Source organism: Sporosarcina sp. FSL K6-1508, assembly GCF_038007465.1.
Taxonomy (GTDB): domain Bacteria; phylum Bacillota; class Bacilli; order Bacillales_A; family Planococcaceae; genus Sporosarcina; species Sporosarcina psychrophila_B.
Genome location: NZ_JBBOXF010000001.1, coordinates 767,672 through 825,342, shown reverse-complemented (window position 1 = coordinate 825,342; position 57,671 = coordinate 767,672). Strand labels below are relative to the sequence as shown.

The window sequence follows — 57,671 nt, the reverse complement described above, 5'->3', positions numbered from 1 at the left end:
CGGTCCCAAGGGTTGGGCTGTTCGCCCATTAAAGCGGTACGCGAGCTGGGTTCAGAACGTCGTGAGACAGTTCGGTCCCTATCCGTCGCGGGCGCAGGAAATTTGAGAGGAGCTGTCCTTAGTACGAGAGGACCGGGATGGACATACCTCTGGTGTACCAGTTGTCTTGCCAAAGGCATCGCTGGGTAGCTATGTATGGACGGGATAAATGCTGAAAGCATCTAAGCATGAAGCCCCCCTCGAGATGAGATTTCCCATTACGCAAGTAAGTAAGATCCCTCAAAGAAGATGAGGTTGATAGGTCTGGGGTGGAAGCACGGCGACGTGTGGAGCTGACGGATACTAATCGATCGAGGACTTAACCAATTTTGAAAAGGGCTTGATTACCCTGATTCTGTGTAGCACAATGTCTGTTTCATTCAGTTTTGAGCGAACAAGCTCAATAGAGTCTGGTGACGATTGCGAAGAGGTCACACCCGTTCCCATCCCGAACACGGAAGTTAAGCTCTTCAGCGCCGATGGTAGTTGGGGGTTTCCCCCTGTGAGAGTAGGACGTCGCCGGGCAACATGGTTTATATAAAACGAGAGGATTCTTTTGAATCCTCTCGTTTTGTATTGTGTAAATATTATTTTGGTGAAAATTAACGAAATAGATAAAAATGGTTCTAGGTCAAATGTTGGGGTGATGTGATTTGCACGTCACCCTTTATCCTAAATGAACACCGATTTCTTTATACTTAATATTCAATAAAAACTTTGCTTTAAAGTGATCGAAGCGCCTAAAACCCTACGCGTTACGCTTCATCACTTTTGTTTTGTTATTGATTCCCTCTAAAAAACCATTCGAATACGGGAAGATAAAACTATTTAAAATCTCCACTTGCCAGTTCTTAAACGTTTTTATGGCCTTTAGAAACGCTGGGATCTGAGCTTCCTCTACCTTACGGTAAAATTCCTCTAGTCGGCTTTTCACTTCTGCCACATCTTCTGTCGTTTTAGCCCAATCAAACCATTCACAGTAAGCCTCTTTCAGTTCATACGCCTTCTCCAATTCTTCAGACATCCCTAAATAGCGATCTAAATACCATCGATTCTTTTCGGTTAATTTTTCACTTCGCTTATACAATACATGACGCATTCGTTTACATTTCTTGCGGTCATACGCATGCCACTCTTTCTGTACTTTCCGTTGTACTTCATCAATTGCCCAGTAAATGTACCGACAATAATGGAAACGGTCCGCGATAATCGCAGGGCATCCTAACGCTTGTTTCACGGCTGCCTTAAAGCTAGGATTCATATCCATGACAACTAATTTAACATCAGATCCGTATTAATAGAGATAGTCTTTTATTGTATCTTTTCTGCGGTTCGGTAAAATATCAATCACTACATCTTTTAATCCAGGAATATTCATGTTAAAATTCATATGCACGTATCACCTTTCTTTTACTTGTTTCTAGACAATTCAAGTATAAAAGAACCGGTGATTACGTGCTTTTTTTTCTTTAAAATTGTATGGATACCCCAACAAATATTATAGAACCATAAAAATAAAGTCATTACCGTGGAATGGGTAATGACTTTTTACTTATATTTAAAGAAAAGCATTTGGAAGAACTGGGATAGAGTTGATATGAGCGGTCGTCCAAGTTATATGATCGGTCAGAGATAGGATATGAGCGGTTGCCCAAGTTATATGATCGGTCAGAGAGTGGATATGAGCGGTTGCCCAAGTTATATGATCGGTCAGAGATAGGATATGAGCGGTTGCCCAAATTATATGATTGGTCAGAGAGTGGATATGAGCGGTTGCCCAAGTTATATGATCGGTCAGAGATAGAATATGAGCGGTTGCCCAAGTTATATGATTGGTCAGAGAGTGGATATGAGCGGTTGCCCAAGTTATATGATTGGTCCAGAATAGGATATAAGCGGTTGACCAAGTTATATGATCGGTCAGAGATAGGATATGAGCGGTTGCCCAAATTATATGATTGGTCAGAGAGTGGATATGAGCGGTTGCCCAAGTTATATGATTGGTCCAGAATAGGATATGGGCGGTCGTCCAAGCTATATGATCGGTCGCACGCGTTCACAGACCTTTCCTTATTTGCGCTTAATGCGCACCGGATGTCGTCTATAATAGAAGGAAGAAAAGGAAGTGCAATCTATAATGACAAATTTTAATAGACAATAGTTAATAAAGGTCCTCATTTATTTTATTTCGTAGCCCACTGTCATTGATTCCAATCCTTCCGATTTTCCCCTCTTCTGAACAGATTGCCATCCCGCTTATCTCGAATTGTGTGATCTCGCCCACATTGTTTACATGCTCTACTTGAGCAGTAAAGCCATAATGTTTTGGTATGTTCGGATTATCACTTTGTATCACTTCGATATCAGCGATACTAAAATGATAATCGGCGGGAAAATAGTGGTACACAAAAGCAGGGGGAGTATTAACAAATGACTCAAATTCCAGTTCTGTAAAATAAGCCGAATAGGTTTCTTCTATGTCTGGCAACACCTCTGAGCCAACATACCCTTTATATGATGGGTCCGTTTGTTGCTTACCTAATTCCTCAGTTAAACGCAGGAGTTATTCATCCGGACCTGTGAATTCCTTTTCGAGAACAGCACGAATCACAGCTTTGTTCTTATCTTTCACTGGAGCAGCTACTTTGCCTTGAATCTCCAAGTTTTCTTGAGAACAACCCATAATCAAAAAACAAGAAAAAAGTATAAATAGAATACCTCCCAACGTTTTTATTAATCGATATTTGCCGAATGGTTTTAGATACATCATCAATCCTCCTTGTAATTTTAATAACCAATATTTTTCTTTTTTTAATCGGAAACCAATAGTAGTAACAAGAGTAATTATTTAAGGAGTCTTAGTATTCTTTCTATTATCTCACTAAAATATTTATCAACATCCAAAAAATAGGTACTTATGATCTGTTGAAATTCAAAAAACACCCCAATTAAAGTACGTATTAAGATGCTAAATTGGGCATTAAATTTTCTTATATCCTGTGTGAAACCCTTGTGATATCATCAGTTATTTTAAGTTTTGTATAACTCAGCGGGCCACGATAATTTTTTTTCCAGATAGTCAATTTGATCATATGACTAGTCTCAGGTGTAATACGTTTACTTGCCTGGTTTATATGATTGGTCCTGTTAAAAAATTATGTAATGTTGGCAAGAGGGAAAGTTCATTATTGTCTCTTTTTAACTGAATGATGGCATAACCTGCTTTTTGAATTTCAATAGCGAAGAAATATATCTAGTAAGAAATGCGTAACAACGTATCTTTACTATATGATTAAGTTCTAATTGCTACAGTAAAAGTGAAATAAACTTTCAAGTTAGTACTGAAATTGAAAGTAGTTGTTATAAGAATAGAGGAAATCCATGACTTGGGATTTCGCGAATACATTAAAAATTTACGTGAAAAAGGGATAGGTACGATACAATCTAGCAATTTGAAAAGTATTTTAAAATAAGACTTGCATTTTGTAAGGTAGGCTGGTATATTTAAAAAGTTGCTTTTGCGACATAGTGAAAACAACGAAAAAAAGAAATTGAAATTAGTTGTTGACACGGAAAGCATAACTTGATATGATATAAGAGTTGCTACTGAAACAACTGCAACCAAGAAAATAAGGAATGCTACTTAATTCCATCACAATGAACCTTGAAAACTGAACAGCAAAACGTCAATTAAATACAGCGAGAGTGCCACGTGCACTTGAGCAAAACGTTTCTAAGTAAGCCGACTTATGTCGGATGAAAAGAAACACAACTGAATCTTCAGATTCAGGGGAGGAACTTGATTCCTCCCAAGTCAGCAAGAAATGAGCTATTCATTTTCTTCTATTATGGAGAGTTTGATCCTGGCTCAGGACGAACGCTGGCGGCATGCCTAATACATGCAAGTCGAGCGGAATGATGGGAGCTTGCTCCCTGATTTCAGCGGCGGACGGGTGAGTAACACGTGGGCAACCTGCCCTACAGATGGGGATAACTCCGGGAAACCGGGGCTAATACCGAATAATCAGTTTGTCCGCATGGACAAACTCTGAAAGACGGTTTCGGCTGTCACTGTAGGATGGGCCCGCGGCGCATTAGCTAGTTGGTGGGGTAATGGCCTACCAAGGCGACGATGCGTAGCCGACCTGAGAGGGTGATCGGCCACACTGGGACTGAGACACGGCCCAGACTCCTACGGGAGGCAGCAGTAGGGAATCTTCCACAATGGACGAAAGTCTGATGGAGCAATGCCGCGTGAGCGAAGAAGGTTTTCGGATCGTAAAGCTCTGTTGTAAGGGAAGAACAAGTACGGGAGTAACTGCCCGTGCCATGACGGTACCTTATTAGAAAGCCACGGCTAACTACGTGCCAGCAGCCGCGGTAATACGTAGGTGGCAAGCGTTGTCCGGAATTATTGGGCGTAAAGCGCGCGCAGGCGGTTCTTTAAGTCTGATGTGAAAGCCCACGGCTCAACCGTGGAGGGTCATTGGAAACTGGAGAACTTGAGTACAGAAGAGGAAAGCGGAATTCCACGTGTAGCGGTGAAATGCGTAGAGATGTGGAGGAACACCAGTGGCGAAGGCGGCTTTCTGGTCTGTAACTGACGCTGAGGCGCGAAAGCGTGGGGAGCAAACAGGATTAGATACCCTGGTAGTCCACGCCGTAAACGATGAGTGCTAAGTGTTAGGGGGTTTCCGCCCCTTAGTGCTGCAGCTAACGCATTAAGCACTCCGCCTGGGGAGTACGGCCGCAAGGCTGAAACTCAAAGGAATTGACGGGGACCCGCACAAGCGGTGGAGCATGTGGTTTAATTCGAAGCAACGCGAAGAACCTTACCAGGTCTTGACATCCCGCTGCCCGGTGTAGAGATACGCCTTTCCCTTCGGGGACAGCGGTGACAGGTGGTGCATGGTTGTCGTCAGCTCGTGTCGTGAGATGTTGGGTTAAGTCCCGCAACGAGCGCAACCCTTGATCTTAGTTGCCAGCATTCAGTTGGGCACTCTAAGGTGACTGCCGGTGATAAACCGGAGGAAGGTGGGGATGACGTCAAATCATCATGCCCCTTATGACCTGGGCTACACACGTGCTACAATGGATGATACAGAGGGTTGCCAACCCGCGAGGGGGAGCCAATCCCATAAAATCATTCCCAGTTCGGATTGGAGGCTGCAACTCGCCTCCATGAAGCCGGAATCGCTAGTAATCGTGGATCAGCATGCCACGGTGAATACGTTCCCGGGTCTTGTACACACCGCCCGTCACACCACGAGAGTTTGTAACACCCGAAGTCGGTGGGGTAACCCTTACGGGAGCCAGCCGCCGAAGGTGGGACAGATGATTGGGGTGAAGTCGTAACAAGGTAGCCGTATCGGAAGGTGCGGCTGGATCACCTCCTTTCTAAGGATTATTACGGAATGTAGACCACGGGTCTGCACATTGACGTTTTGCGTTCAGTTTTGAAGGTTCATTACGCTTTTCAAGCAGGTTTATCACTTGAAGAAGCTACTATATGAGCATTCAAAACTTGTTCTTTGAAAACTGAATGAAACGACATTGATAGCAACAAATCAAGTAATCAACGTAGAGAAATTTATTTCTCTAGATCAGCACATGCAAATGAGTTGATCATGCAATGCCTTTTAACGAATTCCGATTTACATCGCTGTAAAGGAGAATTCACCAAAGAGGAATTCAAGAAGCGTAAGCTTGTTGGAAACCGAAAGGTTAAGTTAGAAAGGGCGCATGGCGGATGCCTTGGCACTAGGAGCCTAAGAAGGACGGCACTAACACCGATATGCTCCGGGGAGCTGTAAGTAAGCTTTGATCCGGAGATTTCCGAATGGGGAAACCCACTGTCCATAATGGGACAGTACGTTTACGTGAATACATAGCGTAAACGAGGCACACCCGGAGAACTGAAACATCTAAGTATCCGGAGGAAGAGAAAGAAAAATCGATTCCCTGAGTAGCGGCGAGCGAAACGGGAAGAGCCCAAACCAGGAAGCTTGCTTCCTGGGGTTGTAGGACACTCTATACGGAGTTACAAAGGAATGGATTAGACGAAGCGACCTGGAAAGGTCCGCCGCAGCGGGTAAAAGCCCCGTAGTCGAAAGTCCATTCTCTCCAGAGTGTATCCTGAGTACGGCGGAACACGTGAAATTCCGTCGGAATCCGGGAGGACCATCTCCCAAGGCTAAATACTCCCTAGTGACCGATAGTGAACCAGTACCGTGAGGGAAAGGTGAAAAGCACCCCGGAAGGGGAGTGAAATAGATCCTGAAACCATGTGCCTACAAGTTGTCAGAGCCCGTTAATGGGTGATGGCGTGCCTTTTGTAGAATGAACCGGCGAGTTACGATTCCATGCAAGGTTAAGCAGTGAATGCGGAGCCGCAGCGAAAGCGAGTCTGAATAGGGCGTCAGAGTATGGGGTCGTAGACCCGAAACCAGGTGATCTACCCATGTCCAGGGTGAAGGTAAGGTAACACTTACTGGAGGCCCGAACCCACGTACGTTGAAAAGTGCGGGGATGAGGTGTGGGTAGCGGTGAAATTCCAATCGAACCTGGAGATAGCTGGTTCTCTCCGAAATAGCTTTAGGGCTAGCCTCAAACTTAAGAATCTCGGAGGTAGAGCACTGTTTGGACTAGGGGCCCATCCCGGGTTACCGAATTCAGACAAACTCCGAATGCCGATGATTTATGTTTGGGAGTCAGACTGCGGGTGATAAGATCCGTAGTCGAGAGGGAAACAGCCCAGACCACCAGTTAAGGTCCCCAAGTATTCGTTAAGTGGAAAAGGATGTGGCGTTGCCCAGACAACCAGGATGTTGGCTTAGAAGCAGCCATCATTTAAAGAGTGCGTAATAGCTCACTGGTCGAGTGGCGCTGCGCCGAAAATGTACCGGGGCTAAACGAATCACCGAAACTGTGGATTGACATCTTAGATGTCAGTGGTAGGAGAGCGTTCCAAGGGCGTCGAAGCTAGACCGTAAGGACTGGTGGAGCGCTTGGAAGTGAGAATGCCGGTATGAGTAGCGAAAGAAGGGTGAGAATCCCTTCCACCGAATGCCCAAGGTTTCCTGAGGAAGGCTCGTCCGCTCAGGGTTAGTCAGGACCTAAGTTGAGGCCGAAAGGCGTAGACGATGGACAACAGGTTGATATTCCTGTACCACCTCCCCGCCGTTTGAGTAATGGGGGGACGCAGTAGGATAGGGTGAGCGCGCTGTTGGTTATGCGCGTCTAAGCAGTGAGGTGTGGAATGAGGCAAATCCCGTTCCTATAACATTGAGCTGTGATGGCAAGGGGAGTATTCCCCGGAGTCCCTGATTTCACGCTGCCAAGAAAAGCCTCTAGCGAGGCGGGAGGTGCCTGTACCGCAAACCGACACAGGTAGGCGAGGAGAGAATCCTAAGGTGATCGAGAGAACTCTCGTTAAGGAACTCGGCAAAATGACCCCGTAACTTCGGGAGAAGGGGTGCTCTGGTAGGGTGTTAAAGCCCGAGAGAGCCGCAGTGAATAGGCCCAGGCGACTGTTTAGCAAAAACACAGGTCTCTGCAAAACCGCAAGGTGAAGTATAGGGGCTGACGCCTGCCCGGTGCTGGAAGGTTAAGAGGAGAGGTCAGCGCAAGCGAAGCTTCGAATTGAAGCCCCAGTAAACGGCGGCCGTAACTATAACGGTCCTAAGGTAGCGAAATTCCTTGTCGGGTAAGTTCCGACCCGCACGAAAGGCGTAACGATCTGGGCACTGTCTCAACGAGAGACTCGGTGAAATTATAATACCTGTGAAGATGCAGGTTACCCGCGACAGGACGGAAAGACCCCGTGGAGCTTTACTGTAACCTGATATTGAATTCCGGTGCAGCCTGTACAGGATAGGTAGGAGCCTTGGATTCCGGAGCGCTAGCTTCGGATGAGGCGTTGGTGGGATACTACCCTGGCTGTATTGGACTTCTAACCCATGCCCCTTATCGGGGCAGGAGACAGTGTCAGGCGGGCAGTTTGACTGGGGCGGTCGCCTCCTAAAGAGTAACGGAGGCGCCCAAAGGTTCCCTCAGAATGGTTGGACATCATTCGCAGAGTGCAAAGGCATAAGGGAGCTTGACTGCGAGACCTACAAGTCGAGCAGGGTCGAAAGACGGGCTTAGTGATCCGGTGGTTCCGCATGGAAGGGCCATCGCTCAACGGATAAAAGCTACCCCGGGGATAACAGGCTTATCTCCCCCAAGAGTCCACATCGACGGGGAGGTTTGGCACCTCGATGTCGGCTCATCGCATCCTGGGGCTGTAGTCGGTCCCAAGGGTTGGGCTGTTCGCCCATTAAAGCGGTACGCGAGCTGGGTTCAGAACGTCGTGAGACAGTTCGGTCCCTATCCGTCGCGGGCGCAGGAAATTTGAGAGGAGCTGTCCTTAGTACGAGAGGACCGGGATGGACATACCTCTGGTGTACCAGTTGTCTTGCCAAAGGCATCGCTGGGTAGCTATGTATGGACGGGATAAATGCTGAAAGCATCTAAGCATGAAGCCCCCCTCGAGATGAGATTTCCCATTACGCAAGTAAGTAAGATCCCTCAAAGAAGATGAGGTTGATAGGTCTGGGGTGGAAGCACGGCGACGTGTGGAGCTGACGGATACTAATCGATCGAGGACTTAACCAATTTTGAAAAGGGCTTGATTACCCTGATTCTGTGTAGCACAATGTCTGTTTCATTCAGTTTTGAGCGAACAAGCTCAATAGAGTCTGGTGACGATTGCGAAGAGGTCACACCCGTTCCCATCCCGAACACGGAAGTTAAGCTCTTCAGCGCCGATGGTAGTTGGGGGTTTCCCCCTGTGAGAGTAGGACGTCGCCGGGCACCATGGTTTATATAAAACGAGAGGATTCTTTTGAATCCTCTCGTTTTTGCGTTATCCGTACACTTTTATGTATAGTATTTGCCTAGTAGAAGTAATAGTCTTTTTGTGTTTAACTGTAGTAATGAAGGTAAACTTATCTTAGTAGAAGAAAGGAAGCGAAATTGTCGGTTAAGGAAGTCATAAAATTGGTTTTGGATGCAATAGGATTATTTCGATTAGTTGTCATCTGGTAAGTCGCTCAAATTAATTGCTTGGTACCACGTACTAAACATCATCACTTCAATCCCCAATCCTTGTAATTGTTCCTGCATCAGCCTATGGTTTATATAAGTCTAAAATTAAAGGAGCTAACTCAATGAAGACTATTTATGAGTTTTCGGTCAAAAAACCGAACGGTGACGTCCAATCAATGGAAGACTACAAAGGAAAGCCTTTAATTATAGTGAATACGGCAAGTAAATGCGGTTTTACCAGCCAGTTCAAGGAATTGCAGGAACTATATGAAGAACATAAAAATCAAGGGCTCGTTATTCTGGGCTTTCCTTCGGACAATTTCAATAATCAAGAGTTTAATGATATTGAGAAGACGATGGAATTCTGTGAAGTCAATTACGGTGTAACCTTTCCGATGTTTGCAAAAGTCAACGTGAAGGGTGACCAAGCAGAACCACTTTTCACATTTCTAACTTCCCAAAAAAAGGGGATACTGACAGAGGGGATCAAGTGGAACTTTACGAAGTTTTTAATTGATCGCGAAGGACAAGTTGTCGAACGGTTTGCACCACAAACTTCACCTCTTAAAATGAAGAATTCAATAAATCAAGTTGTTCAGTGAATAATAGGAATACTTTTACTTGTCCTTCCTACCTTGACAGCTATTGTGACCGCTGATACCCTTTTAATAATATTCAATTATAACTAACAGGAGGTATGTTGGAATGTGGGAAACAAAATTTACGCGTGAAGGGCTTACATTTGATGATGTGTTGCTAATACCGGGACCATCTGAAGTATTGCCCAAAGATGTATCGCTCTCTGTCGAACTGACAAATAAGATAAAATTAAACATCCCCGTTATTAGCGCCGGAATGGATACGGTTACTGAATCGAAGATGGCAATTTCTATGGCGCGTCAAGGTGGACTTGGTATTATCCATAAGAATATGAGCATCGAAGAACAAGCTGAACAGGTTGTTACTGTAAAACGTTCAGAAAATGGCGTTATTACAAATCCATTTTTCCTGTCACCTGAGCATCAGGTTTTCGACGCTGAGCATCTAATGAGTAAATACCGTATTTCTGGCGTTCCAATTGTTAATAATACTGAAGAATTAAAGCTGGTAGGTATTCTGACAAACCGTGATCTTCGCTTCATTCAAGATTATTCACTTGTTATTGATGATGTCATGACGAAAGAGAATCTTGTAACGGCGCCGGTTGGTACAACATTGGAAGATGCAGAGAAAATCTTACAAAAGTATAAAATTGAAAAGCTTCCGATCGTCGATGAGAAGGGAATCCTTAAAGGGTTGATCACAATTAAGGATATTGAAAAAGTAATCGAGTTTCCAAATGCCGCAAAAGATAAACAAGGTCGTTTGCTTGTAGGCGCAGCGGTTGGTGTTACGACAGATACGATGGTACGCGTAGAGAAACTTGTAAATGCTGAAGTCGATGTTGTTGTCATCGATACGGCACATGGCCATTCTAAAGGTGTTCTGGATGTGGTTGCTCAGATTAGACGCCAGTTCCCGGATCTTGAAATCATTGCAGGCAATATTGCGACTGCAGAAGGTGCGCGTGCGCTCTTTGAAGCGGGTGCAGATGTCGTCAAAGTCGGCATAGGACCTGGCTCAATCTGTACGACGCGTGTGGTTGCAGGTGTGGGTGTTCCACAAATTACAGCGGTCTACGAATGTGCTTCAGAAGCACGTAAGGTAGGCAAAACAATTATTGCTGACGGTGGTATTAAGTACTCCGGTGATATTGTCAAAGCGCTTGCCGCCGGTGGGCATGCTGTTATGCTAGGAAGTCTTCTTGCGGGTACAACGGAAAGTCCGGGAGAAACTGAAATATTCCAAGGACGGCGTTTTAAAGTTTACCGTGGTATGGGATCAATTGCTGCGATGGAGCGCGGTTCGAAAGACCGTTATTTCCAAGAGGACGCGAAAAAGCTTGTACCTGAAGGAATCGAAGGGCGTATGCCTTACAAAGGGTCTTTGTCGGACACGATTCATCAGTTAATCGGCGGTGTTCGTGCAGGTATGGGTTATTGTGGTACAAAGGACTTGCGTGATTTGCGTGAGAAAGCACAGTTTATCCGCATGACGGGTGCAGGATTGCGTGAAAGTCATCCACATCAAGTACAAATTACAAAAGAAGCGCCGAATTATACACTTTCATAAGGGATTTTGTTTCAAGAATTAACTTTCCCTGTGTTTTGAATCGGAATGAAGGAACTTCATCACCTTTCCTGCGTCTACATATGAGCGGAAAGGTGTTTTTTCGGTTTAGTTCCCATGGAGTAGCAGAAATATGATAAAATGTCTTTAGGGAAATAGCGATGACGGAGGTATTATGGTGAAGCGAGAGATGAGAAAATTGGTGGCATTCCTGTTAGTGCCGTTATTATTAATAATGACATGGGGCACGGTTCCGGTTTACGCCGAATCAGCACTAGGCATCCATGTTGACGGAGCGATTTTAATTGACGCGGATAGCGGAAAAATACTATATGAAGAAAATGCAGATACGCCTCTAGGTATTGCTAGTATGACAAAAATGATGACTGAATATATTCTTTTTGAAGCAATTAAAGAAGGTAAAATAAGCTGGGATCAGGAATATAAAGTGAACGACTATACATATGCCGTTTCACAAGACCGTCGTCTCAGTAATGTTCCTCTGCGAAGAGATGGAACGTATACAATACGTGAGTTGTATGAAGCATTAGCAATCTATTCTGCAAATGCAGCGACAATTGCAATTGCAGAAACGATAGCAGGAACGGAAACAGAGTTTCTGAAACTGATGAATTCGAAAGCGGAAGAACTGGGCTTAAAAGATTATAAATTTGTCAATTCAACGGGCTTGAATAATGGTGATCTTCAAGGGATGCATCCACAAGGGACAGGTCCTCAGGATGAAAACGTTATGCCTGCGAAATCGGTTGCAAAGCTTGCATACCATTTACTGCACGATTATCCTGAAGTGTTAGAAACGACAAAAATCAATACAAAAGTTTTCCGTGAAGGAACAACTGATCGAACTGTGATGAAAAACTGGAACTTCATGCTTCCAGGATTTGTTTATGAATACGAAGGTGTTGATGGTCTGAAGACAGGTACGACTGACTTTGCGGGGCACTGCTTCACAGGGACAGCCACAAGGGACGGTAAACGGGTGATTGCTGTTGTTATGAAAGCGGTTGATGCAAAAGGAGTAGGGTCATACAAAGCACGATTCGATGCGACACGTGCTCTGTTCGATTACGGTTTTGGTCAATTTTCGGAAGTAGAGTTCGTTCCGGCCGGCTATCAGTTTAAAGGTTCTAAAACACTTGACGTTACTAAAGGAAAAGCGAAAAATGTTGCCGTGGAAGTGAAGGAACCGATTCGCATGATGGTGAAAACAAGTGAAAAAGATTTATATGTACCTGAACTTGTACTTGATGAATCAAAAGTAAAAGAAGGTGCACTACAAGCACCAATTAAAAAAGACACTGTTGTGGGGCATGTGAATCTCGTGAAAACGGAAGGAACTGATTACGGTTTCATTGATTCCGATAATCCGGGAACTGAGGTTGTTACGAAAGATGCAGTCGAGAAGGCAGGCTGGTTTTCACTTACAATGAGTGCGATTGGCGCCTTCTTTGCAAGCATCTGGAGTAGTGCAACAGGGTTTGTAAAAGGTCTATTTAAATAAGAAAAGCTGAAGGCGCTTGGAGTCTAGACACTGACCCGAGTAGTTAAAACTTATACTATCTTGTCTATTAAACAGTAAAGGCGAAACATCCTTAAAAGGATGCTTCGCCTTTTTTTGTCTAAACTCAAGTAGGAAGAGAATTAACAAGTACTTTCGCTTTTACAGATATTCCAAGCCTTCATAAGGTCTTCTACGGCCTTGGTGATATCCTCTGTAGAAAGGCCGCCGAAACCGAGAAGAAAGGAGGGTTCCCCCGCTTGGGCAACTGTTCTATACTCATTTAAGCCGTATACACGGATACTTGCTTTCCGTGCAGCGAGTACCAGGGATTTTTCATTTGTTTCGGTGTGGACGGTTAGGATAATATGCATGCCTGCTTCATCGCCTGAAAATGAAACGTAGGGAGCATAGGATGCCAGAGTCTCTGTAAGAACTTGAAGCTTGCGTTTATATATTTTCCGCATTCTATTAAGATGACGTGAAAAATGACCGTCTGCCATAAAACGCGCCAGGATATGCTGATCGAGCCGCGGTACTGTAGCTGAGTAATGGATGAATGCCTTTTCATAGCGATTTAGCAATACAGGAGGAAGCACCATATAAGCAATTCGTAGCGAGGGCATAAGCGATTTTGAAAAGGTGCTCAAATAGATGACGTTGCCGCCCTTATCCATACCTTGTAAAGAAGGAATCGGTCTGCCGGTATAGCGGAACTCACTGTCATAATCATCTTCAATAATAAAATTTCCGTTAACTGAGGAAGCCCAGTTCAATAAAGCGGTCCTGCGCGATGCGGAAAGGACGCTGCCTGTCGGGAACTGATGAGAGGGAGTCACATAGGCAACAGTTGCTCCTGAGCGTTGCAGGAGGCTTACATCCATCCCTTCTTCATCGACTGCAATCGGAATTGCTACCCGGTTATTATGGAAAAATACATGATGGGTGAGTGGGTAGCCAGGATCCTCTATTGCATATGTCGCTTCTGTCCCTAGAACCCGGATGACGAGGGGCATGAGCTGTTCTGTCCCGGAGCCGATAATAACCTGCTCGGGAATACAGTCAACACCGCGCGAATGATATAAATAACGCGAAATTTCTTGACGAAGCTCCCAATCACCATGAGGGTGTCCAAGAAGAAGAAGATTCCGAGAAGATTCATCCATAACGTCTTTTGCGTACTTCCGCCATTGCGTAAAAGGAAATGATTCAGTATCGATTTTGCCAGGCGAGAAGTCGAAAGATACATCTACAATTTTTTCGGTCACCATTTCCTCTGCAACTTGCATCGGTTGGACGTAGGCGAGCTCTTCAATTGCTTGTACGTAAAAACCTTTCCGAGGTTTCGAGGAGATAAACCCCTCAGCCGCCAACTGTGCATAGGCAAGTTCAACAGTTGTCTGGCTCACATTGAGAAAGTCACCGAGTTTTCGTTTCGAAGGAAGTTTCATACCTACAGGCAATTTGCCATCTGTAATATCCCGTCTTAGTTGGTTGTACATTTGTTCATATAGCGGGGTATTTATACTTTTCTCTAGCTTGATTAATAACATTTCCATGGCAATCCCTCCATCTGACCCCTTCAAGTTGATCGGAACTGAGTATTTCAATAAGGTCATATTCCATTATACTGAACAATAAGAAAAGAGGGAAGCGCCTGTTCAGAGGCGACAGGCAAAAGACGGGCTGACGGAACGGCGTTCTTTGCCGTATAGTCCGCATGGCTTATGATTCGAGCCTCTAGGCGCTGAACTCTAGACAATAAGAAAAGGGGGAAGTTAATATGAACTTTAAATACGGTGGGGTTATTATGGACGTTATTAATGCAGAGCAAGCAAAAATAGCAGAGGCGGCAGGCGCAATTGCAGTAATGGCATTGGAACGGGTTCCTTCTGATATAAGGAAAGCTGGCGGCGTGGCGCGCATGGCGGATCCGCGCATCATTACGGACGTACAAGGGGCTGTTTCGATTCCAGTCATGGCGAAGGCACGTATCGGTCATATTTCCGAAGCACGTGTACTTGAAGCACTCGGTGTCGATTATATTGATGAAAGTGAAGTATTGACACCGGCTGATGAAGAGTTTCATTTGTTGAAAAGCGTATACAGTGTGCCTTTCGTTTGTGGAGCGCGTGATCTTGGAGAAGCAGCACGCCGTCTCGGGGAAGGTGCTAAAATGCTTCGTACAAAAGGTGAGCCAGGTACAGGGAACATCGTTGAGGCAGTACGTCATTTGCGCATGGTCAATGCACAAGTGAGTAGACTTGTTCATATGAATGAAGACGAAATCATGACGGAAGCGCGTAATCTTGGCGCACCTTATGAAATCCTCCTTGCCATCAAAAAACACGGACGTCTTCCTGTGACAAACTATGCAGCAGGTGGCGTAGCTACACCTGCTGATGCTGCACTGATGATGGAGCTTGGCGCGGACGGCGTATTTGTAGGTTCAGGTATCTTCAAATCAGAGAACCCTGAAAAATTTGCACGTGCGATTGTCAAAGCAACGGAAAACTTCAAAGACTATAAATTGATTGGCGAGCTGTCCAAAGACATCGGCGAACCGATGAAAGGGCTGGAAATCGGGACTCTTCAAGAGGAAGAGCTTATGTCAGTACGCGGTTGGTAATGAATTAATAAAAGAGTAAAAATTAAACCGTACTATAAGTTGAAGGGGTTAATATGTTCAGTAGATGAGCATATTACCCCTTCTTTTTTATTTTTATTTGCGACCGATTTTTGTAACTTGCGTCTAAGTATATAAGTTGAAATAAATAATTCCTTTAAATACGCTTTGGCTACCCCAGATATGGCGCCTACGCTACGTTAATACATGTGTTCATAAATTCACCATATCTGGTAGGAAGAAAGGGGATGGAAATCTGTGGATACCCAAGAAACTGTTGCACAATGGTATGACGATTACGGTGAAGCTATATTTACATACATTTTGATGATGGTGAAAGATTATCAACATGCGGAAGATTTAACACAGGAAACATTTGTGAAGGCTTATCGAAAGCATGATACGTTTTTACATCAATCGAGTATTAAAACATGGTTATTTAGCATTGCTCAAAATACTACGAAAGATTACTTACGTAAAAAGAATCCGTTGCAACATTATTTAGATCTGTCATTGAATGATCGTGATTTAGCCCCTTTGCCGCATCAATTGATGGAAATGAACGAACGGGAAGTAGTCTTGATCCATACTTTACAAAAATTAAAACCATCTTATAGGCAAGTAATCGTTCTGCGTAAGCTAAAAGAGTTTTCGACGAAAGAAACCGCTGAAGTTTTAGGTTGGTCAGACAGTAAGGTGAAAAGCACATTACAACGGGGGTTACAGGAATTAAAATACAAGCTGATAGAAGGGGGATTTAGATATGAAGCAATCATTTGATGATGAGCTAAATAACTCTTTTGAGAAACTAAAACAAAATCTCCACATGAAGGCAGAATATCATGGGAAATTGCGAAAGAGTATTTTGCTTGAAAGTAAGAAGACTGTAGAGAAGAAACTATCAAGCAAAAAGATTTGGCTCTCAGTGGCAGCTACTCTCCTTTTGTTAGTGGGAAGTTCACCATTGTATTCCCCAACAATGGCCTCTTTGGCAGCAAAAATCTTGCCTCTTCAAATCCCAGTGGGCAACTCATCAACTGTCGATTCGCTACATTCAAAGATTATGGAAATTCTTGAGCAATCGGGGTATGAAGCATCTTCTGTCGGCACAAGGCCTAATCCTTATACAATTGAAATCGTATTGATGAAAGGCGCAGATAGTCTTGTATCAATGAAAAAAGTGCTTGTACCCCAACTTGAACAATTGCTATATGACCAAGGCACCGATCAATACCGATTAAACATTACTCTATTTGAAGGCAGTGAAGAATTACCGGAAAGACATCGTAAATTGGGTACTCTAATGGATGAAGTAGATGTTGTTATTAGCAGTGCATTCTTGAAGTATGGCTATTCCGACTTGGCACAACATGCTACATATGGCATTAAAGAAGGATTCTTTTCAAACGTACTTGAAATTGATATACCAGATCATGTGAAGGAAGCAGAGGCAATTCAAAAATTTGTCATTGAAGCGATTGATGAAGATAGTTTAGACATTAAGGAGGTCAAAGTACATTATTACAATGCGAAACACCGTAGTCAAGATAACCGTTGGGCATATATTGTAAGTGATATTCATGCAGCGCTAGCTGGTAAGTCCATTTACAATGTGACAGGAATTAGCTATAAGGTGAAAGGCGGCGTGACAAATGTTTGGATTAAAACAGCGTTACCGGAATACCCCGACAAACAGATTATTTCAGATATTGAAACGGCCCTTCAAACGTATTTAGCAACAAAAGAAATTAAGGAAACGATTCAAAGCGACCATTATAAGATTCAATTAATAAATGAAGATGAAACCCATTTATTACAGGTTTCAAATATTCCTGGTGAATAGTTAAAATAGGTTTGTCTTTATGGCCATCTTCGTTAAATGAAGATGGCTTTGTTATACTTGGATAGAGGTGATTTGAATGGAACGGTTAAAAGTTTTTGATGAAAACTATACATATTTGAGAGATGAAAGTAGAGATGATGTTCATCTTAAAGGACTGTGGCATGAAACATTCCATTGTTGGCTACTGGATGAAAAGTTCATCTATATTCAAAAAAGAAGTAACGTGAAAAAGGATTTCCCTGGTTTGTACGATATTACCGCTGCGGGGCACATCCTTTCAACCGAAACTGTGATGGACGGCATTCGGGAAGTGGAAGAGGAACTAGGTATCGAAATTGATATGCAGAAGCTCCATTCGAAAGGCATCGTGCGGGACGGCATTGAACTGTCGAACTTTATTGACCATGAGTTTGCGAACGTCTTCCTGTATGAATCAACATTTACAGCAAGAGACTTTTCGTTACAACTGGAAGAAGTGGAAAGCGTCCATATCGTGAAACGGGAAGACTTGATTCAACTATTCCTATCGGAAGTCATGACAGTGACCTGCAGGAATATTCATGACGGGACGACGGTAATAATCAGCCTTCCTGATTTTGTTCCACATGAAAGGATGTATTTTGAACAAGTTGCATTATTCATGAGAGGACTATAACGGAAAGCGGTTACATCTTTTCTTTGAATGACTTGCCAAAAAATCAACCTTGTAGTAAAGTAATACTAATTTCAAACATGAGACGATGATGGGAAGCAGTAGCAAGAATGTTTTTTTGAAGAGAGCCGGCGGGTGGTGCGAGTCGGTAAAGACACTTGTGAATCCGTCCCTGAGTAGCCGGGCTGAAACGTATAGTAGGCCTGAGCCGGCAGTTGAACCGTTACTTCAATGGAGTGGATTGGACTTAAGTGTCCAGTCAATTTGGGTGGCAACGCGGGTAGTTCTCGTCCCTTTTATAGGGGATGGAGGGCTTTTTTTATTGTCCAGTTTTAGTGCCCGGAGCTCGGGGTCATAAGTCGTCCCTGACCAAGTGCTAACGCTTTTCTTTTGAGCACTGCTAATCCATTATCGTCTAAAACTCAAGGAGGAATCACCTATGCTAGATATTAAAAGAGTCCGTGCCAATTTTAATGAAGTAAAAGAGAAACTCTCTAAACGTGGAGAAGATATTTCTCAGCTCGACAACTTCCAAGGTCTTGACGACAAACGCAGAGAATTGATTGCAAAAGTTGAAGTCTTGAAAGCGGAGCGTAATGAAGTATCTCAAAAGGTCGCTGAGATGAAGCGCAACAAGGAAAATGCAGATGAAGTTATTGCGCGTACACGTCAAGTCGGAGATGAAATCAAAAAACTTGATGAAGAATTGAATACAGTGGAAGAAGAATTGAACTATATCATGATGCGTATTCCCAACGTACCACATGACAGCGTTCCGGTTGGCGATAGCGAAGACGATAACGTTGAAGTTCGTGTGTGGGGGGAGAAGCCTGAATTTGGATTTGAACCTAAACCGCATTGGGATTTAGGAACGGATTTACAACTTCTTGACTTCGAACGTGCTGCAAAAGTGACAGGAAGCCGTTTTGTTTTCTACCGCGGACTCGGTGCACGTCTAGAGCGCGCATTAATCAACTTCATGCTGGATCTTCATATTGAAGAACACGGTTATGAAGAAATACTGCCGCCGTACTTGGTAAATCGTACAAGCCTGACAGGGACTGGCCAGTTGCCGAAATTTGAGGAAGATGCATTTTTAGTTAATGAAGAGGATTACTTCCTTATCCCTACATCTGAAGTGCCTGTAACGAACTTCCACCGTGATGAAATCCTGAATGTTGCACAATTGCCGGTAGCATTTGCAGCATACAGCACAAACTTCCGTTCAGAAGCAGGTTCTGCGGGGCGCGATACACGGGGATTAATCCGTCAGCATCAGTTCAACAAAGTAGAACTCGTCCGTTTCGTAAAACCGGAAGATTCTTATGATGAATTAGAAAAACTGACTGGGCATGCGGAAAAAGTGTTACAGTTGTTGAAATTACCATACCGTGCATTGAAAATGTGCACAGCAGATCTGGGTTTCACTGCAGCGAAGAAATACGATCTTGAAGTATGGATTCCGACTCAAAATATGTATCGTGAAATTTCTTCTTGTTCAAACTTTGAAGACTTCCAGGCGCGCCGTGCAAATATCCGTTTCCGCCGTGAAGCAGGGGCAAAACCTGAATACGTTCATACATTGAACGGAAGCGGCCTGGCAATTGGGCGTACCGTGGCAGCAATTCTAGAAAATTATCAGCAGGAAGACGGTTCAGTCGTTATTCCCGAAGTTCTCCGTCCGTATATGGGCGGGAAAGAAGTTATTACTTTGTGAAAACAAAAATCGTGCAAGGCGTCATTCGATGTCTCGCACGATTTCTTTTTTAGTCCGTCTAGACTTCAGCACCCTTGATCAAGGCGCTTACGCTTTTGGTCAATTTTTTTTCGTTCGCGTATCGCTCTAAAAAACGCTGTCAGCATCTCCCCGCATTCATCCGCAAGGACGCCTTCAACCACCTCACATTCATGATTAAACCGTGGATCGTTCAATAAGCGATAGAGTGAGTCGACGCAACCGCCTTTTGGATCGCGGGCACCGTAGACGACACGAGGAATTCTGGATTGTAAAATAGCGCCTGCGCACATCGGGCATGGTTCAAGTGTTACATACAGCGTCGTATCTTCAAGCCGCCAGCTGCCAATTTCTTGGCATGCATCCTGAATGGCGGACAATTCTGCGTGTGTTACGGCATTTTGGGTTGTTTCACGTAAATTATGAGCGCGGGCAATTACTTTATCCGCATGGACGATGATTGCGCCAATGGGAACTTCGGCAAGCGCTTGTGCCTTCATCGCTTCGTCAATTGCCATTTGCATATATATCCGGTCTTTATTAAAAGTATCCAAAGTCATCTCTCCTTGAAGATATTGTAGCATTTTAATATGGTGAATGAAGGGTGATCTTCCAATTAGGAGCGATGGCTCTATAAGAGGCCCTATGGCTAATGCTTAGAAGCCGCCGGGTTTTAGATGCAGTCCCTAAAATTGTTCCACGTGGAAAAAGTCTGAAACGTTGAGCACGCTCTATTTTTCATTTCACCTGTGTGATAAAATGAAGAGCAATATATAATGTAGACGTGAAGGAGGATTTCTGATGTCTGTTCCATTCATAGCGATCGAAGGTCCGATTGGAGTTGGGAAAACATCACTTTCCAAAGCAGTCGCGGACAAACAGCAATTCTATCAGCTAAAAGAAATTGTGGATGAAAATCCATTTCTTAATAAATTTTACGATAACATCGAGGAATGGAGTTTCCAGACCGAAATGTTTTTTCTTTGTAACCGCTACAAACAGCTAAGTGATATTAAACCCGGAATAGTGGTTGAACAAAAACCGGTCGTTGCCGATTATCATATTTTTAAAAATCTCATTTTTGCGAAACGAACATTGCGTCCTGATGAGTATGTGAAGTACGAAGAAATCTATAAAATTTTAACGAAGGACATGCCTGTTCCGAATATCATTGTCTATCTCCACGCAAGCCTAGACACGCTTATGAAGCGAATCGCCCAGCGCGGGCGCGATTTTGAAAAAAACATGGATCCTGCTTATTTACAGCAACTTACAGAAGACTACAAAACGTTCATTACGTTTTTTGAATCAGCACATCCTGAAATACCTGTTCTTCGGTTCAATGGGGACGATCTAGATTTCGTAAACAATGAAAAGGATCTGCAATTTATTTTAGATACGGTCGATTCGTCGATACGAAAAGGAGTAAAGTTGAATGAACTTACGTGAAAAATACGACATCCCTCAAAATGCTGTCATTACAATTGCTGGGACGGTGGGGGTCGGCAAGTCAACGATGACGCAGGCACTTGCGGATGCACTGAATTTCAGGACATCATTTGAAAATGTCGATCAGAATCCCTACCTCGATCTTTTTTACAATGACTTTGAAAAGTGGAGCTTCCATTTACAAATTTACTTCTTGGCAGAGCGATTCAAAGAGCAGAAACGCATATTTGAATATGGCGGCGGATTTATCCAAGACCGTTCGATTTATGAAGATACAGGCATTTTTGCGAAAATGCATATGGAAAAAGGGACGATGAACCCCGTTGATTATGATACGTATACGAATCTGTTTGAAGCAATGGTTATGACACCCTATTTTCCGCATCCTGATTTGCTAATTTATTTGGAAGGACCGCTTGACGGCATCATTTCTCGTGTCAAAGAACGCGGTCGTCTGATGGAACAGGAGACACCGGTTTCATACTGGGAAGAAATGCACGAGCGCTATGAGAATTGGATCAATTCGTTCAATGCATGCCCGGTATTACGTCTAGATATCAATGATTATGATCTTCTTACTAATCCACGAGAAGTGGAAACGATTGTTGAGAAAATAGGACATTCCCTGAAGCAAACGTCACTTTTGAAGAAATGAAACCATCCACAAAAATATAGCGGGTTTTCTTTTCGGGGACAAAAAATTAGCAGGGTAAAACAGGGACCTATTCGCTTAGCGGACAGGTCCCTGTTTGTTCTATAAATAATTTAAAATAAAGAATACGTGACGGCGCGACTAGTCGTCTGCCTGGGATGTCAACTTGATGTCAGCCAGATGCTTCGCGACAACCTTCTTCCCTTCTTCCACCTGCTCGTCCGTGAAACCTTTACTCGTCATATTCGACTGCCACTTTACAAGATAGTTGCTCACTCTGTCCACTCGATCTGACGGGCTAGCCGCGGAAACTTCATGGCTAAAGCTGAGTTTCTCCTCATTCCAACCATCAATAAAGTGGGCGCTGGCTAAAACCAAAACTGAACACGCAATGGCGACTATTGAACACATTATGGCGATTACTTTGTAAGGCATTCCCATTCCCCCAGACAGCTTCTTTTCCTAACTGTACAGGAATTTCAGGGTTAATTAAATTTAAAAATTCTGATAAATAACGAGAGATACCCATTTATTTCGGAAAGAATTTCCTCCTATCCATTTCCTTCGACAGCTTAATTTGTCTAATGCTGATGGTGTGTAGGGGAAATTTCTTTTTTCGCGAGTCATCAAAATTGTTGCGATAGAAAAGCGGTTAATTCGTGGGAAATCTGGGAATTACCTAAAATTCGGAATTACCCGTAACCACAGCGGATTTATCAATCTCCTCACAAATTTACCTATTCCCCTCAATTTTATCGCATCGTATGCAAGTTGAACTCCAAATATTGAGCAACTATACAAAAAGAAGGACAGGCTGTTTCACTATAGCCCGTCCTTCTCTTCTGCATCAGGCCTAGGCACACATGGAATGTGGCCCAGCAGTTATTGTTGCATGAATCCTCGTGCTAGTTACTTTTATTTACCATGCTGAAGGGAGAAATAATCATATATAAAAATCCGTCGATTGATGGAGAATCATATTGAACGAAGAACTATAAACCCCATCTCTTGTAGAAGTAGTTAAGGAGTTTGAAAATTACTATAAACAAGAGATGAAATTGCCGGACCTCAAGCTTTCTAATTCTTACACCTTGACGAAATGGGGAAGGTAGCTCTAAGAATGGCTGATAGGAAAGCGGGTAGCATTGTTAATTAATTTCCAGGTGTGTTTATGCTATTCTGTTCAGAAAAATGGCACACTATCCAATGAGATGGTGTGCCATTAAATAGATAATGAAAAAGTTGAAACCTATACAAACTGTGCTCAGGCGCCTTGCAAGGGGGAGACAGAGGCATTCTCTAGCGCTGAAACGAATTCAATGTGATGTTTTATTTCAACAAGTTTGGTTAGAGAGTACCGCCGATTTCAGAAAAAATTCAGCGTAAAGCTCTTTCAGTATTTTCGTTTCATCTTTTTTATGAACACCGAAGACAAGACTTACTTCTGATGAACCTTGGTTAATCATTTGAATACTGGCGCCTGTACGGGCGATTGCAGAGGCGGCACGGGCAGCGAGTCCAGTAGAATGGCGCATTCCTTCACCGACCAGCACAATCATGGAGTAATTGGAATGCATATGGACATGATCCGCATTCAATTCCTCTTTCGCCCGGCGTACAATTCGGGCTTCTTTATCCGCATTGAGAAATTTACTTCTGATGATGACGGACAAATTATCGATACCGGAAGGAGTGTGTTCAAATGGAATTTCTTCTTCCTCTAATATTTGCAATAACTTTCTTCCGAAACCAATTTCTTGGTTCATCAAGTACTTATCGACGAACAACGTAGAAAATCCACTATCCGCAGCGATGCCGATAACCGGCTGTGCAAAGTAATTGCGTTCTTTAACAATAAGCGTTCCAGACGCTTCGGGATTATTGGTATTTTTAATGCAGACAGGAACAGAACGACGGAATGCGGGCATGAGCGCTTCATCATGGAAGACGGAGAATCCTGCATAAGCCAGTTCACGCATTTCACGATAGGTCATTTTTTCAATACCGACAGGGTTGTCGACGACAGTCGGATTGGCCGCAAAGACAGAATCGACGTCCGTGAAGTTTTCATACAGTTCAGCTTCAGTTGCTGCCGCTAGTAAAGAACCTGTAATATCCGATCCGCCTCTATTGAAGGTACGGAGTGTTCCGTCTTTGGTATAGCCGAAAAAGCCAGGAAAAACAATTAGTCCTGGTTTGTCGCGTAATTGTACTAGACGCTCATCTCCTTCCGGCAGTGCCCGTACCCGTTCAGGTCGCTCATTGACAAGCAGTCCGGCTTTTTTTGGACACATATAGTGTGCGTCCATTCCTATATGTGTGAAATAAGCTGCAATTAGCTTCGCATTGTTATCTTCTCCCGATGCTTTTAAGCAATCCATAAAAAGAACGACATCATTTCTGTCTTTATTGAGCCGTTCATACAAGTCATTTTGGATAGTGGATACAATATCCATGGAAATTCCGAGCCCGGCAGCAATTTGTTGGTAACGATTTACTACTTCCATCAGTTCGATTTCTATATCTTCGCCGTTAAGAGCCTTCTCGGCAAGGCGAATTAGCAGATCTGTTACTTTATCGTCCGAGCTAAACCGTTTCCCGGGTGCCGAGACAACTATTATTTTGCGGGCAGGATCAGATGCAATAATTTGTGCAACTTTTTTTATTTGATCGGCAGATGCGACCGACGTTCCGCCAAATTTACAAACTTTCATTTTCATCAAATCCAATCTATATGTAATGGGGTAAATCAATCTAATCTATGACTTTATCATAAATGGGGTTGTTATTAACCGAATATTTCACTATAATGTCCTTATGCAAAGAACAATTGTTTTTTCATAGTGTACATACAGTTAGGAGAATCGTCAATGAAAAATGAGATTAACATTGGATTATTAGGATTCGGGGTTGTCGGCAGCGGAGTGGCTAAAATTCTGCAGGATCATCAAGAAGACCTGCATCATAAGCTTGGCGTTCCAGTCAAAATTAAAAAAGTTCTTGTGAAAAATTTATATAAAGAACGGGAAACTACACTTTCTTCAGAAACGTTCACCACTAATTTGTATGAAGTGCTAGAAGACTCATCAATCGATTTAATTGTAGAAGTAATGGGAGGCACTTATGATGCGAAAGAAGCGATTGAGCGCTCTCTGCTTGCAGAAAAAGGCGTCGTAACAGCAAATAAGGATGTTATGGCAGAGTTTGGTCCCGGGTTATTGAAGTTGGCGGATGAAAACAAATGTGATTTGTTTTACGAAGCAAGTGTGGGCGGTGGGATTCCGTTAATTCGAACACTTGAAGATGGACTTGCCTCCGACCGAATCCGTGCATTGACGGGTATCGTAAATGGAACAACGAATTTCATTCTGACAAAGATGAAGCATGAAAAAATGTCATATGAGGCTGCGTTAGCCGAGGCAACAGCACTGGGTTATGCGGAGGCAGATCCATCAGCGGACGTTGACGGAATTGATGCAGCGCGCAAAATGGTTATCTTGGCATCCTTGTCTTTCTCCACAGAAGTCCGTCTGGATGACGTGTTTGTGAGAGGAATGAAAGAAATTCAAGACGGCGATCTGGAGCTGGCCGAGCAGTTCGGCTATACAGTGAAGTTGGCAGGCTCAGCTAAAAAGAATGAAGATGGAATCGAAGTAGCTGTAGAACCTGTGTTTTTCCCGAATTCACATCCGTTAGCATCTGTGAACAATGAGTTTAATGCGGTGTATATTTATGGAGATGCCGTCGGAGAGACGATGTTTTATGGACCAGGGGCGGGATCACTACCGACCGCAACATCTGTCACAGGTGATATTATCGCAGCGTGCCGCAATTTGCTTCTCGGGGTCAACGGCAAAAGAGTACACGCACCGCAATTTGAACGTAAGGTGAAAAGCGATAGCAACAAGTTTGCTCGCTATTTCCACCGTATACACGTGAAAGACGAAGTCGGCGTTCTGACGAAATTAACGTCCATTTACAGTAAACACGGTGCAAGTTTGGCGACGGTTGTTCAGCATTCTGATAAAAAAGAAGCAAATGCAGACTTGATTTTTATCACGCATCAAATTTCGCGGCAACAGCATTTAGATATTGTAAATGAATTGAACGAAACACCAAAGGTAATCGGAGTAATGAGCCATTACCGGGTAGAGGGGGAAGAATGATGAAAAGATGGAATGGATTAATTGAAGAATATAAAGAATGGTTACCGGTGACAGAAAATACACCTGTGTTGACGTTGCAGGAAGGGAATACCCCTCTTATCCACATGACAAATTTATCCAAGCAGTGGGGCATCGATCTTTACGTGAAAACGGAAGGAACGAATCCGACAGGTTCTTTTAAAGACCGGGGCATGGTAATGGCTGTTGCAAAAGCGAAAGAAGAAGGCAAAAAGGTTTTAATCTGCGCGTCGACGGGCAATACGTCTGCATCAGCAGCGGCCTACGGGGCTCGGGCTGGTATGCGGACAATTGTCGTTATTCCGGAAGGCAGAATTGCGCTTGGCAAATTGGCACAGGCAAAAATGTATGGCGCAGAAATCGTGGAAATCGAAGGGAACTTTGACGAAGCATTGGCGATGGTACGTGCAGCGGGTGAGGGAGACGTTGCACTAGTGAACTCGGTTAACCCGTATCGTCTCGAAGGCCAAAAGACAATTGCGTTTGAAACGATTGAGCAACTTGGAAAAGTACCAGATGTTTTTGCACTTCCGGTCGGGAATGCGGGTAATATTTCAGCGGCTTGGAAAGGATTCAAGGAATATGCTGATAAGAAGGGTGTTGCGCTTCCTGTTCTTCTTGGCGTACAAGCTGACGGAGCCGCTCCAATTGTTTATAACCGTGTATTTGAAAATCCTGAAACAGTTGCAACTGCAATCCGCATCGGTAATCCCGCAAGTTGGGGACTTGCCAATAATGCCTTGGCAGAGTCAACTGGAACAATTCTTGCCGTGACGGATGAAGAGATCTTGGAGGCATACAGTTTAATCGCTTCTTATGAAGGGATTTTTGCAGAACCCGGCTCGTGCGCATCAATTGCGGGCGTTAAAAAACAAGTGGAGAATGGCTTGCTGAAAAAAGGATCAACTGTAGTTGCAGTATTGACAGGAAACGGATTAAAAGACCCCGATACAGCGATTGAAGTAAATAAAGAGAAACCAATGATGTCGCAGGAACAATTTGATGCGTTTCTTAGCGGGTTGAAAGCGGGGACAAAGTAATGGCGGACTCCAGTTTCTCCGTTGTCGTTCCTGCAACGACGGCAAATCTTGGACCGGGATTCGACAGTATCGGACTGGCGCTTGATCTGTATATGACGGTGGATGTAACACCGTCAGAAACCTGGAAGGTTGCATATAAGAATCAAGGTTTTGAAGATTTACCGACCGGTGAAGATAATTTAATTGTGAAGACGATTTTAAACGTAGCCACACGAAATAATTGTACGGCGCCTACTGTGCAACTGGACGTCCAATCAGACATTCCGCTCGGAAAAGGGCTTGGAAGCAGTGCAGCGGCAATTGCGGCAGGAATTGAAATTGCAAACCATCTTCTTGAATTGAATCTTTCTGCAGAAGCAAAAGTGCTTCTTGGCAGCGAATTCGAAGGGCATGCCGATAATATTTCGGCATCACTTCTTGGCGGAGCAACAATTTCTTATTTTGATGGTGTGGAAATAGATATCGTCCATATACCATTGCCGGAAGTAGGGGCAGTGGTACTTGTCCCTCCCGAAGCATTACTTACAGAAGCATCAAGGGGGCTTCTTCCGATGCACCTTACGCATTCAGAAGCAACGCTCGGCAGTGCAGCAGCTAGTATACTGTCGGCCGCGATTGTTCGTAATGATTGGGAAAAGGCTGGTCGGATGATGAAAAAAGATGTATTTCATGAATCATATCGAAAACTGTTGTTTCCAGAGTTCGATCAAATCCGTGAATTTTGCGAGGAATACAATGCATACGGCATGACAATTAGCGGTGCGGGCCCGTCTTTATTTGTGGCCGTAAAACAAGGCGAAGAGCAAGAGTTAGCAAAGCAATTGTCGACTAGGTTTCCGTACTATAACTGCATTGCCGTTAAACCATCTAGTCTTGGTACTATAATTAATTAAATGCATAAAAAAGAAGCGGCCCATTTTAAATGGCGTCGCTTCTTGAAATTTTCTGATTTAGTTATTGAAAGAAAAATTCGTTATCTAGTAACGAATTCAATCTCTAAGCTTATGCGCTAAGTTGAAAAATGGAGGAGGTAGAGGGATTCGAACCCCCGCGGGATTTGACTCCCCTGTCGGTTTTCAAGACCGATCCCTTCAGCCGAACTTGGGTATACCTCCGTATCAACAATTCATAATTTATCACGTATGAAATAAAGTGTCAACAGTTTTCGTGTAAAAAGAACAAATTTGTTTATGAATTGATTTTTCCACTTGTAATATGTATACTTAGTAATGCCGTGCTAGGTGGGGAGATAGCGGTGTCCTGTAACTTGCAATCCGCTCTAGCAAGACTGAATCCCTTCCTGAGGCTGTCCGTATTGTAGGGTCTGCCTCATGCACGCGGTGTTGACGTTTGGGTCCTGCGCAATGGGAACCTATGAACCATGTCAGGTCCGGAAGGAAGCAGCATTAAGTAGAATTTCTCATGTGCCGCGGGGTCGCCTAGACCGAGCTGGCGACAAGAGTAACGCTTATGTGCGGCTGTCGAAGGAAGGTGCACGGCATTAAAATTACAATCCGACTCGTCCGTTTATGCGGACGAGTTTTTTGTTGCGCTAATAAAGGATTCGTATATACGTATGTGCTATAATGGAAACATTAGCGCATTGCGTCAAAAGGAGAGGAAACTGTTGGTGTATCAAGCTTTTTACCGCGTATATCGGCCCCAGTCGTTTGCTGAGATGTCCGGGCAGCAGCATGTGAAACAGACACTTCAGAACGCCCTCCTTCATAATAAGACTACACATGCTTATCTTTTCTCGGGTCCGCGAGGTACAGGGAAGACGAGTGCCGCAAAAGTTTTTGCTAAAGCGTTAAACTGTGAAAATGGACCGGCGAAAGAACCGTGCAATGAATGTCAAACATGTATCAGTATCACGGAAGGGTCGAATACAGATGTCATCGAGTTTGATGCGGCTTCGAACTCGCGTGTTGAGGAAATGCGGGATATTATTGAAAAAGTACGATTTGCTCCGTCGAACGCTCGTTTTAAAGTGTATATTATCGATGAAGTGCATATGCTATCAAACTCGGCATTCAACGCACTTTTGAAAACGCTTGAAGAACCGCCGTCGCACGCTGTCTTCATCTTGGCAACGACGGAACCGCATAAGTTGCCGTTGACGATTATTTCGAGGTGTCAGCGCTTCGACTTTAAACCGATAACACCAGCTGACATTACGGATCGGATGAAAACAGTCCTTTCAGATGCGGGCATCGAGTCTGACGAAGGCGCTTTGAAGATAATTGCACAGGCCGCTTCAGGTGGGATGCGCGATGCGCTCAGTATGCTTGACCAAGTCGTGTCGTTCAGTGGAGATAAGATAACAGCTAACGATGCACTTCTTGTCACCGGTTCGATCGGTGAAGATATCTTCTATCAGCTTGCGGAAGCGTTGCTTAGCAAAGACGCCGGCATGGTATTGACATTGTTTGATCAGCTTATTGCGGAGGGGAAAGATGTTTCCAGGCTGGCAGAGGATTTAATCACGTTTTTCAGGGATCTTCTTCTTCTGCGAACGGCACCCGATTTAAAAGACTTACTTGAACTTATACCAGGCGATGACCGCTTTATAGAACTGGCACAGCGATTTGATTTAGATACACTGTATTTATTCATTGACATACTTGCGAAAACACAACAAGAAATGCGGTTTTCCAATCATGCAAAAGTATATATTGAGTCGGCTTTTTTAAAGATGATTCATCTCGAAGGTCCTGTACAGGTCAGTAACGGCAATCAACCTGTTGATCCCGGGCTTATGCAGAAGGTGGCAGATCTTGAGCGTACGATAATGGAACTGCAGCAACAGATGTCGAGTGGTAGGATGAATACGCAAGCAGCTGCGGAACAATCCGGACAACCGCGGAAGAGTGCATCAAAATCTACGCAAGGATTCAAGGTTCCAACAGGTAAAATCCACGAGGTTTTGAAATCCGCAACAAAACAAGATATCAAGACGATACGGGAAGAATGGGCGGGCATGATGCAGACAATGCAAAGGTCGCATGCTGCACTCCTTGAAGAGACAGAACCGGTTGCAGCATCTGAGAATGCTTTTGTGTTAAAATTCAAGTATGAAATTCATTGCCTGATGGCATCTGAAAATCCATCGCTTCGGTCTGGTCTGTCAGATGCCTTGCGTTCAAGAACCGGGAAAGCATATGAAGTTGTATATGTTCCTGAAGAGGGTTGGTTGGGTGTAAGAGGAGACTTCATAAGGAAAAATGGGCTTGCGAAACAGCAAGAACCAGAAAACTCCGATGAAGGGGTTCCTGCCGATGACATGCTTTCTTTCGTAAAGGAAGCTGAACAGGAAAATGCGGATCCGATTGTAACTGAAGCGGAAAAGATTTTCGGTAAAGATTTCATAGAAGTCCATGACGATTAAAAAACTAGGAGGAGGAAATGAACATGAAGGGTATGGGAAATATGCAAGGCATGATGAAGCAAATGCAGAAAATGCAGAAACAAATGGCGGTGGCACAAGAAGAGCTTGGTGAAAAACGACTCGAGGGTGCAGCGGGCGGCGGTATGGTTAAAGTTATCGTATCTGGAGATAAACAGGTTGTCGAAGTAATTGTCGATCCATCCGTAGTTGATCCGGAAGATGTTGAAATGTTACAAGACCTGATTGTCATTGCTACTAATGATGCTATGGCTAAAGCGGAAGAACTAACGAACTCGACGATGGGTCAATTCACAAAAGGATTGAACCTGCCGGGGATGTTCTAGGAGGCACATACATGCATTACCCTGAACCAATATCAAAACTGATGGATAGTTTTATGAAATTGCCAGGTATCGGCCCGAAAACAGCGGGTCGACTGGCGTTTTTTGTCTTAAGTATGAAGGAAGACACTGTACTGGATTTTGCGAAAGCACTTGTCGATGCGAAACGTAATCTGCGATTTTGTTCGGTTTGCGGGCATATTACTGATATTGACCCTTGCCATATTTGTCAGGATACGCAGCGCGACGGCTCGATGATCTGCGTTGTTCAAGACCCGAAAGATGTTATAGCTATGGAAAAAATGAGGGACTTCAATGGTCTTTACCACGTTCTTCATGGCGCAATATCTCCAATGGAAGGGATAGGTCCGGAAGACATTAATGTTCCTTCACTGCTAGTTCGACTGCAAAATGAGGAAGTTGAGGAATTAATTTTGGCTACGAACCCCACTATTGAAGGAGAAGCGACCGCAATGTATATTTCAAGGCTCGTTAGGCCATCGGGAATCAAGACAACAAGAATTGCGCACGGTCTGCCTGTTGGCGGGGATCTCGAATACGCGGATGAAGTTACACTATCGAAGGCGCTGGAAGGCCGCCGGGAGTTATAGGGGGCAGTTTTGGTGTTTGGCCGGAAAAGTAAATTAAAAAAAGAGTTCGATGGACGTCTCCATTCATTAATGGTGGAAACGAAGGAAGAGTGGGAACGCGCAAAAGGAATTGAGAGATATCTCAATGATTATGACCAAGAAGTGATTGCCAGGCGGAAAATAGCCGAATGTAAACACTTCTATTTATACAAAGAAGCAAAGGCTCGACAGTTAGGCAATGATTGATATATTTTCACGGGACCGCATAGAATGAACCATTCTTTGAAAAGAGGTGTTTCCCGTGAAAGTTATTGGTATTGTTTCCGTTGTATTGGTTCTCCTTCTATTAGTAGTGTTGGATAAGAAACATATCCAAAAAGCATTGGAACTTCTATCGGTTTATTGGTTTCGGCTGGCCTTCGCATTTCTTATTCTTTTTGCAATGAATGTTGCAGGAGGGTTTATTGGTATTTATGTACCGGTGAACATTACTTCAGGAGTCTTGCTCGCGATTCTAGGGATACCAGGAATCGCTGCGCTATGCGCTTTTGCAGTATTTTTATAAAAAGTTATTATAAAGTGTTGACATTCGTTTGTGGATGTTGTAATCTTATGTATGTCGCCAGTGAGGCACACGAAACACACATAGGAATGCTACTTGATTCCAACACAATGAACCTTGAAAACTGAACAGCAAAACGTCAATGAAATACAGCGAGAGTGCCACGTGCACTTGAGCAAAACGTTTCTAAGTAAGCCGACTTATGTCGGATGAAAAGAAACACAACTGAATCTTCAGATTCAGGGGAGGAACTTGATTCCTCCCAAGTCAGCAAGAAATGAGCTATTCATTTTCTTCTATTATGGAGAGTTTGATCCTGGCTCAGGACGAACGCTGGCGGCATGCCTAATACATGCAAGTCGAGCGGAATGATGGGAGCTTGCTCCCTGATTTCAGCGGCGGACGGGTGAGTAACACGTGGGCAACCTGCCCTACAGATGGGGATAACTCCGGGAAACCGGGGCTAATACCGAATAATCAGTTTGTCCGCATGGACAAACTCTGAAAGACGGTTTCGGCTGTCACTGTAGGATGGGCCCGCGGCGCATTAGCTAGTTGGTGGGGTAATGGCCTACCAAGGCGACGATGCGTAGCCGACCTGAGAGGGTGATCGGCCACACTGGGACTGAGACACGGCCCAGACTCCTACGGGAGGCAGCAGTAGGGAATCTTCCACAATGGACGAAAGTCTGATGGAGCAATGCCGCGTGAGCGAAGAAGGTTTTCGGATCGTAAAGCTCTGTTGTAAGGGAAGAACAAGTACGGGAGTAACTGCCCGTGCCATGACGGTACCTTATTAGAAAGCCACGGCTAACTACGTGCCAGCAGCCGCGGTAATACGTAGGTGGCAAGCGTTGTCCGGAATTATTGGGCGTAAAGCGCGCGCAGGCGGTTCTTTAAGTCTGATGTGAAAGCCCACGGCTCAACCGTGGAGGGTCATTGGAAACTGGAGAACTTGAGTACAGAAGAGGAAAGCGGAATTCCACGTGTAGCGGTGAAATGCGTAGAGATGTGGAGGAACACCAGTGGCGAAGGCGGCTTTCTGGTCTGTAACTGACGCTGAGGCGCGAAAGCGTGGGGAGCAAACAGGATTAGATACCCTGGTAGTCCACGCCGTAAACGATGAGTGCTAAGTGTTAGGGGGTTTCCGCCCCTTAGTGCTGCAGCTAACGCATTAAGCACTCCGCCTGGGGAGTACGGCCGCAAGGCTGAAACTCAAAGGAATTGACGGGGACCCGCACAAGCGGTGGAGCATGTGGTTTAATTCGAAGCAACGCGAAGAACCTTACCAGGTCTTGACATCCCGCTGCCCGGTGTAGAGATACGCCTTTCCCTTCGGGGACAGCGGTGACAGGTGGTGCATGGTTGTCGTCAGCTCGTGTCGTGAGATGTTGGGTTAAGTCCCGCAACGAGCGCAACCCTTGATCTTAGTTGCCAGCATTCAGTTGGGCACTCTAAGGTGACTGCCGGTGATAAACCGGAGGAAGGTGGGGATGACGTCAAATCATCATGCCCCTTATGACCTGGGCTACACACGTGCTACAATGGATGATACAGAGGGTTGCCAACCCGCGAGGGGGAGCCAATCCCATAAAATCATTCCCAGTTCGGATTGGAGGCTGCAACTCGCCTCCATGAAGCCGGAATCGCTAGTAATCGTGGATCAGCATGCCACGGTGAATACGTTCCCGGGTCTTGTACACACCGCCCGTCACACCACGAGAGTTTGTAACACCCGAAGTCGGTGGGGTAACCCTTACGGGAGCCAGCCGCCGAAGGTGGGACAGATGATTGGGGTGAAGTCGTAACAAGGTAGCCGTATCGGAAGGTGCGGCTGGATCACCTCCTTTCTAAGGATTATTACGGAATGTAGACCACGGGTCTGCACATTGACGTTTTGCGTTCAGTTTTGAAGGTTCATTACGCTTTTCAAGCAGGTTTATCACTTGAAGAAGCTACTATATGAGCATTCAAAACTTGTTCTTTGAAAACTGAATGAAACGACATTGATAGCAACAAATCAAGTAATCAACGTAGAGAAATTTATTTCTCTAGATCAGCACATGCAAATGAGTTGATCATGCAATGCCTTTTAACGAATTCCGATTTACATCGCTGTAAAGGAGAATTCACCAAAGAGGAATTCAAGAAGCGTAAGCTTGTTGAAAACCGAAAGGTTAAGTTAGAAAGGGCGCATGGCGGATGCCTTGGCACTAGGAGCCTAAGAAGGACGGCACTAACACCGATATGCTCCGGGGAGCTGTAAGTAAGCTTTGATCCGGAGATTTCCGAATGGGGAAACCCACTGTCCATAATGGGACAGTACGTTTACGTGAATACATAGCGTAAACGAGGCACACCCGGAGAACTGAAACATCTAAGTATCCGGAGGAAGAGAAAGAAAAATCGATTCCCTGAGTAGCGGCGAGCGAAACGGGAAGAGCCCAAACCAGGAAGCTTGCTTCCTGGGGTTGTAGGACACTCTATACGGAGTTACAAAGGAATGGATTAGACGAAGCGACCTGGAAAGGTCCGCCGCAGCGGGTAAAAGCCCCGTAGTCGAAAGTCCATTCTCTCCAGAGTGTATCCTGAGTACGGCGGAACACGTGAAATTCCGTCGGAATCCGGGAGGACCATCTCCCAAGGCTAAATACTCCCTAGTGACCGATAGTGAACCAGTACCGTGAGGGAAAGGTGAAAAGCACCCCGGAAGGGGAGTGAAATAGATCCTGAAACCATGTGCCTACAAGTTGTCAGAGCCCGTTAATGGGTGATGGCGTGCCTTTTGTAGAATGAACCGGCGAGTTACGATTCCATGCAAGGTTAAGCAGTGAATGCGGAGCCGCAGCGAAAGCGAGTCTGAATAGGGCGTCAGAGTATGGGGTCGTAGACCCGAAACCAGGTGATCTACCCATGTCCAGGGTGAAGGTAAGGTAACACTTACTGGAGGCCCGAACCCACGTACGTTGAAAAGTGCGGGGATGAGGTGTGGGTAGCGGTGAAATTCCAATCGAACCTGGAGATAGCTGGTTCTCTCCGAAATAGCTTTAGGGCTAGCCTCAAACTTAAGAATCTCGGAGGTAGAGCACTGTTTGGACTAGGGGCCCATCCCGGGTTACCGAATTCAGACAAACTCCGAATGCCGATGATTTATGTTTGGGAGTCAGACTGCGGGTGATAAGATCCGTAGTCGAGAGGGAAACAGCCCAGACCACCAGTTAAGGTCCCCAAGTATTCGTTAAGTGGAAAAGGATGTGGCGTTGCCCAGACAACCAGGATGTTGGCTTAGAAGCAGCCATCATTTAAAGAGTGCGTAATAGCTCACTGGTCGAGTGGCGCTGCGCCGAAAATGTACCGGGGCTAAACGAATCACCGAAACTGTGGATTGACATCTTAGATGTCAGTGGTAGGAGAGCGTTCCAAGGGCGTCGAAGCTAGACCGTAAGGACTGGTGGAGCGCTTGGAAGTGAGAATGCCGGTATGAGTAGCGAAAGAAGGGTGAGAATCCCTTCCACCGAATGCCCAAGGTTTCCTGAGGAAGGCTCGTCCGCTCAGGGTTAGTCAGGACCTAAGTTGAGGCCGAAAGGCGTAGACGATGGACAACAGGTTGATATTCCTGTACCACCTCCCCGCCGTTTGAGTAATGGGGGGACGCAGTAGGATAGGGTGAGCGCGCTGTTGGTTATGCGCGTCTAAGCAGTGAGGTGTGGAATGAGGCAAATCCCGTTCCTATAACATTGAGCTGTGATGGCAAGGGGAGTATTCCCCGGAGTCCCTGATTTCACGCTGCCAAGAAAAGCCTCTAGCGAGGCGGGAGGTGCCTGTACCGCAAACCGACACAGGTAGGCGAGGAGAGAATCCTAAGGTGATCGAGAGAACTCTCGTTAAGGAACTCGGCAAAATGACCCCGTAACTTCGGGAGAAGGGGTGCTCTGGTAGGGTGTTAAAGCCCGAGAGAGCCGCAGTGAATAGGCCCAGGCGACTGTTTAGCAAAAACACAGGTCTCTGCAAAACCGCAAGGTGAAGTATAGGGGCTGACGCCTGCCCGGTGCTGGAAGGTTAAGAGGAGAGGTCAGCGCAAGCGAAGCTTCGAATTGAAGCCCCAGTAAACGGCGGCCGTAACTATAACGGTCCTAAGGTAGCGAAATTCCTTGTCGGGTAAGTTCCGACCCGCACGAAAGGCGTAACGATCTGGGCACTGTCTCAACGAGAGACTCGGTGAAATTATAATACCTGTGAAGATGCAGGTTACCCGCGACAGGACGGAAAGACCCCGTGGAGCTTTACTGTAACCTGATATTGAATTCCGGTGCAGCCTGTACAGGATAGGTAGGAGCCTTGGATTCCGGAGCGCTAGCTTCGGATGAGGCGTTGGTGGGATACTACCCTGGCTGTATTGGACTTCTAACCCATGCCCCTTATCGGGGCAGGAGACAGTGTCAGGCGGGCAGTTTGACTGGGGCGGTCGCCTCCTAAAGAGTAACGGAGGCGCCCAAAGGTTCCCTCAGAATGGTTGGACATCATTCGCAGAGTGCAAAGGCATAAGGGAGCTTGACTGCGAGACCTACAAGTCGAGCAGGGTCGAAAGACGGGCTTAGTGATCCGGTGGTTCCGCATGGAAGGGCCATCGCTCAACGGATAAAAGCTACCCCGGGGATAACAGGCTTATCTCCCCCAAGAGTCCACATCGACGGGGAGGTTTGGCACCTCGATGTCGGCTCATCGCATCCTGGGGCTGTAGTCGGTCCCAAGGGTTGGGCTGTTCGCCCATTAAAGCGGTACGCGAGCTGGGTTCAGAACGTCGTGAGACAGTTCGGTCCCTATCCGTCGCGGGCGCAGGAAATTTGAGAGGAGCTGTCCTTAGTACGAGAGGACCGGGATGGACATACCTCTGGTGTACCAGTTGTCTTGCCAAAGGCATCGCTGGGTAGCTATGTATGGACGGGATAAATGCTGAAAGCATCTAAGCATGAAGCCCCCCTCGAGATGAGATTTCCCATTACGCAAGTAAGTAAGATCCCTCAAAGAAGATGAGGTTGATAGGTCTGGGGTGGAAGCACGGCGACGTGTGGAGCTGACGGATACTAATCGATCGAGGACTTAACCAATTTTGAAAAGGGCTTGATTACCCTGATTCTGTGTAGCACAATGTCTGTTTTATTCAGTTTTGAGCGAACAAGCTCAATAGAGTCTGGTGACGATTGCGAAGAGGTCACACCCGTTCCCATCCCGAACACGGAAGTTAAGCTCTTCAGCGCCGATGGTAGTTGGGGGTTTCCCCCTGTGAGAGTAGGACGTCGCCGGGCACCATGATTTATATAAAACGAGAGGATTCTTTTGAATCCTCTCGTTTTATATTGTGTAAATATTATTTTGGTGAAAATTAGCGAAATGGATAAAAATAAAGTCATTACCGTGGAATGGGTAATGACTTTTTACTTATAGTTAGAGAAAAGCATTTAGAAGAACTGGGATAGAGTTGATATGAGCAGTTTCTCCAATTATATGAGCGGTTGCCTCAGTTAAATGGTCAATCAGAGATAGGATATGAGCGGTTGCCCAAGTTATATGATCGGTCCAGAATAGGATATGGGCGGTCGTCCAAGCTATATGATCGGTCGCACGCGTTCACAGACCTTTCCTTATTTGCGCTTAATGCGCACCGGATGTCGTCTATAATAGAAGGAAGAAAAGGAAGTGCAATTTATAATGACAGATCCTAAACGTCCGCTGATTGAAGCATTAACCAAGTTCAAAGAAGCAAATCCGATTTCATTGCATGTGCCAGGGCATAAGAATGGGATGCTCTCTGGATTGCCGACTGAGTTACGGGCAGCCCTCCAATATGACTTCACTGAACTAGAGGGTCTTGACGATCTTCATGAACCGACTGGCGTTATTGAAGAGGCGCAGCAGAAGTTATCTGACCTCTATGGTTCAGAACGGAGTTTTTTTCTTGTGAATGGCTCGACTGTGGGAAACTTAGCAATGGTTTATGCAGCTTGCCAAGCGGGTGAAACGGTAATTGTTCAGCGTAATGCACACAAATCAATCTTTCATGCAATTGAACTGACTGGTGCAAGGCCGGTGTTCGTATCTCCGACGTGGGATCAGAATACGATGACAGCTGGAGCTGTGACCGCTATACAAGTTGGCAAAGCTCTTGAGGCCTATCCTGATGCAAAAGCTGTTATTCTTACACATCCAACCTATTATGGGGTAACAGGGATTGAACTAGAAGAGATAATAAGGCTTTGCCATAGATATGGAGTGCCGGTTATGGTAGACGAGGCACACGGAGCGCATTTCGTCGTGGGAGAACCGTTTCCTCACTCAGCATTAGGAATGGGGGCAGACGTAGTTGTGCATTCTGCACACAAGACGTTGCCTGCTATGACGATGGCTTCATTTTTACATGTGCGCTCAGACTTTATAGCAGTAGAAAAAGTTGCACATTACTTAGGGATGCTACAGTCTAGCAGTCCTTCTTATTTGTTGATGGCTTCGCTTGATGACGCGCGTGCTTTTGCAGAATCTTATAATGAAGAAGATAAAAATACTTTTATGGAACAGCGGATGCATTTCATCAAACAGTTAGAACTGATTCCAGGGTTGCAAACGGTTGAAACGGATGATCCATTAAAGCTTATTTTGCGTATTCAGGGTTATTCAGGTTTTACCATACAAAAGAAGTTGGAAGCGGTAGGAATTTACGGTGAAATCGCAGATCCATATCAAGTATTATTCGTATTGCCGTTACTAAAAACAAAGGTACTATATCCCTTTGATGAGATTTATAAAAAAATAGCAATTGCGGTTGCCCGCTTGGATGAATCCGAGAGAACGATAAAAGGGGTTGCTGTGCTACCGCTCGACGAGGCGCTTTCCTGTCTCGCTTACCTGCCCGGGGAAATAGCACAGATGGAACTAGAGTGGGTTCCATACGCAGAGTCAGCGGGTCGTGTGGCGGCAGCTTCAATTATTCCTTATCCTCCTGGTATCCCGCTCTTGCTAGCTGGCGAGGTAGTAATGGATCGGCATATTCATATGCTTGGGGAATTACTTCACATGGGAGCAAAGTTCCAAGGAGCCATACGAATTAATGAAAGACAGCTTGTTGTAGTAAAGAATAGGACGGAGGAATAGTATGATACAGAAAGGTATATTCATCACATTTGAAGGACCTGAAGGGGCTGGTAAGACAACGGTCATCAAAGAGTTATATAAGCGTTTGGAAGATAAAGGATTGGATGTCATACTTACGAGGGAGCCGGGTGGAATCCGCATTGCGGAGAAGATACGGGAGATAATTCTTGATAATGATCATCAGGAAATGGATGCGAAAACGGAAGCGCTCCTCTATGCAGCCGCACGAAGACAGCATCTTGTTGAGAACGTGCTTCCTGCGCTGAAGGACGGAACTATCGTCTTATGCGATCGCTTCGTCGATAGCTCGCTTGCCTATCAGGGGTATGCGCGAGGATTGGGTATTGATGAGGTTCTTTCAATCAACGAGTTTGCAATCGGCGACAGAATGCCGGACTTAACGGTGTTCTTCGACATCAAACCGGAATTAGGACTTGCACGTATTGCAGCAAATGATAAACGTGAAGAAAACAGGCTGGATAAAGAAAGTATTCATTTTCACGAAAGTGTTTATGAGGGTTATCAAGAACTCATTAAGCGCTATTCAAATCGGATACAGGTAACAGATGCCTCGCTCTCCAAAGAGGAAGTAACGGAAAATGTTTGGAAAATCATATGCTCCCAACTCATTAAATAGTCAGATTCATGATATAATGGTTGGAAAGCGGAAAAGGGGAGATTATCGTGAAATTGATTGTGGCAGTTGTGCAGGATCAGGATAGTAACCGGTTGTCTACAGCGTTAACCAAAGGTGACTTCCGAGCGACGAAATTGGCCAGTACGGGAGGTTTTCTAAGGTCGGGAAATACGACTTTCCTTATTGGTACTGATGATGCACTCGTTCCGAAGGCACTGGAACTTATCCGGGAAAATTGCCGTTCACGTGATCAAATGGTAGCACCTGTTTCACCTATGGGTGGAAATGCAGATTCTTACATTCCTTATCCTGTTGAAGTTGAAGTGGGCGGTGCTACAGTATTCGTCCTTCCAATCGAACATTTTCATCATTTTTGATGAATAGAGGTGAACCGAAGTGAAAGTCAATAGTGACTACCGGGCCGGTCTCGATAAGATGAGAAATGACCCATTGCAGACACCTCAAGGCAACGCGAGGTTCGGCCAAATGGTTGTCAAACAGGAGCAACGTCTTCATGGCGAACAGGTCACCAAGCTTCTCGGGGATATTTCATCAGCCGGGGATAGAATTGCCCGTTCACGTAATTTGCGTGACATGGCTAAATTCAAAATGCTGGTTCGGCGTTTTCTGAAAGAAGCCGTAGAGTCTGGACTGGAACTTAAGCAGTCTCATACTTGGAATCGTTTCGGTGAGGGGCGTCGCTTGAAACTTGTCGAAACAATAGACGAGAGGCTTATTGAATTAGCGGAAGATTTATTAGATGAAGAAAAAACGTCTGTCGATCTATTGGCTAAAATTGGCGAGATCAAAGGACTACTCATTAATCTATACATGTAATTCCGTGTTTTCTGTCGTTTGAGAAACACGGTTTTTTTTGAACACGGGGGGGGACTATCATGCCAGATGAAATAAATAATCGGCTGGTACTAGAGCAGAAAGTGGTAATAGAACGATTAAGTTCATCATATAAAAACGGGCGGATTGGACACGCATATATATTCGACGGTGAACGTGGCACAGGGAAAGAAGCGATTGCACTCTTTTTTTCCAAACTCCTCCTTTGTATTAACCCCGAAAATGCTGTTCCATGTGAAACATGCAATTCCTGCCGGCGGGTCGCGTCCAGTAATCATCCTAACGTAACGATTATTCGGCCAGATGGACAAGGTATAAAAAAAGAACAGATGTCTGATCTTGTTTTTAGTATGACGAAAAAGGGATACGAAGCAGGCAGGAAAATATATATCATTTCCAGAGCAGACCGCATGAATGTGGCGGCAGCGAATACACTGCTCAAGTTTCTCGAGGAGCCTGAGGGCGATGTAACAGCAATACTTCTAACGGATTCTTATCAATCAATTTTACCGACCATTCAATCACGATGTCAGCGGCTATCTTTTCTTCCGCCATCTAGAGAATTGATGATTAATAAGCTTGTCGAAAAAGGGATTACTTCTTCAATGGCAGCGACAGTTACGATGGTGACAGCCAATCTGGATGAAGCATTTCGACTTGCTGGCGATGATCAATTTGCACACATGCGAAAAACAGTGTTAAAATTGGTTGAAGCATCGGAAAGACATGTCCATGAAGCATTACTATTCATCCAGTCGGAATGGTCCCCTTTATTTAAAGAGAAGGAAGAGACTGAAAGCGGGCTTGACTTACTGCTTTATGCTTACAGAGATGTAGTGGCGTTTAAAGCTGATTTACAGTCTACAGTGGCATTTCCTGATCAGCAAGAACTGTTTAGAGGTCTTTCGATGAAGATGACATATAGCCGGTTGTCTGCTAATATGGAGGCAATATTGCAGGCGAAGAAGCAATTACACGGCAATATGAATCGCACGCTTTTAATGGAACAATTGGTGCTCAGCATGCAGGAGGGGTTACTTGTTGTATAAAGTCGTAGGTGTCCGTTTTAAAAAAGCGGGTAAAATATATTATTTTGATCCTCTAGATTATGCACTTGATGAAGGTGATTATGTCATCGTTGAAACTGCACGAGGGATTGAATACGGTAAAGTTACAGGCGTGGCAAGAGAAGTTGGTGAGAATGATGTTGTCTTGCCACTCAAAAAGATTATCCGGCCAGCGCAAACGGAGGACCTTGAAAAAGTAGAGGAAAACCGTCTTGAAGCTGAAAGGGCTTTCAGTACGGGCGTAGAAAAAATTATAGAACATAAGTTAGAGATGAAGCTCGTCGATGTCGAGTACACATTTGATCGAAACAAAATTGTCTTCTATTTTACAGCGGAAGGCCGTGTCGACTTCCGGAATCTTGTTAAAGATCTGGCTGCGATATTCCGGACGCGTATTGAACTGCGACAAATTGGTGTGCGTGATGAAGCGAAGATGCTTGGCGGTATCGGACCTTGTGGTCGGATGCTCTGTTGTTCGACGTTCCTTGGTGATTTTGAACCGGTTTCGATAAAAATGGCTAAAGATCAGAACTTATCACTCAATCCTTCAAAAATCTCAGGCTTATGCGGACGTCTTATGTGCTGCCTGAAATATGAGAATGATGATTATGAAGAAGCAAAAGCGATTATGCCAGACATTGGAACGCGTGTCCAAACGCCGGAAGGGCCCGGGAAAGTTGTTGGTCTGAATCTTCTTGAACGTCTTTTACAAGTAAGTATGGCAGATCAGGACTTAGTGTTGGAATATACATTAGAAGAAATAATGGATCAAAAAAACAATATGGCTCAATTGATAAAATAATGAGGTGGGATAGTTGAAAGAAAAAAACTTTCTGGATAGGGTTATGGAATTTGAGCAAGAACTCGAATCTATGCAAAAGCAATTCCGCGAATTGATTGGATTCGTCGCGCAGATGACGGAAGAGAACCATTCGCTTCAACTCGAAAACCATCATTTGCGCAAGCGGCTTGAAGAAATGGATAAACAGATAGATGAACAAACGCAGACCATCAACACGCGACAACATCGGAAAAAACCGAATAAAACGGACGTTGGTGAAGGTGTCGATAATTTAGCACGTCTGTATAACGAAGGGTTCCACGTCTGTAATGTCCATTATGGCGGTACCCGTAAAGGGGAAGATTGTCTATTCTGCCTCTCATTTTTAAATAAGCAAAACGTGTAAAGTGAGCCGATCCTATTGTCATGTAGGCATCGGCTTTTCTTTTATTGTAGCCAACTGGCGGCAAAGTTAGAGTAAGTTTCTTAATTTGGCGCCTTACGCAGTTCTATTATGGAGGAAAGTAATATGGATGATATTTTAAAAGATGATGAACGGCTTGACTATTTATTGGCGGAAAGTCTGCGGATTATTCAGAGTCCGTCGGTATTTTCATTTTCTCTGGATGCAGTATTGCTTGCAAGATTTGCATATCTTCCAGTACGCTCAGGGAAAATTGTAGATTTATGTGCAGGTAACGGAGCGATACCGCTGTTTTTAAGCGCCAGAACAAACGCTGATATTATTGCCGTTGAATTGCAGGACCGGCTTGCAGATATGGCTGAAAGAAGTGTCCGGTATAACGGATTGGAAAACCGCATTCAGATTATTAATGGGGATGTTATAGGGATTGCAGCAAAACTTGGATATGAAAAATACGATACCGTAACATGTAACCCGCCCTACTTTCCAGCACAGGGGGCAAGTGAAAAAAACTTATCGGAGCATTTGGCAATTGCGAGGCATGAAATCCATCTAACGCTGGAGCAGGCTATCCAGTCGGCAAGTGAATTGCTAAAGCAGGGCGGAAAGGCAGCATTTGTTCACCGTCCTGGGCGTTTGCTCGACATTGTGACGGCAATGCGTGCGAATCGGCTTGAGCCGAAAAGAATTCGGTTCGTTTATCCGAAAGAAGGAAAAGAAGCGAACACCTTGCTGATAGAGGGGATTAAAGACGGCAAGCCGGACTTGAAGGTGTTGCCTCCTCTTTATGTGTACGGCTCGGATAATGAATATACGGAAGAAGTGAGGCTTCTCCTTTATGGCCACAATGGGTGATCACTTATTTTATGTAGTAGAATGCAGAGACGGCTCTTACTATGCCGGTTATACGAATGATTTAGAAAAGCGTGTTCGTGTACATAATGAAGGGAAGGGCGCTAAATATACCCGCGCAAAACGGCCTGTCCGATGTATTTATCATGAAAGTTATGAAACGAAACGTGAAGCCATGCAGGCGGAATACCAGTTTAAACAACTGAAGAGAAATGCGAAAGAACTTTATATCAGAAAGGGGCGAAACGAGAATGAAATCACAAAAAAGTGCTGAATTGGGCGGTGGAAAACTATTTCTCGTCGGGACACCAATCGGCAATCTCGAAGACATGACATTTCGGGCGGTTCGTATCCTAAAAGAAGTAGATATGATCGCGGCGGAAGACACACGCAATACAATTAAGTTATGTAACCATTTTGAAATTAAGACGCCGCTCACGAGTTATCACGAGCATAATATTGAAATTGGTGGCGAAAAGATTTTAACGATGCTGGCGGAAGGAAAGACTGTTGCACTCGTGAGTGATGCAGGCATGCCATGCATTTCTGACCCGGGCGCAGACATTGTATCCAAAGCGATAGTTGCGGAGTATGACGTGGTTCCGGTACCAGGTGCGAATGCGGCAATCAGTGCGCTAGTCGCTTCCGGATTAGTACCGCAGCCTTTTACGTTTTTTGGCTTTTTATCGCGTCAGAAGAAAGATCGGAACATTCAATTAGACGATTTAAAACTACGGGAAGAGACAGTCATTTTGTATGAGGCACCCCATAGGCTGAAAGAAACCTTGCGTGCATTACAGGTGAGTTTTGGCGGGACGCGCTCTGTTGCCCTTGCAAGGGAAGTGACAAAACGTTTCGAGGAATTCCTTCGTGGAACGCTTGAGGAAGCTGTTTTATGGGCAGAATCAAATGAGATACGTGGGGAGTTCTGTATTGTTATCGGAGGCAGTGATGGAGTGGTTGTCGAAGAGCAGGAGAAGTGGTGGAGCAACTTGGAAATCCGTGATCATGTATCAGAATTGATGAAAAGAGAAGATATTCGTTCAAAAGAGGCAATTCGACTAGTAGCAAATGACCGTGGACTAAGTCGTCGTGACGTTTATAAAGAATTTCATGTTGAAATTGAATAAATGCAACAAAATCGTGTGAAATAGAAAAGATCCAGAACGGATAACCGGTCTGGATAATCGTATTATAAAATTACTTTTTTAAGCTATCTTCAATTTCCTTGATGAGTTGTTTTGCGCCCTCTGGGCTCAAAATCAACTTACCATCGATAAGACTTAAATTGTCGTCAGACACATCGCCCGTAATCGAGCATGTCATATTTGGCATATATTTCTTCAAAATGATTTTATCTTCATCAACGTAAATTTCCAAAGCATCTTTCTGTGCAATACCAAGTGTACGGCGTAATTCAATCGGAATTACCACACGTCCAAGTTCATCAACTTTTCTTACAATACCAGTGGATTTCATGACTAAAACTCCTTTCCATACTTTTGCTTTCGTCAAAATTCGACATAATTCTCTTAACCATTTCATCATACCAAGTCTTCCAATTAACGTCAATACTAGGTGCTTAAAACTATGAGAAAAATAGTAGTTTTTTTAAAAAAGGCATTTCGTTATTTCCTTCGGCTAGACTAATAGATGAAAAAGCAATAATAATGCAGACCATAGGCAGGGAATTTCATTGTATCGTCAGGGTGCTTTCGATAGAATAGACATTACATACTTATACACTGGAGGAATATTCGTGGCTGATCAAAATAAAACTTTTTATATTACTACACCGATTTATTATCCAAGCGGCAAGTTTCATATCGGTACCGCTTATACCACTGTTGCTTCTGACGCCATGGCGCGTTATAAACGATTGCGCGGATATGATGTCCACTTCTTAACTGGAATGGATGAACACGGACAAAAGATACAAGAGAAAGCGGACGAGGCAGGTATGCCGCCGCAAGAATATGTAGATGGCATTGCAGAAGTTGCAAAAAAGGTCTGGAGCATTATGGACATTTCCTATGATGACTTCATTCGCACGACGGAAGAGCGCCATAAATTAGGTGTCGAAAAGATTTTCAAAACATTTCTTGATAACGGCGATATTTATAAAGGTGAGTACGAAGGATGGTATTGCCTGCCTTGTGAAACGTATTTCACGGAAGGACAGCTTGAAGACGGCAATTGTCCAGACTGTGGACGTCCGGTTCGGAAAGTGAAGGAAGAATCGTATTTCTTCAATATGAAGAAGTACGCGGACAGATTGTTGAAGTTTTACGAAGATAACCCGAAATTTATTGAACCGGAATCACGTAAAAATGAAATGATTAATAACTTTATCAAACCCGGCCTTGAAGACTTATCTGTCTCCCGTATGTCGTTTGATTGGGGTATAAAAGTTCCTGGAGATCCGAAGCATGTTATTTATGTATGGGTTGACGCTTTAACAAACTACATTAATGCACTTGGTTATCAGTCTGAAGACGATTCGTTATTTAAAAAGTACTGGCCCGCAGATGTCCATGTCGTAGGAAAAGATATCGTCCGTTTCCATACAATTTACTGGCCGATTTTTTGCATGGCGCTCGATCTGCCGTTGCCGAAAAAAGTATTCGCACACGGATTCATTATGATGAAAGATGGAAAAATGTCGAAATCTAAAGGCAATGTCGTCTATCCTGAGATGCTTGTTGAACGTTACGGGCTCGATGCGACACGGTATTTCTTGCTTCGCGAATTGCCGTTCGGGCAAGACGGCGTATTCTCACCTGAGTCCTTTGTGGAAAGAACGAATTATGATCTTGCGAATGACTTGGGCAATTTATTGAACCGATCGATTTCAATGATCAATAAGTATTTTGATGGTGAAATCCCGACAGAAGGTCTTACAGCAACTAATTTCGATGAAAGCTTGACCGATTTCATCACAACTACAATAGGAAAGTACGAAGCATCGATGGAAAATATGCAGTTCAGCACTGTTCTTGGCGATTTATGGGCTCTTATATCACGGACCAACAAATACATTGATGAGACGTCTCCGTGGGTATTGGCGAAGGATGAAGCAGATAAAGGAAAATTGGCATCTGTAATGATGCATCTTGCAACTTCACTCCGTCACATTGCTATCTTATTGCAGCCATTCATGACACAAGCGCCTAAACAGATCATTACGCAACTTGGTCTAGATGAAAAACTGCTTGCATGGGATACGCTTGGCAATTTCAAAGCGATTCCAACCGGCACAAAAGTCGTAGAAAAAGGCGTTCCAATCTTCCCGCGTTTGGATGCGGAAATTGAAGTTGTTTATATCCGTGATCAGATGGCAATCACTGCACCTGCTGAAGTTGAGCAACCTGAAAAGGCAGAGATTGAAGAGGCGGTTGAAACTGAGATTTCAATCGATGATTTTATGAAAGTGGATTTGCGCGTTGCGACAGTAACCGCGTGTGAAAAAATTCCGAAAGCGGATAAATTACTAAAGCTGCAGCTAGATATGGGCTATGAGCAGCGGCAAGTTGTATCAGGCATCGCGGAACATTATGAACCGGAAGCGCTTATCGGTGAAAAAGTTATTGTGGTAGCTAACTTGAAACCTGTGAAATTACGCGGCGAACTATCCCAAGGCATGATTCTAGCTGGGAAGTCAGACGGTATTTTGAAACTTGCAACGGTTGACCCGTCACTAGCGAATGGTGCACAAGTTAAATAAGAATAGAAACGGCGTCCCTTATGGAAACGTCGTTTTTTCTTTTCGTGCGTATACTATTCTTTTATAAACTGAGCGAAGGACCTTTCAAGGGAGAGCCGAAGCGGATTTGAAGAAAATTTTTATTTTAACTTATATGAATCAATTTCATAATAGCCATTTTTAAAAATGTGTAGAGTAGCCCCTTGATGATTTTCAAGTTTTTTAAAAATAAAATTTCGATGTAGTTAAGCTACTTGTAACGACTGTTGCTTCATTACTACTCTGATCCGATCCGTGGCTAATTTTGAAGCATTATAAACAAGCGTCACCAATTGGAAGTGCAGCTTCGCTTTCTTTCCAGTTCGATGACGGACATTATTGAGCCCGAAGAATTCTTTTAAATACGCATTGACCCGTTCGACAGCGGTACGTTCCTTGTACAGTTCATCCCACTTTTTCGATCCCCTGGCTGGATTGGTGTACTTCCTGAAATCCGTGGATTGTCTAATTTTATAGGTCTTTTGACAAAGGGTGTCGTGTTGTAATGGACAGGTCGCACATTCTTTCGGGCGTGTATATTTCAGTGTCTTGTATTTCGGATCGAAGCTATCGTAAAGATAGGAATGCTCTACGACACACGTCGGTGCGAAATGCTCGTCGTAACCGACCATCTCTCCTTCGTTGCGTCGATTATACGGAATGACGGCTTGTAGATTTTGGTCAGTCAATTGTTGATAAATCGGTTCGTAGTCGTAACCGGCATCGAAAAGACCTGTGTTAAATAAAGCTGGAAGGTCCCGATCAATTTTCTTCAATAATGGAATGGCTGCTTTCCCGTCATTGAGACTACCGGACGTCATCATACCCGTAAGAATATATTGGCTTTTTGTGCTGACGGCCAAATGACCTTTATAACCAAACCAGAAGGTGTTTTTTCCATCACTGTTTTTCTTGATTCCCCATTTCGGATCGATAGGGGCCTCTTTAAACAACGTTTCTACTGATTCGGATAGCTGATGTACAATCTCTTTTTCATAAATCGGACGCGCTTTCTCCGCCGCCTGTTTTTCTTTCAACCATTGTTCACGTTCGGCTTTTGGCTTGCGACCGCGCTTTTTCGAAGCCGGCTTTTCTTTCTTTTCGGAAGCCTGGGCACGATCCCTCGCCTCGAAATGGGTGGCGTCAATGGCGATGTTTTCTTCGCCAATATGCCCTTCATCGATGGCCAGCAAAATAAGATTGTCATGAATTTGGGTCATCGTATCTGATTCACTGATGACGGTAATCATCCTGGAATAAGAAGCTTCGGATGGGATTTGGTCGGAATGAAGAAAACCACAGTCATAACGAAAAATGGGGTCACGATCCAACCGTCTGACAAGATCCTTGATTGTCACAATACGCTCGACGACGCGAGCGATAAGTGAATAGATCATGGCACCGTAATTCAATTCTCTAGGTGCACCTACTTTTTTCGGTTTATCGAATAGATTCAAGATAGGATTTAAGTTAACTGTTGAAAAAACTGCTTCAAAATGATGGGTGGGTTCCATCTTATATAATTCATGCATGTCAAACAGGCTTTGTTGTCGTATAATGGACATAGGGGCATCTCTCCAGTCTGTTATGTATGTGTCGTAACTTACATTATACAGGATTTGGGGAGGTGCTCTATTTTTTATGTCTTGAAAGCCTTGATACGTAAGGGCTTAGGATTATGAAATTAACTCATATAGTATGTGATAGAAGCTATAATCCGTTTAATTAAAATAAAATCATTGTGAGGCGAAAAAAGATGTATATAGATACACATGTCCATTTAAATGCAGACCAATATGAAGAAGATATAGACGAAGTGATTCAACGTGCCCAAGAGGCCGGGGTAGAAAAGATGGTAGTCGTCGGATTCGACCGTAAGACGATTTTGAAAGCTATGGAGCTGACCGAACAGCATGCATTTATCTACGCTGTTGTTGGATGGCATCCCGTAGATGCAATTGATTGTACTGAAAAAGACTTGGAATGGATTGAATCGCTCGCTGCCCATCCTAAAGTCGTTGGTATCGGTGAAACAGGCCTCGACTATCATTGGGATAAATCACCCAAAGATGTGCAGCAAAGCGTATTCAGAAAGCAGATTCGGCTTGCACAGAAAGTTAACCTTCCAATCGTTATTCATAACAGGGATGCAACAGCGGATGTCGTTCGTATCTTAAAAGAAGAGGAAGCTGAAAAAACAGGTGGAATCATGCATTGCTTCGGCGGAAGTGTCGAAACAGCAAATGAGTGTATAAATATGAATTTCATGATTTCACTGGGTGGGCCCGTTACTTTTAAAAATGCGAAAGCCCCAAAAGAAGTGGCGGCTGAAATTTCACTGGATCATTTGTTGATTGAAACAGACGCACCTTATCTTGCACCTCATCCGTACCGCGGAAAAAGGAATGAACCGGCTTGGGTGACGCTTGTCGCAGAAGAAATCGCAAGGCTGAAAGGTCTTCCTGTTGATGAAGTGGCAATAAAAACAACCGCCAATGCTTTAAAAATATTCAACATAAGATGATTAGAATGGCGGGAAGTTTTCCATACTTTGTGTATGGGGAACTTCCTAATTTTGTAATTCGATGAAATCAAACGGGTTGACACAACGAAAAGTTCCCTTTATAATCAGCCGAGTGATGAAGGAGGAGTTTTTTTCATGTCAAAAAGTACCATGAAAAACCTGTTCTATAAGTCATTGAGGAGTAAAAAAATAGCGATTACCGTAGTTTCGCTTACGCTATTTGTTACTGTTATTTCACTTGTTCTCTTTGAGGGAACAAAAAAATCGATCACGCTGGACGTGAACGGTGAAGAACTTAACATTAAAACGCACGCACATACAGTAGGCAAACTTCTTTCTGAACAAGAAATTAAAGTTGCCAAGCACGATCTAGTTATACCCTCAGTGAATACACCTATCGAAGACGGTCTTTCGGTTAGGTGGGAACAGTCGCAACAAGTTGCAATAAATGTCGATCAGGAAATTACATCCGTATGGACGACTGATTATAAGGTTGAAGATGTACTGGCTGAAGCCGGCATTGAAGTTACCGAGGACGATGTTGTAAAACCGGAGCTTCATGAACAGCTAGGGAAAGACAATAGCATTACCGTTCAAAAAGCGTTCGATATAACGTTAAATGACGGGGGAGAAGAAAAGAATATCCGGACAACTTCGACTACGGTCGCTGACTTTTTAAAGAGAGAGAACATTCATTTGAATGATGATGATCGTCTGAATAGAAAGGCAGAGGGATATCTAAAGCCTGGTTCTATAGTGGCGATTGTCCGAGTGGAAAAGGTCACCGATGTAGTGGAAGAACCGGCGAACTTTGCAGTTGAAACACGCAACGATCCATCTTTACTGAAAGGGCGCGAAAAAGTCGTCCAAGCGGGAAAAAAAGGAACGGTTTCACGGAAGTTTGAAATTGTGAAAGAAAACGGGAAAGAAGTTTCCCGTAAGTTATTAGAAGAGAAAAAAATTAAGAATCCACAAACAAAAATTGTTTCCATCGGCTCAAAAGTGATGGTTGCAAGCACTATGTCGACAAATTCCAAAGCTGGCAGAAACGTCTCCCGTGGGAACTCTGGTGCACCTGCAGGCGGCAAGGAGTTTTTCGTGACGGCTACAGCTTATACGGCAGGGTGTAATGGGTGTTCAGGAATAACACGCACGGGTATTAACTTACGTGCAAACCCGAACTTAAAAGTCATTGCAGTCGATCCTAAAGTTATCCCGCTCGGTTCGAAAGTGTGGGTCGAAGGATACGGTTATGCGGTTGCAGGAGATACAGGCGGCGCAATCAAGGGCAAGAAGATAGACCTTCATGTCCCGACGAAAAACGAAGCCTATAAATTTGGTAGACGCCAAGTGAAAGTTAAAATCATCGATTGACATCATCTATCCGCAGGACTGTAATTGGTCCTGCGGATTATTGTGTTATAGCTTGCTTCTGGCGGATGTCACACATTTTGTAAGGAGTTAATTAGTTCGAGGCGTAATTGATCATCTACCTGTCTGTACATAAGGCTGTGTGCAGAGTAGAATTGGGGAAAGACCGCAATGGGAAAGAGGATTTTTGTGAACATTAAAGAGATTATTGTCGTTGAAGGAAAATCTGATACAGTTGCCGTAAAACGAGCAGCAGGTGCGGATACGATTGAAACGAATGGATCCGCAATTGATGAAAAGACGCTTGTCCGTATTCAACATGCACAGGATACAAGGGGAGTTATCGTATTCACGGATCCTGATTATCCGGGGAGAAGAATCCGCGCCATTATTGAAGAGCGTGTATCGGGTGTGAAACATGCTTTTCTTGAAAAGAAGCTGACGATCGCCAAAAATGGATCGGGACTTGGAATTGAACACGCAAATGATGAGCATATACGAGCGGCGCTAAGTGCAGTTTACACGGTGGACGATCAACCCATTGTTGATATTCCGCTTGCAGATTTGATAACAGCCAGACTGATTGGCCATCCTGATGCGAAAAGGCGGCGGGAACGCTTAAGTGAGCTGTTGCAAATCGGCCAAGTGAATGGCAAAGGATTGAAAAAAAGGTTGGAAATGTTCCGAATCGGTTATGAACGATTGGGAGAAGTATTAAAAGTTCTAGACGAGGAGGAAATAGAAAATAATGAATAAAGATATTGCGACTCCGGTCAGGACGAAAGAGATTCTTGCCAAGTATGGTTTTGCACTCAAAAAAAGTTTAGGTCAAAACTTCTTGATTGACCCCAATATTTTACGCAATATTATTTCGCAAGCGGGCTTGTCCGAAAAAACAGGGGTTATTGAAATTGGACCTGGGATTGGTGCGTTAACAGAACACCTTGCAAGAAGTGCAGGGAAAGTGGTCGCTTTTGAAATTGATGGACGTCTTCTACCGGTGTTGGAAGATACCCTGTCGCCTTACGACAATGTGACAATCGTTCACCAGGATATACTGGAAGCCGATCTTTTAGAAGTAATGAAGGATCATTTTGCAGATTATGAAGATGTCGTTGTCGTAGCAAACCTGCCGTATTATGTGACGACACCAATTATCATGAAGTTCTTGCTTGGAAAAGTTCCGGTATCGGGAATGGTCGTTATGATGCAGAAAGAAGTTGCCGATCGCATTACTGCCGTTCCAGGAACAAAAGCATACGGTTCATTGTCCATCGCCATCCAGTATTACATGGACGCGGAAGTGGCTATGATTGTGCCGAAGACGGTATTCATGCCGCAACCGAATGTGGAGTCTGCCGTTTTGCATTTGACAAGAAAAGAAACAGTGCCTGCACAAGTAATTGATGAAGACTTTATGTTCTTAGTATCCAGAGGTTCATTTGTCCAGCGAAGAAAAACGATTTTAAATAACTTGCAATCGTCGTTACCTAACGGCAAGTTGAAGAAGGAAGAAATATTGAAGGCTTTCGACCAAATCGGCATGGATCCTGGCCGCCGTGGAGAAACACTGACAATAGAAGAATTTGCAAACCTTTCGAACGCTTTGTACAAAGACTTTTATGAAGAAAAGAAAAAACTGCAGAGCTAAATTGTTTGCTTGGGGTTAGAGGAAAAAGGTATAGGTTTTAACTGTAAATGTCTTTTAGTCTGTGAGGCCGATATACACCTCTGTGTGTTGGTAAGGGCACAGTCATTGCGGTTATAGTCTGTTTTCCTCTTTCACTTCTGCTTACCGGAATCGTCTGATGCTTGGCACTTTTCTTGGAAAAGTGCTATTTTTAATAATAAAAAGATTGACAAAGTAGATGAGCAATTGTTAAAATGAAGATTTTAATTGACAGAACTTTTTAAAAGTGTTATGCTTATACTTAGTGAGGTGTAAGCGACGTGCCAAAAACATTAGCGGACATTAAGAAGTCATTGGATTCTCACCTGGGAAAACGTTTGCACTTAAAAGCAAACGGCGGTCGGAAGAAGACGATCGAGAGAGCTGGAGTGCTGCGGGAAACATATCGTGCAGTATTCGTAGTTGAACTTGACCAGGACGAAAATGCGTTTGAAAGGGTATCTTACAGCTACGCAGATATTTTAACCGAAGCGGTTGAAATAACAATTCTTGAGGGTGCAGATACTACGGCATTCATCATCAAATGATTACAGCATTTATGATTTAATTCATTTTTAAACAGCACCTGTGAAGACATTCTAAAATGGAATGACTTATGCAGGTGTTTTTTTTTTCATTTGGCCCATACTAGGTTTGTCAGCCAAAAGGAGGAAAACCGAATGGCGAAAAAACGTGGCATAATGTCTGAAGGCTTGAAGGTAGAGATTGCAAAAGAGCTTGGATTTTATGATGTTGTTGAGCGGGAAGGTTGGGGCGGCATTAAATCACGCGACGCGGGTAATATGGTGAAGCGAGCAATTGAAATGGCCGAACGAGGAGTAGCACAAAAGAAATAACAGCTATGAATTAACCCTTTATCCAACTATACGGCTGACAAAAGAAGAGCTGGATCGGGGTCGTAAAGACATCCGGTTCAGCTCTTTTTAACGGATTAGGAAATTATGAAATTGTCATATAGTGGATAAACTACGAGTTCCAGATTTGTCATCTAGACTTGAGCGCCTTTAGCTTGAGGCCTCCTAGCGCAATTTGGGTCTACCAAGACGCTTGCGCCTTTCTTAAATAATGTTGACGTTCAGAAATCAGTTTTCTAATCATTATCATTTCACAGCGCAAATATTTCTCCTTATGGTAAAATGGGAGAACGATGACAAGCTGGAAGGGAGGAAGCCAAATGCTTTATGAAAAGGCACCAGCAAAAATCAATTTGACGCTCGATGTATTACATAAACGGCCGGATGGTTTCCATGAGGTTGAGATGATTATGACTACTGTAGATCTTGCGGATCGGATCTGGCTTCGTCCGACAGATGATGGGCAAATTACAATTAAAGCATCTGAACGATTTGTACCGAATGATCGGAAAAACTTGGCTTATCAAGCTGCTGAACTGCTGCAACTTAAATTTGGTATTTCGAGTGGAGTCGAAATCACTCTTGAAAAAAGTATCCCTGTTGCTGCCGGGCTTGCTGGAGGTAGTTCAGATGCAGCTGCTACACTTCGCGGTTTGAATAGACTGTGGAACTTGAAATTAGGCGTGAATGAATTGGCGACGCTCGGAGCGCGGATAGGTTCAGATGTATCCTTCTGTGTACACGGCGGAACGGCGCTTGCCACGGGACGGGGAGAAATAATTGAGAGCCTCCCTGCACCGCCGAATTGCTGGGTTATTCTTGCTAAGCCTGCTATTTCGGTTTCAACAGGTGATATATACGGTAAGTTAGACTTAGCATCGATTGCTCATACCGACACGGCAACGATGGTTGAAGCGCTTAGAACAGGTGATTATGAGAAAATGTGCAAGTCGGTCGGAAACGTTCTTGAACCTGTTACCATGGAACTTCATCCACAAGTAGTCATGTTAAAAGAGCAGATGAAAAAATTTGGTGCAGATGCAGTGTTAATGAGCGGTAGCGGTCCGACTGTTTTTGGTCTGGTTAAACATGAATCAAGAGTACCGCGTATTTACAATGGGCTGAAAGGATTTTGTCCGGAAGTATATGCGGTCAGAATGGTTGGTGGACGTGCAATTTTTGAAAGATAAGTATAAATTTTTTCTACCCGGGGCGGTTTCTCGACTTCGAGCGTTAGTTGCTCGGGTTATAGACGAGCCGGCTAGAAAGGATTAAACTCTAAATCTTTCTCGGACAAAGAAAGCGACATCGCTCCCAAGCGGGCACCTTGCGCTTTTCTTGATTAGACACGTACAATTGTGGTAATGTACATTAAAATATTCGGGTTTAGGAGGTGGTACCATGAAGTGGAAAAGGAGCGAGCGGCTTGTAGATATGACCCGCCAATTGTTGGATTACCCACATGAACTTATTCCACTGACCTTCTTTTCCGAACGTTACCAAGCGGCAAAGTCCTCAATTAGTGAAGATTTGACGATTGTAAAAGAAACGTTTGAAGAAAAAGGGACAGGAAAACTGGTAACGGTGTCCGGAGCCGCTGGAGGGGTGAAGTTCATTCCAAAGATGGCAGAACCTGAAATTCGTGAAGTGATGGCTCTTCTAATGGGAGAACTCGGTCATTCAGATCGTTTGCTGCCGGGAGGGTATTTGTTCATGACGGATCTGTTAGGCAATCCGCGTATCATGGACCGGGTTGGTAAAGTATTCGCCTCGGCATATGCCGACACGGACATTGACGTTATTATGACAGTGGCCACAAAAGGGATTCCGATAGCACATGCGATAGCGCGTCATCTAAATGTCCCTGTAGTTGTTGTTCGCCGTGATAGCAAAGTAACCGAAGGACCAACAGTCAGCATCAATTATGTATCCGGTTCAACTAGGCGGATTCAAACAATGGTATTATCGAAAAGAAGCATGCAGAGCGGACGAAAAGTTTTGATAACAGATGACTTCATGAAGGCCGGCGGTACGATGCTTGGGATGAAGAACCTTCTGGAAGAATTCGGCTGTGAGCTTGCGGGCATCGCTGTTTTAGTAGAGTCAGATCATGCAGAAGAAGTGCTAGTAGATAACTATCTCTCTCTCGTTAAGCTGCGCGCGGTAAACGAGAAGAGCCGAACAATCGAGTTAGAAGAAGGAAACTATTTCTCGGAAGGTGGAAAATGATATGAATTATGTAGCGACAGAAAATGCACCCCAAGCAATCGGCCCCTATGCACAAGCGGTTAAAGTGAACGGTTTGGTATATACATCTGGACAAATTCCATTGACGCCCGACGGACTGCTTGTCGAAGGAACCATCGAAGACCAGACACACCAAGTATTCGCCAACTTAAAAGCGGTCTTGGAAGAAGCCGGTTCATCTTTGAGTAAAGTGGTAAAAGCGACAGTTTTCATTAAAGATATGAATGAATTTGTTGCTGTAAACGACATTTACGCTCAACACTTCGGTGCACATACTCCTGCACGTTCGACGGTTGAAGTTGCTAGATTGCCAAAAGACGTAAAGATAGAAATCGAAGTTATCGCTCTCGCAAACGAATGACAAAAGCCCGCCCGGACAACCGGAGCGGGCTTTTGTATTCTCAAGATGTTCTAGATTTTTTTTATAACCTAAACAATGTTCACGTAATGTTTAAATAATTGCGTTTTTAAAGAAGGGAAATGCTTACTTTTGTGGAATATAGTCGTCATGCACTGTAAAGACAAAAGGAGTGGTAGGGGATGGAAGTAACAGATGTTAGATTAAGAAGGATGGATACTGATGGAAGGATGAGGGCAATCGCTTCGATTACGATTGATGATGAATTTGTCGTTCATGATATTCGGGTCATCGACGGAAATGAAGGCTTGTTCGTGGCAATGCCAAGTAAACGGACGCCTGATGGAGAATTCCGTGACGTAGCCCATCCGATCAATACGAATGCCCGAACAAAAATCCAAGATGCAGTACTGGCGGCATACCACCTTTCCGCGGAAGAAACAGTCCTTGAAGGAGCTGGTGCATGACGTGGCCCCTTTGTTTGCATGTATATTTCTTGTAAATTAACGTAGACTGCCTGTATTTAAATAGGCAGTTTTTTCTTTATGGATTTACAATGGGTACACATTTAAACTAAGCAAGAAAAGAAAAAATAGAAATGATAAAAGATTACCATCAACTTGTCAAGAGGCACGAGGTTGAAAAATAGACCGTTTTCGGCTATAGTCAATAATGAAAACATTAGAGAGGGATTCGCCTTTGTCCCTCATTCATGGGGGCCATCAAATGACAAATACATACGCCGTCGTCCTGGCTGCAGGACAAGGCACACGGATGAAGTCCGATTTATATAAAGTACTGCATCCCGTCTGCGGGAAACCGATGGTCGAACACGTAATTGATCATATACACGGTCTAGGTATCGGCCGGGTTGTTACGATTGTTGGACATGGTGCAGAAACAGTGGAAGAAACACTTGGAGAGAAAAGTGAATATGTGCTACAGCAAGAGCAATTAGGCACCGCACACGCTGTTCAGCAGGCCGAGAGACTTCTTGGCGACTTGGATGGTACAACTATCGTTGTATGCGGAGATACACCGCTCATTCGTTCTGAAACAATGGGGGCACTGATCGCACATCATAATGAAACAGGCGCAAAAGCAACAATCTTGACGGCTTACGCGGATGATCCAACAGGATACGGGCGTATTATCCGGGGAGAGGGCGGCCAAGTCCTCCGGAACGTTGAACAGAAAGATGCAACGTCCGAAGAGCAGAGAGTAATGGAAATCAATACAGGAACCTA

The 57,671-nt window shown here is 44.2% G+C and carries 48 protein-coding genes, 1 tRNA gene, 8 rRNA genes, 1 other RNA gene, 1 pseudogene and 1 other annotated feature (2 of these 60 running past the window's edge); of the genes and pseudogenes, 49 read left to right on the top strand and 10 right to left on the bottom strand.

The window, feature by feature from the left end:
* Together MKZ11_RS03850 and rrf (MKZ11_RS03845) are read left to right on the top strand one after the other, a co-directional pair.
* Nucleotides 1–366, top strand: a 23S ribosomal RNA gene (locus tag MKZ11_RS03850); it begins 2,567 nt to the left of the window's first position.
* A gap of 82 nt (nucleotides 367–448) precedes the next feature.
* A 5S ribosomal RNA gene (gene rrf / locus MKZ11_RS03845) occupies nucleotides 449–564 on the top strand.
* A 142-nt stretch (nucleotides 565–706) separates the two neighbouring features.
* On the opposite strand, the pseudogene MKZ11_RS03840 reads toward rrf (MKZ11_RS03845), so the two are convergent.
* The 3 genes and pseudogenes from MKZ11_RS03840 to MKZ11_RS03830 all read right to left on the bottom strand — a co-directional run.
* Nucleotides 707–1,387 (bottom strand): annotated as a pseudogene (locus MKZ11_RS03840) (ISL3 family transposase); the annotation flags it as partial.
* 813 nt (nucleotides 1,388–2,200) lie between these two features.
* Nucleotides 2,201–2,530 carry a hypothetical protein gene (locus MKZ11_RS03835; RefSeq protein ID WP_340792705.1) on the bottom strand — a complete coding sequence of 110 codons (330 nt, stop codon included), beginning with the start codon at nucleotides 2,528–2,530 and terminating at the stop codon, nucleotides 2,201–2,203.
* A gap of 72 nt (nucleotides 2,531–2,602) precedes the next feature.
* Nucleotides 2,603–2,806, bottom strand: coding sequence for a hypothetical protein (locus tag MKZ11_RS03830; protein ID WP_340792704.1), 204 nt, complete (start codon nucleotides 2,804–2,806; stop codon nucleotides 2,603–2,605).
* A 1,078-nt stretch (nucleotides 2,807–3,884) separates the two neighbouring features.
* On the opposite strand from MKZ11_RS03830, the gene MKZ11_RS03825 reads away from it, so the two are divergent.
* The 6 genes from MKZ11_RS03825 to MKZ11_RS03800 all read left to right on the top strand — a co-directional run bounded on the left by MKZ11_RS03825 (nucleotide 3,885) and on the right by MKZ11_RS03800 (nucleotide 12,817).
* A 16S ribosomal RNA gene (locus MKZ11_RS03825) occupies nucleotides 3,885–5,436 on the top strand.
* 325 nt (nucleotides 5,437–5,761) lie between these two features.
* Nucleotides 5,762–8,694 (top strand): 23S ribosomal RNA (locus MKZ11_RS03820).
* Between the two features lie 82 nt (nucleotides 8,695–8,776).
* Nucleotides 8,777–8,892 (top strand): 5S ribosomal RNA (gene rrf / locus MKZ11_RS03815).
* Together the 16S, 23S and 5S rRNA genes form the textbook arrangement of a ribosomal RNA operon.
* 356 nt (nucleotides 8,893–9,248) lie before the next feature.
* Nucleotides 9,249–9,728, top strand: coding sequence for a glutathione peroxidase (locus MKZ11_RS03810; RefSeq protein WP_340792703.1), 480 nt, complete (start codon nucleotides 9,249–9,251; stop codon nucleotides 9,726–9,728).
* 103 nt (nucleotides 9,729–9,831) lie between these two features.
* On the top strand, nucleotides 9,832–11,298 hold the full coding sequence (gene guaB, locus MKZ11_RS03805; RefSeq protein ID WP_340792702.1) for an IMP dehydrogenase: 1,467 nt from the start codon (nucleotides 9,832–9,834) through the stop codon (nucleotides 11,296–11,298).
* A gap of 172 nt (nucleotides 11,299–11,470) precedes the next feature.
* A complete protein-coding gene (locus MKZ11_RS03800) occupies nucleotides 11,471–12,817 on the top strand; it encodes a serine hydrolase (RefSeq protein WP_340792701.1) in 1,347 nt (448 codons plus the stop codon).
* Nucleotides 12,818–12,957: 140 nt separating this feature from the next.
* Here the strand turns inward: MKZ11_RS03800 and pdxR are convergent, their stop codons facing one another.
* On the bottom strand, nucleotides 12,958–14,373 hold the full coding sequence (gene pdxR, locus MKZ11_RS03795) for a MocR-like pyridoxine biosynthesis transcription factor PdxR (protein WP_340792700.1): 1,416 nt from the start codon (nucleotides 14,371–14,373) through the stop codon (nucleotides 12,958–12,960).
* A 224-nt stretch (nucleotides 14,374–14,597) separates the two neighbouring features.
* Here pdxR and pdxS point away from each other — a divergent pair, with 224 nt between their 5' ends.
* From pdxS to serS, 5 genes are all read left to right on the top strand, one after another.
* The gene (gene pdxS / locus MKZ11_RS03790) at nucleotides 14,598–15,443 is read left to right on the top strand and encodes a pyridoxal 5'-phosphate synthase lyase subunit PdxS (protein ID WP_340792699.1); all 846 of its coding nucleotides are present in this window, start codon (nucleotides 14,598–14,600) and stop codon (nucleotides 15,441–15,443) included.
* 255 nt (nucleotides 15,444–15,698) lie between these two features.
* Nucleotides 15,699–16,220: an RNA polymerase sigma factor gene (locus MKZ11_RS03785; RefSeq protein WP_340792698.1), complete on the top strand. Its 522-nt coding sequence runs from the start codon at nucleotides 15,699–15,701 to the stop codon at nucleotides 16,218–16,220.
* Nucleotides 16,204–17,283, top strand: a complete 1,080-nt coding sequence (locus MKZ11_RS03780) for a hypothetical protein (protein ID WP_340792697.1) — start codon at nucleotides 16,204–16,206, stop codon at nucleotides 17,281–17,283. The genes MKZ11_RS03785 and MKZ11_RS03780 overlap by 17 nt, the downstream gene beginning before the upstream one ends.
* A gap of 76 nt (nucleotides 17,284–17,359) precedes the next feature.
* On the top strand, nucleotides 17,360–17,938 hold the full coding sequence (locus MKZ11_RS03775) for an NUDIX hydrolase (RefSeq protein ID WP_340792696.1): 579 nt from the start codon (nucleotides 17,360–17,362) through the stop codon (nucleotides 17,936–17,938).
* 76 nt (nucleotides 17,939–18,014) lie between these two features.
* Nucleotides 18,015–18,233: a binding site (T-box leader), on the top strand.
* 141 nt (nucleotides 18,234–18,374) lie between these two features.
* Nucleotides 18,375–19,652 (top strand): serine--tRNA ligase, encoded by a 1,278-nt coding sequence (gene serS, locus MKZ11_RS03770; RefSeq protein WP_340792695.1) that lies wholly within the window; start codon nucleotides 18,375–18,377, stop codon nucleotides 19,650–19,652.
* Between the two features lie 65 nt (nucleotides 19,653–19,717).
* Here serS and tadA read toward each other — a convergent pair whose 3' ends face one another.
* The gene (tadA, locus tag MKZ11_RS03765; RefSeq protein ID WP_340792694.1) at nucleotides 19,718–20,224 is read right to left on the bottom strand and encodes a tRNA adenosine(34) deaminase TadA; all 507 of its coding nucleotides are present in this window, start codon (nucleotides 20,222–20,224) and stop codon (nucleotides 19,718–19,720) included.
* 247 nt (nucleotides 20,225–20,471) lie between these two features.
* Here tadA and MKZ11_RS03760 point away from each other — a divergent pair, with 247 nt between their 5' ends.
* Nucleotides 20,472–21,119, top strand: a complete 648-nt coding sequence (locus tag MKZ11_RS03760; RefSeq protein WP_340792693.1) for a deoxynucleoside kinase — start codon at nucleotides 20,472–20,474, stop codon at nucleotides 21,117–21,119.
* Nucleotides 21,106–21,774, top strand: a complete 669-nt coding sequence (locus MKZ11_RS03755; RefSeq protein WP_340792692.1) for a deoxynucleoside kinase — start codon at nucleotides 21,106–21,108, stop codon at nucleotides 21,772–21,774. The genes MKZ11_RS03760 and MKZ11_RS03755 overlap by 14 nt, the downstream gene beginning before the upstream one ends.
* 346 nt (nucleotides 21,775–22,120) lie before the next feature.
* Here the strand turns inward: MKZ11_RS03755 and MKZ11_RS03750 are convergent, their stop codons facing one another.
* Together MKZ11_RS03750 and MKZ11_RS03745 are read right to left on the bottom strand one after the other, a co-directional pair.
* The gene (locus tag MKZ11_RS03750) at nucleotides 22,121–22,300 is read right to left on the bottom strand and encodes a hypothetical protein (protein ID WP_340792691.1); all 180 of its coding nucleotides are present in this window, start codon (nucleotides 22,298–22,300) and stop codon (nucleotides 22,121–22,123) included.
* A gap of 805 nt (nucleotides 22,301–23,105) precedes the next feature.
* A complete protein-coding gene (locus MKZ11_RS03745) occupies nucleotides 23,106–24,485 on the bottom strand; it encodes an aspartate kinase (RefSeq protein WP_340792690.1) in 1,380 nt (459 codons plus the stop codon).
* Between the two features lie 156 nt (nucleotides 24,486–24,641).
* On the opposite strand from MKZ11_RS03745, the gene MKZ11_RS03740 reads away from it, so the two are divergent.
* The 3 genes from MKZ11_RS03740 to thrB are packed head-to-tail and all read left to right on the top strand — an operon-like array spanning nucleotide 24,642 to nucleotide 27,888.
* Nucleotides 24,642–25,937, top strand: coding sequence for a homoserine dehydrogenase (locus MKZ11_RS03740; protein ID WP_340792689.1), 1,296 nt, complete (start codon nucleotides 24,642–24,644; stop codon nucleotides 25,935–25,937).
* Nucleotides 25,937–26,995, top strand: coding sequence for a threonine synthase (gene thrC / locus MKZ11_RS03735; protein WP_340792688.1), 1,059 nt, complete (start codon nucleotides 25,937–25,939; stop codon nucleotides 26,993–26,995). Before MKZ11_RS03740 ends, thrC begins: the two co-directional genes overlap by 1 nt.
* The gene (gene thrB / locus MKZ11_RS03730; protein WP_340792687.1) at nucleotides 26,995–27,888 is read left to right on the top strand and encodes a homoserine kinase; all 894 of its coding nucleotides are present in this window, start codon (nucleotides 26,995–26,997) and stop codon (nucleotides 27,886–27,888) included. The genes thrC and thrB overlap by 1 nt, the downstream gene beginning before the upstream one ends.
* Nucleotides 27,889–28,017: 129 nt before the next feature.
* Here thrB and MKZ11_RS03725 read toward each other — a convergent pair.
* Nucleotides 28,018–28,110: transfer RNA gene (locus MKZ11_RS03725), tRNA-Ser, on the bottom strand.
* Nucleotides 28,111–28,227: 117 nt separating this feature from the next.
* On the opposite strand from MKZ11_RS03725, the gene ffs reads away from it, so the two are divergent.
* From ffs to rsmI, 19 genes are all read left to right on the top strand, one after another.
* Nucleotides 28,228–28,494: signal recognition particle sRNA large type (gene ffs / locus MKZ11_RS03720), an RNA gene on the top strand.
* A gap of 128 nt (nucleotides 28,495–28,622) precedes the next feature.
* Nucleotides 28,623–30,383 (top strand): DNA polymerase III subunit gamma/tau, encoded by a 1,761-nt coding sequence (gene dnaX / locus MKZ11_RS03715; protein WP_340792686.1) that lies wholly within the window; start codon nucleotides 28,623–28,625, stop codon nucleotides 30,381–30,383.
* Between the two features lie 23 nt (nucleotides 30,384–30,406).
* A complete protein-coding gene (locus MKZ11_RS03710; RefSeq protein ID WP_067213770.1) occupies nucleotides 30,407–30,727 on the top strand; it encodes a YbaB/EbfC family nucleoid-associated protein in 321 nt (106 codons plus the stop codon).
* 11 nt (nucleotides 30,728–30,738) lie between these two features.
* On the top strand, nucleotides 30,739–31,335 hold the full coding sequence (gene recR, locus MKZ11_RS03705; protein ID WP_340792685.1) for a recombination mediator RecR: 597 nt from the start codon (nucleotides 30,739–30,741) through the stop codon (nucleotides 31,333–31,335).
* A gap of 12 nt (nucleotides 31,336–31,347) precedes the next feature.
* Nucleotides 31,348–31,560, top strand: coding sequence for a YaaL family protein (locus tag MKZ11_RS03700; RefSeq protein WP_340792684.1), 213 nt, complete (start codon nucleotides 31,348–31,350; stop codon nucleotides 31,558–31,560).
* A gap of 55 nt (nucleotides 31,561–31,615) precedes the next feature.
* Nucleotides 31,616–31,879, top strand: coding sequence for a pro-sigmaK processing inhibitor BofA family protein (locus MKZ11_RS03695; RefSeq protein WP_340792683.1), 264 nt, complete (start codon nucleotides 31,616–31,618; stop codon nucleotides 31,877–31,879).
* A gap of 295 nt (nucleotides 31,880–32,174) precedes the next feature.
* Nucleotides 32,175–33,726: ribosomal RNA gene (locus tag MKZ11_RS03690) — 16S ribosomal RNA — on the top strand.
* A 325-nt stretch (nucleotides 33,727–34,051) separates the two neighbouring features.
* Nucleotides 34,052–36,984 (top strand): 23S ribosomal RNA (locus MKZ11_RS03685).
* A gap of 82 nt (nucleotides 36,985–37,066) precedes the next feature.
* A 5S ribosomal RNA gene (gene rrf, locus MKZ11_RS03680) occupies nucleotides 37,067–37,182 on the top strand.
* A 403-nt stretch (nucleotides 37,183–37,585) separates the two neighbouring features.
* Nucleotides 37,586–39,022 carry an aminotransferase class I/II-fold pyridoxal phosphate-dependent enzyme gene (locus MKZ11_RS03675; RefSeq protein ID WP_340792682.1) on the top strand — a complete coding sequence of 479 codons (1,437 nt, stop codon included), beginning with the start codon at nucleotides 37,586–37,588 and terminating at the stop codon, nucleotides 39,020–39,022.
* 1 nt (nucleotide 39,023) lies between these two features.
* The gene (gene tmk / locus MKZ11_RS03670; RefSeq protein WP_340792681.1) at nucleotides 39,024–39,659 is read left to right on the top strand and encodes a dTMP kinase; all 636 of its coding nucleotides are present in this window, start codon (nucleotides 39,024–39,026) and stop codon (nucleotides 39,657–39,659) included.
* A 47-nt stretch (nucleotides 39,660–39,706) separates the two neighbouring features.
* The gene (locus MKZ11_RS03665; RefSeq protein ID WP_149582625.1) at nucleotides 39,707–40,036 is read left to right on the top strand and encodes a cyclic-di-AMP receptor; all 330 of its coding nucleotides are present in this window, start codon (nucleotides 39,707–39,709) and stop codon (nucleotides 40,034–40,036) included.
* 19 nt (nucleotides 40,037–40,055) lie between these two features.
* Nucleotides 40,056–40,496: a YaaR family protein gene (locus MKZ11_RS03660; RefSeq protein ID WP_340792680.1), complete on the top strand. Its 441-nt coding sequence runs from the start codon at nucleotides 40,056–40,058 to the stop codon at nucleotides 40,494–40,496.
* Nucleotides 40,497–40,555: 59 nt separating this feature from the next.
* The gene (gene holB, locus MKZ11_RS03655; protein ID WP_340792679.1) at nucleotides 40,556–41,563 is read left to right on the top strand and encodes a DNA polymerase III subunit delta'; all 1,008 of its coding nucleotides are present in this window, start codon (nucleotides 40,556–40,558) and stop codon (nucleotides 41,561–41,563) included.
* On the top strand, nucleotides 41,556–42,383 hold the full coding sequence (locus MKZ11_RS03650; protein WP_340792678.1) for a PSP1 domain-containing protein: 828 nt from the start codon (nucleotides 41,556–41,558) through the stop codon (nucleotides 42,381–42,383). The genes holB and MKZ11_RS03650 overlap by 8 nt, the downstream gene beginning before the upstream one ends.
* Nucleotides 42,384–42,396: 13 nt before the next feature.
* Nucleotides 42,397–42,768: a DNA replication initiation control protein YabA gene (yabA, locus tag MKZ11_RS03645; RefSeq protein ID WP_340792677.1), complete on the top strand. Its 372-nt coding sequence runs from the start codon at nucleotides 42,397–42,399 to the stop codon at nucleotides 42,766–42,768.
* 123 nt (nucleotides 42,769–42,891) lie between these two features.
* Nucleotides 42,892–43,641 carry a tRNA1(Val) (adenine(37)-N6)-methyltransferase gene (locus MKZ11_RS03640; RefSeq protein WP_340792676.1) on the top strand — a complete coding sequence of 250 codons (750 nt, stop codon included), beginning with the start codon at nucleotides 42,892–42,894 and terminating at the stop codon, nucleotides 43,639–43,641.
* Nucleotides 43,625–43,912: a GIY-YIG nuclease family protein gene (locus tag MKZ11_RS03635; RefSeq protein ID WP_340792675.1), complete on the top strand. Its 288-nt coding sequence runs from the start codon at nucleotides 43,625–43,627 to the stop codon at nucleotides 43,910–43,912. Before MKZ11_RS03640 ends, MKZ11_RS03635 begins: the two co-directional genes overlap by 17 nt.
* On the top strand, nucleotides 43,890–44,768 hold the full coding sequence (rsmI, locus tag MKZ11_RS03630) for a 16S rRNA (cytidine(1402)-2'-O)-methyltransferase (RefSeq protein ID WP_340792674.1): 879 nt from the start codon (nucleotides 43,890–43,892) through the stop codon (nucleotides 44,766–44,768). The genes MKZ11_RS03635 and rsmI overlap by 23 nt, the downstream gene beginning before the upstream one ends.
* A gap of 70 nt (nucleotides 44,769–44,838) precedes the next feature.
* Here rsmI and MKZ11_RS03625 read toward each other — a convergent pair whose 3' ends face one another.
* Entirely contained in the window at nucleotides 44,839–45,117 is a 279-nt protein-coding gene (locus tag MKZ11_RS03625) for an AbrB/MazE/SpoVT family DNA-binding domain-containing protein (protein WP_067213757.1), read from the bottom strand.
* A gap of 280 nt (nucleotides 45,118–45,397) precedes the next feature.
* Between MKZ11_RS03625 and metG the strand changes: the two genes are divergently transcribed.
* Nucleotides 45,398–47,362, top strand: coding sequence for a methionine--tRNA ligase (gene metG / locus MKZ11_RS03620; protein WP_340792673.1), 1,965 nt, complete (start codon nucleotides 45,398–45,400; stop codon nucleotides 47,360–47,362).
* Nucleotides 47,363–47,586: 224 nt separating this feature from the next.
* Here the strand turns inward: metG and MKZ11_RS03615 are convergent, their stop codons facing one another.
* A complete protein-coding gene (locus MKZ11_RS03615; RefSeq protein ID WP_340792672.1) occupies nucleotides 47,587–48,945 on the bottom strand; it encodes an IS1182 family transposase in 1,359 nt (452 codons plus the stop codon).
* Between the two features lie 191 nt (nucleotides 48,946–49,136).
* Between MKZ11_RS03615 and MKZ11_RS03610 the strand changes: the two genes are divergently transcribed.
* From MKZ11_RS03610 to glmU, 11 genes are all read left to right on the top strand, one after another.
* Nucleotides 49,137–49,904, top strand: a complete 768-nt coding sequence (locus MKZ11_RS03610) for a TatD family hydrolase (protein WP_340792671.1) — start codon at nucleotides 49,137–49,139, stop codon at nucleotides 49,902–49,904.
* A gap of 135 nt (nucleotides 49,905–50,039) precedes the next feature.
* A complete protein-coding gene (locus MKZ11_RS03605) occupies nucleotides 50,040–51,278 on the top strand; it encodes a ubiquitin-like domain-containing protein (protein ID WP_340792670.1) in 1,239 nt (412 codons plus the stop codon).
* Nucleotides 51,279–51,464: 186 nt separating this feature from the next.
* Complete coding sequence (gene rnmV / locus MKZ11_RS03600; RefSeq protein WP_340792669.1) at nucleotides 51,465–52,031, top strand: ribonuclease M5; 567 nt, start codon at nucleotides 51,465–51,467, stop codon at nucleotides 52,029–52,031.
* The gene (rsmA, locus tag MKZ11_RS03595; RefSeq protein WP_340792668.1) at nucleotides 52,024–52,926 is read left to right on the top strand and encodes a 16S rRNA (adenine(1518)-N(6)/adenine(1519)-N(6))-dimethyltransferase RsmA; all 903 of its coding nucleotides are present in this window, start codon (nucleotides 52,024–52,026) and stop codon (nucleotides 52,924–52,926) included. Before rnmV ends, rsmA begins: the two co-directional genes overlap by 8 nt.
* A gap of 299 nt (nucleotides 52,927–53,225) precedes the next feature.
* A complete protein-coding gene (gene veg, locus MKZ11_RS03590; protein WP_340792667.1) occupies nucleotides 53,226–53,492 on the top strand; it encodes a biofilm formation stimulator Veg in 267 nt (88 codons plus the stop codon).
* A gap of 132 nt (nucleotides 53,493–53,624) precedes the next feature.
* Nucleotides 53,625–53,801 carry a small, acid-soluble spore protein, alpha/beta type gene (locus MKZ11_RS03585; RefSeq protein ID WP_067213751.1) on the top strand — a complete coding sequence of 59 codons (177 nt, stop codon included), beginning with the start codon at nucleotides 53,625–53,627 and terminating at the stop codon, nucleotides 53,799–53,801.
* Nucleotides 53,802–54,139: 338 nt separating this feature from the next.
* Nucleotides 54,140–55,009, top strand: coding sequence for a 4-(cytidine 5'-diphospho)-2-C-methyl-D-erythritol kinase (gene ispE / locus MKZ11_RS03580; protein WP_340792666.1), 870 nt, complete (start codon nucleotides 54,140–54,142; stop codon nucleotides 55,007–55,009).
* A gap of 211 nt (nucleotides 55,010–55,220) precedes the next feature.
* Entirely contained in the window at nucleotides 55,221–56,048 is an 828-nt protein-coding gene (gene purR, locus MKZ11_RS03575) for a pur operon repressor (protein ID WP_340792665.1), read from the top strand.
* Between the two features lies 1 nt (nucleotide 56,049).
* On the top strand, nucleotides 56,050–56,427 hold the full coding sequence (locus tag MKZ11_RS03570) for a RidA family protein (protein WP_340792664.1): 378 nt from the start codon (nucleotides 56,050–56,052) through the stop codon (nucleotides 56,425–56,427).
* A 179-nt stretch (nucleotides 56,428–56,606) separates the two neighbouring features.
* Nucleotides 56,607–56,891 carry a septation regulator SpoVG gene (gene spoVG, locus MKZ11_RS03565; protein WP_340792663.1) on the top strand — a complete coding sequence of 95 codons (285 nt, stop codon included), beginning with the start codon at nucleotides 56,607–56,609 and terminating at the stop codon, nucleotides 56,889–56,891.
* 259 nt (nucleotides 56,892–57,150) lie between these two features.
* A protein-coding gene (gene glmU / locus MKZ11_RS03560) for a bifunctional UDP-N-acetylglucosamine diphosphorylase/glucosamine-1-phosphate N-acetyltransferase GlmU (RefSeq protein WP_340792662.1) crosses the window boundary here: on the top strand, nucleotides 57,151–57,671 show its 5' end (the start). It continues 850 nt past the right edge of the window; only the first 521 of its 1,371 coding nucleotides appear in the window; it begins with the start codon at nucleotides 57,151–57,153; the stop codon falls past the right edge of the window.

Coding starts and splice junctions, on each gene's coding strand:
- purR (WP_340792665.1), top strand. CDS start 55,221: ATGAAGTGGAAAAGGAGCGAGCGGCTTGTAGATATGACCCGCCAATTG.
- MKZ11_RS03640 (WP_340792676.1), top strand. CDS start 42,892: ATGGATGATATTTTAAAAGATGATGAACGGCTTGACTATTTATTGGCG.
- MKZ11_RS03755 (WP_340792692.1), top strand. CDS start 21,106: ATGAACTTACGTGAAAAATACGACATCCCTCAAAATGCTGTCATTACA.
- MKZ11_RS03760 (WP_340792693.1), top strand. CDS start 20,472: ATGTCTGTTCCATTCATAGCGATCGAAGGTCCGATTGGAGTTGGGAAA.
- MKZ11_RS03800 (WP_340792701.1), top strand. CDS start 11,471: ATGGTGAAGCGAGAGATGAGAAAATTGGTGGCATTCCTGTTAGTGCCG.
- thrC (WP_340792688.1), top strand. CDS start 25,937: ATGAAAAGATGGAATGGATTAATTGAAGAATATAAAGAATGGTTACCG.
- MKZ11_RS03775 (WP_340792696.1), top strand. CDS start 17,360: ATGGAACGGTTAAAAGTTTTTGATGAAAACTATACATATTTGAGAGAT.
- MKZ11_RS03675 (WP_340792682.1), top strand. CDS start 37,586: ATGACAGATCCTAAACGTCCGCTGATTGAAGCATTAACCAAGTTCAAA.
- tmk (WP_340792681.1), top strand. CDS start 39,024: ATGATACAGAAAGGTATATTCATCACATTTGAAGGACCTGAAGGGGCT.
- holB (WP_340792679.1), top strand. CDS start 40,556: ATGCCAGATGAAATAAATAATCGGCTGGTACTAGAGCAGAAAGTGGTA.
- MKZ11_RS03610 (WP_340792671.1), top strand. CDS start 49,137: ATGTATATAGATACACATGTCCATTTAAATGCAGACCAATATGAAGAA.
- MKZ11_RS03625 (WP_067213757.1), bottom strand. CDS start 45,117: ATGAAATCCACTGGTATTGTAAGAAAAGTTGATGAACTTGGACGTGTG.
- guaB (WP_340792702.1), top strand. CDS start 9,832: ATGTGGGAAACAAAATTTACGCGTGAAGGGCTTACATTTGATGATGTG.
- MKZ11_RS03780 (WP_340792697.1), top strand. CDS start 16,204: ATGAAGCAATCATTTGATGATGAGCTAAATAACTCTTTTGAGAAACTA.
- ispE (WP_340792666.1), top strand. CDS start 54,140: ATGCTTTATGAAAAGGCACCAGCAAAAATCAATTTGACGCTCGATGTA.
- MKZ11_RS03585 (WP_067213751.1), top strand. CDS start 53,625: ATGGCGAAAAAACGTGGCATAATGTCTGAAGGCTTGAAGGTAGAGATT.
- MKZ11_RS03830 (WP_340792704.1), bottom strand. CDS start 2,806: ATGTATCTAAAACCATTCGGCAAATATCGATTAATAAAAACGTTGGGA.
- rsmI (WP_340792674.1), top strand. CDS start 43,890: ATGAAATCACAAAAAAGTGCTGAATTGGGCGGTGGAAAACTATTTCTC.
- MKZ11_RS03615 (WP_340792672.1), bottom strand. CDS start 48,945: ATGTCCATTATACGACAACAAAGCCTGTTTGACATGCATGAATTATAT.
- recR (WP_340792685.1), top strand. CDS start 30,739: ATGCATTACCCTGAACCAATATCAAAACTGATGGATAGTTTTATGAAA.
- serS (WP_340792695.1), top strand. CDS start 18,375: ATGCTAGATATTAAAAGAGTCCGTGCCAATTTTAATGAAGTAAAAGAG.
- MKZ11_RS03745 (WP_340792690.1), bottom strand. CDS start 24,485: ATGAAAGTTTGTAAATTTGGCGGAACGTCGGTCGCATCTGCCGATCAA.
- MKZ11_RS03570 (WP_340792664.1), top strand. CDS start 56,050: ATGAATTATGTAGCGACAGAAAATGCACCCCAAGCAATCGGCCCCTAT.
- MKZ11_RS03740 (WP_340792689.1), top strand. CDS start 24,642: ATGAAAAATGAGATTAACATTGGATTATTAGGATTCGGGGTTGTCGGC.
- MKZ11_RS03605 (WP_340792670.1), top strand. CDS start 50,040: ATGTCAAAAAGTACCATGAAAAACCTGTTCTATAAGTCATTGAGGAGT.
- rsmA (WP_340792668.1), top strand. CDS start 52,024: ATGAATAAAGATATTGCGACTCCGGTCAGGACGAAAGAGATTCTTGCC.
- MKZ11_RS03750 (WP_340792691.1), bottom strand. CDS start 22,300: ATGGGTATCTCTCGTTATTTATCAGAATTTTTAAATTTAATTAACCCT.
- MKZ11_RS03810 (WP_340792703.1), top strand. CDS start 9,249: ATGAAGACTATTTATGAGTTTTCGGTCAAAAAACCGAACGGTGACGTC.
- pdxS (WP_340792699.1), top strand. CDS start 14,598: ATGAACTTTAAATACGGTGGGGTTATTATGGACGTTATTAATGCAGAG.
- MKZ11_RS03635 (WP_340792675.1), top strand. CDS start 43,625: ATGGCCACAATGGGTGATCACTTATTTTATGTAGTAGAATGCAGAGAC.
- MKZ11_RS03710 (WP_067213770.1), top strand. CDS start 30,407: ATGAAGGGTATGGGAAATATGCAAGGCATGATGAAGCAAATGCAGAAA.
- thrB (WP_340792687.1), top strand. CDS start 26,995: ATGGCGGACTCCAGTTTCTCCGTTGTCGTTCCTGCAACGACGGCAAAT.
- pdxR (WP_340792700.1), bottom strand. CDS start 14,373: ATGGAAATGTTATTAATCAAGCTAGAGAAAAGTATAAATACCCCGCTA.
- spoVG (WP_340792663.1), top strand. CDS start 56,607: ATGGAAGTAACAGATGTTAGATTAAGAAGGATGGATACTGATGGAAGG.